We start from the raw sequence: 57,671 nt of genomic DNA, 5'->3' as shown, positions 1-57,671 counted from the left end.
ATTAGTTCTCTCGGCAGTATCCCCTGTTAAGAGGACAATTTTCTTACCGTGCCGTTTTAACCATTGCAATGTATCAATAGCATCACTTCTTAAAGGTGTATCAATGCAGAATAAAGCAATTACCTTATCCTCGAACCCTAAATATAATAAGTGATAAAAAGCTTCTGTCTCACTAATTACAGCGCGCTGTTCATCATTTAGTACCATACCTTCTTCTTTCATAAAACGACGACTACCAATCACAACATTTTTACCATCAATAGTAGATTTAATACCTTTTGAAGCAATATGTTGTAATTCGCCATGCATTTCCTCGTGCTCAATATGTTCTTGTTTGGCCTTTTCAACAACGGCTTGAGCAAATGGATGATAGACATGTTCCTCTAAGCAAGCTCCAATTCGTAAGACTTCTTCAACTGAATGACCAAAAAACGGTACAATGCGTTCAATCGTTGGAATACCCGTTGTTAAGGTACCCGTCTTATCAAATACAAAAGTTGTTAAATCATGATAGACCTCTAAATTATTTGAGCCCTTAATAACGATGCCATGTTCTGCTGCTTCATTGACTGCCGTTAGACAAGTAATTGGCGTCGCAATTTTTAACGCACAAGAATAATCTACTAGTAAGAAGGAAATTGCCTTAGTAAATGAACCTGTTAATAAATAAGTTATGGCAGCACCAATAAAGTTATATTTCACTAAATCATCTGCTTTATCAATAAATAACTTTTGCTTGCTATTGGTGATACTTTCTGACTCTTTAATTAAATCTACTAAACGATGCAAATGAACATTCGCTTGATCATTCGTCACTTCCACTACTAATTCACCAGAAGCCACTACCGTATTTGCAAAAACTTTAGACCCAGCTTTTTTAGAGATTGGGAAAGTCTCACCTGTTAATGAACTTTCATTCATATAAGCACGTCCTGAGACAACTACGCCATCATATTTTAATTCATTCCCTTCAGAAATAACAATATGATCACCTATCGTAATTTCATTCATCGTTACAAGCACTCTTACGCCATTCTTTTCAATCCAAATCTCGGCATCTTGATTCAATAAATTATGTTCCAAATCTTCAATCGACTTTTTATAAGACCAACTATCCAAATCAGTTCCTAGATTCAATAAGAACATAATCGTATTAGCAGTCTTCATCTCACCTGTTAATAAGGCAATCGCAATCGCTGTAAAGTCTAAAACACTCATATCCAAACGCTTATTCCTCAACGATTCTAACGCATCATCATAAAATGCATACGTCTTCTTCAAAGTAATCGCCAAACGTAATGGTGGCGGCGTTAAAAAACGATGCGCCATACGACGATAAACGGCCTTAGTAATAATATCGTAGGGAGTGATTGCTTTCTCCTGAGTAGGATTCAAATAGCACTCCTTCACCTTATCTACCTCAACCGCTGATAGGAATTCTTTTACAACATTCGCATTCGCATGATTAATCTCAACAGCCATTGTATACGAATCATTATAAAAGTGAATCTTTCTAATATCTTTAAAACGTCCCTTCAACTTATCCAGATAAAATCTAACATCTGGCGTTAAACGATATGATACACGCACTCTAACACGCGTTTTTGATTGATAAATAATTTTGTAATCTTTCATGACTACTCAGCCACTTCTTCATTAACTTCTTCTAGATTTGATTCAAGAAGTTCTTCATCATAAATATTTTTAGCTTCATCAACAATATCATCCATACCTTGCTTCACTTGTGACATGCTACTATCAAAGGCATCTTTTGCTTTATAGACTTTTGCTAAAGATTTCGCATATACATGTTTTGCTTCTTTACTTGCAATTAATTTTAAACCAACAGACCCTAATGCTAAACCTGATAAAAATGCTCCTGTTTTTGGAGATAATTTCGCAATATTATTTGATTTTTTATTCATAATAACGTCCCCTTTGTTTTAATTTTAATCTTACTTATAAATTTATTATCGCTTGACGAAAGTATTTTTTCAAGTAAAAATGTACAAAAAAAGCCAGTCTTGTAACCGGCTCCATTAATTCACTATTTCTCTTCTTTAATAATTTCAGATAAAACACGTTCTTCTTCTTTTGAAAGACTGTATTTCTCTAATAAATCTGGTCGTCTGCGGTATGTTTTTCTTAATGACTCTTTTTGTTGCCATTCCGCGATTTTTTTGTGATTTCCACTGAATAAGACTTCTGGCACTTCCATATCCTTGTAGACACGAGGACGTGTATATTGTGGGTGTTCTAATAAACCAGTCGAGTGCGAATCACCGATTGCTGACTGGGCATTCCCTAATACATCTGGTAATAAACGAGCTGTCGCATCAATCATTACCATAGCCCCTAATTCACCGCCCGTTAAGACAAAATCACCAATCGAATACTCATCCGTCACATACGTCTTAATACGCTCGTCATAGCCTTCATAATGGCCACAAATAAAAATAAGATGTTCTTCTTCAGCTAATTCCTCTGCATCTTTTTGGGTAAAGGTTTTACCTGCTGGATCTAATAAAATGACACGCTTTTTAGTATCTGGATGTTTTTCTTCTAAAGCTTGCAAGGCTAAATCAATTGGTTCAACCTTCAATAACATACCAGCACCACCACCAAAAGGATAGTCATCTACATGATTATGCTTATTATTGGCAAATTGACGGAAATCTAATGTGTCAAATTCAATTCTTTCTTGTTCGATTGCTTTACCGATCATTGATTGCGTCATCGGTCCTGTAAACATTTCTGGAAAAAGTGTTAATACATCAATTTTCATTAATCAATCAACCCTTCTATCACCGTAATCACAACCTTACCTTCTGCTAAATTAATTTCTTTAACAACAGGCTCGATATATGGAATTAAAATATCTTTTTTCCCTTTGGCAACAGCCTTAACCACCCAGACATCATTAGCTCCTGGTGATAAAATTTCTTTGACTTTCCCTAGTAACTCACCTTCATCTGTATAAATATCTAAACCAACGATTTCATGATAGTAAAATTCATCATCTTCTAATTCACTTAAATCAGATTCCGCCACTTTTAACAAACCATCACGGAACACTTCAACGTCTTCAATACGTGGATACCCTTCAAAAGTTAATAAGTCAAAGTTTTTATGTTTACGGTGTGATTTTACAATTAAATCAAGTGTTTCATGTCCATCACGGAATAAACGCAATTTACTACCTTTTTGATATCGTTCCTCTGCAAAGTCCGTTCTTGAAATCACACGCACTTCCCCTTTTAAGCCTTGCGTATTCACAATCTTTCCTACACCAAAATAATTTTCCATTCATTTCTTCCTCTCTTTATTACATATTATCTATTTTCTCTACCGTAACTCACCATATAAATTTAACACGATACGATAGACTTTTTTTCAAATCTTTAGCTATTAGACCCTATTTATTTTACACTATATTCAATCATTTCGCTAATTATATTTTAGAAATGCAAAAACGAATCACGCTTTATCGTAGCAGACTCCATTTTCAACTCTCAATGTAGCTTACTATACAAAAAAACCCAACAGCACTAGACTGTTGAGCTTCTTAGTTGATTATGCTGCATTGTTTTCGATATTAATTCGAACACGTTTCGGACCTTTTGTACGCACGCTATAAGCAATTGTACGGATGGCACGTGCAACACGACCTTGCTTACCAATGACACGACCAATATCATCTGGATGTACTTGTAATGAGTACTCCATAAAGTCACGTGACTCAGAAATATCAATAGTGATATCTTCTGGGTGAGCAACTAATGGTTCGACCATTGCTAAAATTAATTCACTAATATCAGGCATTCTTTTCACCTCATTTATGCATTATGCACATATTTGATTACTTAGACATTTTTGATTCGTGGAATTTTTTCATGATACCTTCTTGTGATAACAAGTTACGAACAGTATCAGATGGTTGAGCACCTTTAGATAACCATTGTAATGCTAAATCTTCATCAATTTTAACTTCAGCTGGAACTACAACTGGATTGTATGTACCTACTTTTTCGATGATACGTCCATCACGAGGAGAACGAGAATCTGCTACTACGATACGGTAAAAAGGTTTCTTTTTAGAACCCATACGTTTTAAACGGATTTTAACTGCCATGTATTTTACACCTCCAAATATTTATCTCACAGTTAGTAATATTAACAGACTTTTTATCACTTGTAAAGTGTTTTTTCTTTACAGGGTGAAATTTTTTAAATTTTTTTATTTTTTACGTTTTTTCTTCAATTTTTTCAGTTTATTATTACGTTGTTTGCGTGCCATCTTCTGCATCGCTAGTTGAGCCATCTTATCTTGACGTCCACCCATTTGTCCCATTGCGCCCATCATATTCTCTAAACCACGCATATTACCGTTAGATAATTGATTCATCATTTTCTTAGATTCATTAAATTGTTTGATTAAACGATTCACTTCAGCTAATGGACGCGCAGACCCTTTTGCGATACGTTTACGGCGCTGTTGTGATAAGATTTCTGGATTTTCACGCTCTTCATTAGTCATTGATAAAACAATCGCCTTCATTCGAGCAGTATCTTTAGGATCAACTTTTAATTGGTCCAAACCAGCCATTTTATTTAAGCCTGGAATCATTTTAATAATATCTTCTAATGGTCCCATTTTATTCACTTGGTCTAATTGGTCTAAGAAATCATTAAAGTCAAATGTATTAGCTTTAATCTTATCTGCCATCTCTTGGGCTTTTTCTTCATCGAAATCTTGTTGGGCTTTTTCGATTAAAGTCATAATGTCACCCATACCTAAAATACGAGAAGCCATACGTTCAGGATAGAAAATTTCGAAATCTTCTAGTTTTTCACCTTGACCAGTAAATTTAATTGGTTTGCCAGTTACTGAACGGATTGATAAAGCAGCACCACCACGAGTATCACCATCTAATTTTGTTAGGACTACCCCTGAGATGTCTAAACGTTCATTAAATGTTTCGGCTACATTAACAGCATCTTGCCCTGTCATTGAGTCAACTACTAATAGAATTTCTTGTGGATTAGCAACTTCTTTAATATTTTGTAATTCAGCCATTAACTGATCATCCACATGTAAACGACCAGCCGTATCGATAATGACTAAATCACGACCATCAATTTTAGCACGTTCAATACCTTGACGAGCAATCTCAACTGGATCAGCATCTGTTCCCATTGAGAATACTGGGTAATTTAATTGTTCACCTAAAGTTTGTAATTGGTCAATCGCAGCAGGACGATACACATCGGCTGCAATTAATAACGGACGCTTGTGTTCATTTTTGTGCATGAATTTAGCTAATTTACCGGCAGTAGTTGTTTTACCTGCCCCTTGTAAACCGACCATCATGACAACAGTTGGTGGTTTTGGTGAGAAATTAAATGGTGCTTGTTCGCCACCCATTAATTCTGTTAATTCTTCATTAACAATTTTCACTACTTGTTGTGCTGGAGATAATGATTCTAATACATTTGCTCCTAATGCACGTTCGTTTACAGTTTTAACGAATTTTTTTACTACTTTAAAGTTAACGTCAGCTTCTAATAAAGCTAAACGAACTTCACGCATCATCTGTTTTAAGTCAGCTTCAGTAATCTTACCTTTACCTGACACTGTGCCCATTGCGGACTGTAGACGATCTGATAAACCTTCAAATGCCATTTTAATTGCTCCTCTTATGTCTTATTTATTACTATCTTGTAATGCTTTTATCGTATTCTGTAGCGTTACATCATTGGGATAGACATTATCAATATATTTTTCTAATTGGTCGTATATTGCTTGTCTATGATAGAAATCAGCTACTAAATGTAATTGTGATTCGTATTTTTCTAATATCTTTCCAGTACGACGAATATTATCATATACAGCTTGGCGACTAACTGCGAAATCTTCAGCAATCTCCCCTAATGAATAATCGTCGGCATAATATAATTCAATATAGCCTAATTGCTTAGGTGTTAATAAACAGCCGTAAAATTCGACCAACATATTCATATGGGTTGTCTTTTCAAGTTCCATCATTCACTCCTCAATCTTTCTACAAAATCTTTAACTCTTTTATTATAATATAAGCATTCTATATATGTAAAGGTCTCACAAACTTTTCTCTCCCTTATTAGAAGAAATTGTTTTAGATTCTGATAAATTCCGAAAACAAGAATGCTATCCCCTTACAGAAGTGCTATAATAAATATGAAGATGGATAAATACTCATGATAACTATTATTCTAGGAGTGATTATGTGAAGTTTGGAATTGTAGATGTTGGTGGCGGTGAACGTGATATTTATGGTGCCGGCATTTTAGATTATTGTATGGATGAAGAGATTCATTTTGATTTGTGTTGTGGGGTTTCAGCTGGGAGTGCTAATGTCGTCTCCTATATGTCAAACCAGCGAGGCAGAAACTATCAATTTTATACGGAATATGCTTTTAGACGGGAATATATGAGCTTTTATAATTTTGTTCATAGTCGTTCATATGTAAATTTAGATTATATTTACGATGATTTATCGCATACAAATGGGGAAAACCCTTTTGATTACCAAACAATGGTCGAATCTGGCAAAGAATTAATCGTTGTTGCAACAAATGCCATTACAGGGAAAGCGACATATTTTACTTTGGATGATATCAACAAAAACCAATACGATGCTGTCAAAGCTTCTGCCTGCCTACCAATTGTTAATCAAGCCTACTTTGTTAATGGCAAACCTTATTACGACGGTGGCATTACTGATCCCATTCCCTACGAAAAAGCTTTAGAATATGGTTGCGATAAAGTGGTTATTATCCTAACGCATCCAAAAGACTTTCGACACTTGCCTCATGTTGATGACTATATGGCCCATCTATTAAATCGCCATTATCCAGAAGCTGCCCTAGCTCTCAAACAACGTGGACGCTTATACAATCAACAATTAGAGCAAGCCATCCAACTAGAAAAAACTGGCAAAATCTTAATACTAGCCCCCGATGATGTTAGTGGATTAACCGTTCTAGGCAAAAATAAAGACGCCTTAATAAACATGTACCATAAAGGTTATCAAGACGCTAGTATTATTAAAAATTTTATCTAAATCAATAATACGACTACAATTAATGTGGTCGTATTATTGATTTATTATTTTTTCGTCCACCTATCATGAACGAAAAAATAAATGATACCATTGAAGAAATTCTTCAATGGCACCATTTATTATACAATTTTTTTAATTTACTGTATTTTTATGCACCTAATAAGTATCCCTCTATTAAGGTATAAGTGTTTGTAAAAACACGCCCCATTTCGACTAATCATTTATAAATATATAAACCTTTAATAAATAAAAAAAGAGTTATACATCTTGATATGAGGACGTATAACTCTTTTATTTCATTTGTTTAATTATTTAGCAAAAGCTTCTGTATAGTTTTTCACGATATTTTCTACTGTGAAACCATATTCTGCCATTACTGTTGGTCCATTACCTGAAGCACCGAAACGATCAATTCCGATAGTTACACCATCTAATCCTACATAACGTTCCCATCCAAATGTTGCTGCCATTTCAATTGACATACGGTTACGAACTGATGATGGTAATACTGATTCAATGTATTCAGCATCTTGTTCTTCAAATAAGTTCATTGAAGGCATTGATACGACTGATACATCGTGACCTAATGTGCGTAATTCTTTTTGAGCACGAATTGCAAGTTCAACTTCTGAACCAGTTGCGATTAAGATACCTTCTGGAGTGTCGCCAACTTGGGCGCTAATTACATAAGCACCTTTAGCTACATTTGTGAAGGCTGTTTCTTTAGTATTTGGTAAAACTGGTAAGCCTTGACGAGTTAATACTAATACAGTTGGGCGATCTGTTGCTTCAAGAGCTGTTTTCCAAGCTGCTGAAACTTCATTACCGTCAGCTGGGCGGATTACGTTCACGTTTGGCATTGAACGGAATGTTGCTAATTGTTCAATTGGTTCGTGAGTTGGTCCGTCTTCACCTACAGCGATTGAATCATGTGTAAATACATAGATTCCTGGTAAGTTTGATAATGCTGCTACACGAATAGCTGCTTTTAAGTAGTCTGAGAACACGAAGAATGTTGCTACATATGAGCGTGTTCCGCCATGTAATAAGATTCCGTTTAATGCTGCACCCATTGCAAATTCACGTACACCATACCAAATATTACGTCCAGCGTAGTTTGTTGCTTCAAAGTCTTGGTCAGCTTTATTCATTGTATTGTTTGAGCATGATAAGTCAGCTGATCCACCCCAGAAGTTTGGTAATGCTTTACCTAATTCTTGGATAGCATTTTGACTTGTTACACGTGAAGCAAGAGCTGGCGTGCCTTCTTCATATGTAGGTAATACTTCTGCTAAATCGATTGCAATCTCTTCTTGGAAGCTTGTTTCGAATTGTTCAGCTAATTCTGGATAAGCTGCACGGTATTCTTCAAATAAAGATACCCATTCGTCTTGGTCTTCTTGGCCAGTTTTTACTAATAATTTTTCAAAACGGTGACTAACTTCTTCTGGTACTGTAAATGGATCATATTCCCAGCCATAGTTTGCTTTAGCGGCTGCGATTCCTTCTTCACCTAATGGAGCTCCATGAACTTTACTTGTTCCAGCAGCTGGTGCACCAAAACCAATAATTGTTTTCACTTCAATAATACTTGGTTTTTCTGTTTCGCCTTGTGCTTCTTCAATCGCTTCAGCAATAGCATCTAAATCATTACCGTCTTCAACACGAATATATTGCCATCCCATTGCTTCAAAGCGACCTTTAACGTTTTCATTAAATGATTTGTTTAATGGTCCATCTAATGAAATATCATTTGAATCGTATAATACGACTAATTTACCTAATTTTAATGTTCCAGCTAATGATGCCGCTTCATAAGAGACACCTTCCATTAAGTCGCCATCGCCACATAATGCATATGTGTGGTGGTCTACTACTGGGAAGCCTTCACGGTTATAAGTTTCAGCTAAGTGAGCTTCTGCCATCGCAAAACCTACAGCATTCGCAAAGCCTTGTCCTAATGGTCCAGTTGTTGCTTCAACACCGTCAGTATGGTGAACTTCTGGGTGTCCAGGAGTTTTGCTTCCTAATTGACGGAAGTTTTTCAAATCATCCATTGTTACATCATAACCTGATAAGTGCAACATTGAATATAATAATGCTGAGCCATGTCCTGCTGATAATACAAAGCGGTCACGGTCCACCCAAGTTGAGTCTTTAGGATTTACTTTTAAATATTTTGACCATAATACATAAGTCATTGGTGCTGCACCCATTGGTAATCCTGGGTGTCCTGAATTTGCAGCTTGAATAGCGTCAATACTTAATGTACGGACTGTATCCACAGCTAATTGATCGATGTTGTCAAACATGTTATCACTCCTTCTAAATTTCTTACTCTTTTATTTTACTGATTTATCGGGTATTTTGCAATCTATTTTTATTTTTTTACCACGAACATTTGTTTGATAAGAATACTTGTTCGTGATATAATGAATTTGAAAATATATGAAAGAAGGTATCCTTGATGAAAGCACGTAAAGAATCCCGTCAAATAGAAGTTTTAAGATGCATTTATCGCGAAGTTTCAGAGCATGGGTATCCACCAACAGTTAGAGAGATTGGTGAAGCTGTTAATCTATCATCAACCTCCACCGTTCATGGGCACTTATCTCGTTTAGAAAAGAATGGTTTTATCGTTCGTGATAAGACTAAGCCTCGTGCCATTGAAGTCACTCAAAAAGGGTTAAATGAATTAGGTATTACTCCTGATATGATTCCAATGCTTGGGGTGGTGACGGCTGGTGAACCCATTTTAGCAGTTGAGGAAGCTGAAGATTTCTTCCCAATCCCCCCCGAATTTATTGACAGTCATGAAGATATTTATATGCTTCAAATTCGTGGTGAAAGTATGATTAACGCTGGTATTTTAGATGGTGATCACGTCTTTGTTAGAAAGCAATCTCACGCTCAAAACGGTGATATTATTATTGCTATGACAAGTGAAGATGAAGCGACTTGTAAGAGATTCTATAAGGAGACAGATCACATTCGTCTGCAGCCTGAAAATGATTTACTTGATCCTATTATTTTGCCTGATGTTACGATTTTAGGTAAGGTTGTCGGTTTATATCGTAGTCATATTTTTTAATGAATAAACAAATAAAGTTGCGCAGAGCTATTTTCAGTAATAGTCTGCGCAACTTTTTTACTAGTTAGGATCCTAAGATCACGTCATCTGAAATAAGTTCTTGCCCACTGCTTTTTTGAAAAAGTTCCATTAATTTTTTAACGGTTAGGGGTTTAGCTTGGTCTTTTTTGATATCGGCGGCTACTTGTCCTTGATGCAACATGACTAAGCGGTTGCCATATTTTATGGCATGTTCCATATTATGAGTAATCATAATAGTGGTTAATTGTTGTTTTTGTACTAATTTATCGGTTAAGCGCATCACCATTTCACTAGTTTTCGGGTCTAGGGCGGCTGTATGTTCATCTAATAATAGGATTTCTGGTCGAACTAAGGTTGCCATTAATAATGTTAAAGCTTGGCGTTGGCCTCCTGATAAGAATTGGGTATCGGTTTTGAGGCGTTGTTCTAATCCAAGGTCTAGTTCTTCTAAAGCTTTGATGTACTGCTCTTTATGATGTTCTTTAACACCCCAATCCAATCCTCGTTTTTGTCCTCGTTTATGGGCGATGGCTAGATTTTCTTCAATGGTTAGGCGGGCTGCCGTTCCCATTTTTGGATCTTGAAAGACGCGGCTAATGTATTTTGAGCGTTCGATTATTTTGGCTTTGGTGATATCTTGACCATTTAATTGAATATCTCCTAAATCTGGTGTTAAGTTACCTGAGATGACATTCATCAGGGTTGATTTTCCAGCCCCATTTCCACCGATAATTGAGATAAAATCACCCTTTTCCACTTTTAAATTCAATCCTTTTAAGACATGATTTTCATTGATGGTTCCTGCTTCGAATATTTTATGGATATTGTTTAGTTGTAACATCTTTTTTCCTCCTATTTATTAATCTTCATAATAGCTTTTTGATTTTTCGCTTCTAAGGTTGGGATATAGAGGATGAGCGCTAAGAGAATAGCTGAGGCTAACTTCACTAATTGAGCATCCATTCCCGGTATTTCTAAAATAATCACCAAAATTAAGCGGTAAATAATTGCTCCAAAGATAATAGTTACTAATCTTTTTGCAAATGAGAGATTCTTAATCATAACTTCCGCTAATATAATTGATGCTAAACCAATCACAATCGTTCCTACCCCCATACTAATATCCGCAAAACCATTATTTTGTGTGAGTAAAGCACCTGATAAAGCGACTAAACCATTGCTAATCATATAACCCAGTAATTTCATTTTTTGTACAGGAATGCCATTTGCTTCACTCATTGATAAATTATCACCAGTCGCTCGTAAGGCTAGTCCTAATTCGGTCTTCATTAAGAGACTTAATAATCCAATGACCACTACCACAAATAATCCACCAATGCAAAAAACAGCTAGTGATTTAGTAAGTCCAAAGCTTTCAAATTGGCTGACTAAGGTTGTTTGTTTGAGTAAGGTTAGATTGGCTTTTCCTAAAATTTTCAAATTAATTGAATATAATGCGGTCAAAGTAATAATTCCTGTTAATAGTGGCGGTATCTGCATTTTCGTATGTAATAATCCTGACACCGCTCCCGCCGCCATACCAGCGATAAATGCTAAAAAGGTTGCTAATAAAGGATTGACGCCATTACAAATCAAGACAGCACACACTGCCCCGCCTAATGGGAAACTCCCCTCCACCGTTAAATCGGCAATATCTAAAATTCTAAAGGTTATAAAGACACCAATTGCCATAATGCCCCATAATAATCCTTGGGTAATACTTGAAAATACTAATTCCATTTTATTCACTCCTTTTAATAAATTACTGTTAGAAAGCACAAAAAGAACCACTTAGAAAAATCTAAATGGTCCTTTTTGTAAAACGCTTAAAAGAAGCTTTTAACTATGGTAAGATATGACTTCTTGGGTCCACTTAGATTCTTCATCTATGTAGACCTCATGCTTAATAACTTATAGTCTTCATAGATACAATACTATTGCTAGCTTGTACCTATGAATAATAGATACAAACTTATCTATAAACACTATAATAATAACGATTACTATTAGTCGTTGTATTAAACAAACTCATGGCCATATCCTCCTCTAATTGTAGTATGTATTATCATAATATACCTAGACATACTACTTGTCAAATGGCTTTAGTAGTTTCTATTGCTACAAGATGCCACGTTCTAATATTTTGATTCTAATGATGCACAGTACTTAGTGTGATACTTTTTTGATTCTTCTTTCAAGATAGAGATAATATCCCACACACAAAACTAAAGAACTTGCTGCACCTAATACCGTCGATAAGCCAAGATTGAATAATTTATATGGCAAGTATTTTTGTGCAATAAACGCATAGGGAATCTTTACCAAAAAGATAACTGCTACCCCTTGCAACATCACAAAACTTGAACGTTTCAAGCCATTAAAATATCCCGTCAAACAATAAACAATCGATAAAATAAAGCATTCCAATGACGTTGCTTTTAAAAATAATCCTGCACAATCTTTTACAGCTTCGTTCTCACTAAAGATACCTGCCAAGTGACTTCCCAAAAAGAATAAGATACTAGCCATCACAAATCCTAAACTGACAGATAATTTCATCGTTGTAAATAAACCTTTCTTAGCACGTTCTTTTTGCCCAGCCCCAATATTAAAAGATACAAAAGAAGATAAAGCCGTCATAAATGATAAAGGAATTAAGATTAAGAAGAGAATTAACTTCTCAGCCACACCAACACCGGCTGATTCTGTTACTCCTAAGCGATTCACAAAACCAATCAAGATAAAATAATAAAATTCATTACATAATTGCAATAAGCCAATCGGTAATCCTATCTGCATAATCTCTTTTATAGTCACATAATCCCAAGTAAAGATACGCTTATCTAATGAAAAATCAAAATCATATCGCTTCATAAAAATCAACGACAATACTACACTCAAACCTTGCGCAAAGACCGTCGCATATGCTGCACCAGTGGCTCCCATCTCAAAATACTTAATTAAGACAATATCCAAAATCATATTGGTAGCTCCTGCAATTGCCACAAACATTAAAGGCAGAGTTGAATTCCCCACCCCACGAAATAAAGCACTAATCCCATTATAACTAATAATGAAAAATGTCCCCATGCCACAAATACGCAAATAATTAGTTGTTTGTAGTAAGGCTGCTTCGGGTGCATTAGCCATCACCGCTATCTTTTCAGCAAATACACCTAATACAACTGTTACAACAGCACTCATTATTAAAATAATCCAAAATGTCCCTGCAAATACTTGGCGAGATTTATCAAAGCGTCGTTCGCCACTACTTAATCCTAGTAAAATCGTCGTCCCGCTAAAAATCCCCGTCATCAACCCATTCAGCATCAATAATACTTGGCTTGAAGTTGAAACAGCCGACATATCTACCGGCGTAGCAAATTGCCCTACTGCCCATAAATCGCATGCACCATACAAAGCCTGTAAAAATAAAGCTAAAATAATCGGCAAAGAAAATCGAATCATGGCACTGACTATCGAATCATTTACTAAATCTACTTTTTTCATCCAAACACTCCTTCAATAAACCATAAAAAAAGCCTGCTAGAGAATTTTCCCTAACAAGCGTGGATCAAGACTTTTTGTGGTCTTACTATTGGTATTAGTCTATCAAATGATGATTCTGCTGTCAATAGTCTGATTTTTTTACGAAATATCAATATATTATGGAGATTTAGTTAGTGGGATACCAATAAAAAAATTAGCAACGAAAATTCATTGCTAACTTCATTATTATTTATTTTTTTAATTTATAATCATTTTTTTTAGCGCTGAACTTCCCTTTGAAAGTTGATTGTGAGCTATTTCTTCTATTGCTTGAGCGGTTGTCATCACGATTTCCATATGATTTGCGGTCATTACGTTTATATGATGAGCGGTTGTCGTCTCGGTTACCATATGATTTACGCTCGTCACGCTTGGCGGCACGGTGAGTTTTCTTTTCTTTGCCCTCGCGAGAATATGATTTTTTCTTATCTTTTGAATATGATTTTTTCTTATCACGATTTTCATTTCTTTGCTTTTCGGGTAGGCTGGTTACCAATTCGCCACCATATACAAATAATTCTTCTAATGTGACTGTTTCTGGAACAATATGTTTTAAGTTACGTAATTCACGCTCATTCACTAATGATAAGACTAAGCCATTTTTACCCATACGACCTGTACGTCCTGATTTGTGAGTATAGCTTTCAGTTGTTTCAGAAACATCATAATGAATAACAGCTGGTAAATCTTCTACATCTAATCCACGAGCAGCAACTTCTGTGGCAATTAAATAACGGACTTCGCCTGAGCGTAATTGTTTCATAGCTTTTTGACGATCTAATTTATTGGTATCACTACTTAAGACTGCAACTGGAATATGACGATAAATCATCTTCTCCGCTAAAATTGCTACATCGGCAATTGAACGCACAAACACTAATGCTTGCATACCTTCTAATTGTGCTAAGCGACGTAATTGTTCATCACGTTTACGAGTTGGTGTAATAATATAGCCATGAGTAACATTTGCATTAACCGCTTCTTTTTCTTGGCGGACATCAATCATTTCTGGCTTAACATTAAACCATTTTTCAGCTTCTAATAATGTTTCATTACTTGTTGCTGAGAAAAAGACCATTTGACGTTGTGATGGACATTTTTTTACGAAATCACGTGTCATGCCAATTTGATCTGGTTTAAGTAGGTAGTCGGCTTCATCCAATACTAAAGCTGTTACTTGATGAAGTTTTAATTTTCTAACTTTTGATAATTCAACTAAACGGCCAACTGTTCCAATCACCATTTCTGGCTTTTTCTTTAATTGTTCTAATTGACGTTTTTGGTTCACGCCACCTGTAATTACTTGGACTGTCAATCCTTTTGCTTTACACCATACTCGTGCTACTTCACCAATTTGACGAGCTAATTCTTGACTTGGTGCTAGAACTACTGTTTGCAATTGTTTATTGGCTTCCATTTTATCGATTAATGGTAATAAGTAGGCTACTGTCTTCCCTGTTCCTGTTGGTGAAATGCCTATAACATCTTTCCCGTCTTTAATGATATCCATTGTTTTTTCTTGAATTAGCGTTTCTTTTTCAAAATTATTCGAATCCCATAATTGTTGTAATGCTTCTGTTTCTATTCTCACTTTTATTCCTCAATTTCTTTTAATGTTATTTTTATACGCTATTTTGCGCTAAATTCCTTCTTCTGATGTAAATTTGATCCCCGCTGTTTGTCGTAATTGTTCGGATACTTTGGCGACTAACTGGCTTATACTTGTCCATTCCTGATATTCTTCTAACCAAAGAGAATCATGAGGATGCATCATAACCTCGGCAAAATACATCACTTCATCTAATAAATAATGTTCTGCTGTTGGCAAGGCTAAATCTCTCATCACTTCGCCTGATTGAACAAGCTTAATCTCACTAATAATATTAATGCCATTCAATTCTAAGGTCTCTTTACCAGCATAAATCTCACAAGGTTGGCTTGATGTAATATTTTTACCGGTATGGATGGTGACGTCGAAATCTTGGTAACGTAGGATAGCTACCCCATTACCGTCGACTCCTGTTGGTAACATCTGAGCAAAATACTGAACAGCTTGCGGCTCACCAAACCAAGCAATCGACGCATATAAGGGATAAATACCTAAGTCCACTAATGCCCCACCTGAATACTCCTTCGTAAATACAGGCGCAATATCACCTTGTAAAAAGCGATCATACTTAGATGAATACTTGGCAAAACTTAAGTTAACACCATTTATAGCTGATTGATTGGCATCGACCCATTGTTTAACGATTTTGAAATTATCTTCATGGTAGTGTCGCGCTGCTTCAAAAACAAATAATCCCAGTTCTTTGGCTAACTGATGAACTTCTTGCCATTGCGCTAGATTATCAAAGGCTGGCTTTTCAACAATCAGATGTTTTTTAGCTTTTAGACAGTCTTTGGCTTGCTGGAAATGAATCGCATTCGGTGTTCCTAGATAGACGACATCGACTGCCAATTCATGCAAATCAACACTGTCATACGTCAAGGCTTCTGGAATCGCAAACTCTTCTGCAAACTGATCAGCTTTTTCTTGCGTTCGACTAATAACGGCTTCAACTTGATATAATTCTGATAACTGAACGGCTGCGACAAAATCCTTAGAAATCCAACTAGTTCCCATTATCGCTATTCTTAGCATCTCTATCCCTCACTTTTCTCTATCCTTACGATACCTAACAGTGATTGGTACTTTACTTCATCACTATTACTTGAGCTATCTTCGCTTTTTCCCTTGTACTATCTTACCACACTCTTACTAAAATAGTTAGTTAGAGCTAGACTGAATCGCAAACTTATTTTTCTAGGGGATATTTTAACGCGTTTTTAGCTATTTTTTCACGAATAATGGTTTCTAAGTCCAAATCCAAGTCATCAGCTAACATCATGGTATAGATTAAGACATCAGCAATCTCTTCTTTGACATTGACCATATCTTTTGGTTCATCTTGCCATTGGAAATTCTCCATTAATTCGCCAGCTTCAATAATAATCGATGTTGCTAGGTTTCTTGGTGTGTGGTATTGGTTCCAATCACGGTCTTCACGGAATTTATTAATCTCTTGCATTACTTCTTTCATTATATATACCTCATTTCTCTGACAAAGCTAGATGATTGCTAGACTTGTCACTATTTAGTAAAGCGTTCTTCACTATTATACGTTGAATCACGAAAAAAAGACAGCTACCTTAAAAGATAACTGCCTCGAAAATTGTTTACTATTTTATAATTTTGTGTCGTCGATTGCTAGTAAGTAATCATTTGCTGATCCAATGATGTCTGTTAAGGCACCTTCTTGGAATGGAGAGCGTAAGTTTGCAGCTTCAACGATTTGTAAGAAGCTCTTAGTTCCGCCCAAATCACAAATGCGTAGGTAGTCTTCCCAAGCTTTTTCATCATGATCAACAATGGCACGTTTCCAGAATTGTAAGGCACATACTTGAGCTAATGTGTAATCAATGTAATAGAATGGTGTTGAGAAAATATGTCCTTGTTTAAACCAGAAAGCTCCACGATTAAATACTTCTACATCTTCATAGTCTTTCATTGGTAAGTACATTTTTTCTAATTCACGCCATTTAGCTTTACGTTCTGCTGGTGTCATTTCTGGGTGTTCGTATACTTCATGTTGGAAGTGGTCAACTAAGACACCATATGGTAAGAATGTTAATGCGCCTGATAAGTGGCTGAATTTGTATTTATCTACTTGGTGTTTGAAGAAGTTCTCCATCCAAGGCCAAGCGAAGAATTCCATACTCATTGAGTGAATTTCACAGCTTTCGTATGTTGGCCATAATACTTCTGGTGATTTAATCCAACGTGAACGGAACACTTGGAAGGCATGTCCTGCTTCGTGGGTTAATACATCAACGTCGCCACTTGTTCCGTTGAAGTTAGAGAAAATGAATGGGCTCTTATAGTCATTAATATAAGTACAGTAACCACCACTTTGTTTACCTTTTTTAGCCACTAAATCTAATAATTCATGTTGCATCATAAAGTCGATGAATTCACCAGTCTCTTTTGATAATTCGTGATACATCTTCACGCCTTCACCAACGATAAAGTCAGGATCACCTTGAGGGACTGCATTGCCATCTAAGAATTCTAATGACATATCGTATGCTTTTAATTCAGGTACATCAATACGTTTAGCTTGACGTTTGTATAATGAATCAACTACTGGTACAACGTGTTTTAAGATTTCTTGACGATATACTTTTACGTCTTCACGGTTATAGTCAAAACGGTTCATATTGTAATAACCATATTCAACATAATCTTTAAAGCCTAATGTTTTAGCGATTTGGTCACGAGTCTTAACTAGTCCGTCATAGATTTCGTCAAATTTTTCTTCATTTTCTTCAAAGAATCCTGCATATACACGATACGCTTCTTTACGAGTTTCACGGTCTGTATCTTGCATGCAAGGTGTTAATTGTGCTAATGTATATGTTTTTCCTTGGAAATCTAATTGAGCACTTGCGATAAGATTTTTGTATGCATCTACTAATTCATTCTCTTTTTGTAATAATTCAATAATTTCTGGTGAGAATGTTTTGCGTGCGTTCTCAGCCAACATAAAGAATGTCTCTGGTAATACTTCTTTTAAATCTTCACGATATGTTGAATCTAATACAGCCGCATAATATAAGTTATTTAATTCTGCAAATAATGGCATGTATTCATTCCAGAAGTTTGTTTCCTCTTTATAGAATTCATCATTTGTATCGATTGAAGAACGAATTGACCATAATGTTAATTGTGTATCAATTGTGCCATCAATCTTAATGATTTTTTCTACTGTTTCTAATGCTTGTTCTTTTGACTCAGCATTTTTTAAGTCTTCTACTAATGCTGTATATTCTTCTTTTACAGCTTCATAATTTGGGCGTTCATATTTATAATCTTGAAATCTCATCTAATCACTCCTTAATAATTTTTGTTTACATACTATAGAATACAACTGTTTTTTGTTTTTAGCAATCAAATTTTTTTAAGATTTCTTAATGTTTTTCATCATTTTCTAAGGTTTACAATTAGTGATGATTTGAGCTAAAATGAAAGTAGTAAGATGAATGGAAAGTTAGGTGAGGAAAATGTTAGAAATAAGTTATATTTTTTTAGTATTTATGTATCTTTTTTTCCTATATCGTCAAGGAGAACAAGCCTTATGTCTAAAAAATTTTATGATAAGTTATCTGTTATTTAATGTTGGGTTGATGATTTTTGTCTTAGATTCCATCTCCATTATGCCATTTATATTTATTTGGAATCTTTTTTTAGCAATTATTCCTCTAATTTGTATGATGGTATTTGAACGGTTAGTCAAGACGCAGCCGAATCGGATTTATCTCGTCTTAGTAGGTATTTTATGGCTATTATTTTTCCCAAATGCAATGTATGTGGTGACAGATTTGATTCATTTACAAAACGGGCATTTTTATGAGGTTTTTCCAAGCGTTAATTATTCCCCCGTTGAAACGATCTATTTTCATAATATTGATGATTGGATTATCTTAATTGATGCAATTGGTTTATATATCTTGGGAACTTATGCTGGCTTATACTCTCTGGATAAGATGTTAATGTATATTAAAAAAGTTCCTACTAAGTGGCTATCGCTCATTAGTCTACCAGTGATTAGTCTATTAACTGCGATTGGAATTTATATTGGGCGCTTTTTACGCTTTAATTCATGGGATATCTTCCAGCCAATTACCCTACTCCAAAATTTCATCACAAGTCTTGATGGCTTTTCTATCGCCTTTGTTGCGTTATTTACTTTTTACATCCTTTTTAGTTATTTATTTTATAAATTAATCAAGAAAACATAAGAAAAAGAGCCTAAGTTTAGTCAATCACTAAGCCTAGACTCTTATGTTATTTGTGAAAAATGCTAGTGCCATCTACTCGAGGAAAGTCAATCCCTAATAATTGAGCAATCGTTGGTGCAATATCAACCATTTGTAAAGCACCAACATCTTTAGCATTTGGTAATTCAGATGAAGATAAGACAAATCCACAATGATAATTAGCTTTCTCGGGTGAATAGCCATGTTCCCCACGTACTTCTCCCATAGCCTCAATATCTTCTAATAAATAGCCATTAATCGTCTCAACAATTGCCGTACCAACAGGAGCTTCCACCATTAGAGGGATTGACTCATCAATATGTCGGGCACGCATCTCTTCAGACGTTAAGATTCCCTCGATAGCATCTGGATAATCAGCTTTTATACACGCTAATAATTGGCGAATTGCTTCAACCATTTCCGTTGATTCTTCTTTCAAACGCAAGTATGCTGCTCCACCTGTACTTTGGAAATAAGCCTTCCACTTCCACTTGCCACCCTCACGCCAAATATAGCCATTATTAACTAATAATTGATTCAAGTGCAACTCTTTTTTTACGGTAAACTGACCATGATCTCCCAGTAAAATAATACTAGTTGATTCTTTAATACCTGCTTCTTCTACCGCATCCAACACCTTTCCAATTCGATGATCCATACGCTCATAAACTGGCTTTAAAACTAATTCTTGGTCAATTCCATAGTTATGCTTAGTATCATCTAATTCAATCAAATGTCCCATCACTAAATTCGGTTTTTTCGTTAGAATTGTATCCACTAATACATCTGTTGTAAAATTATCTAATTCCGGCTGACTAGCTCCTTTTAATTTACGACCATATTTAGCAGCCATCTTCATACAAAAGAATGGTGAACCACTTTTTAATAATTTTAGGGCTTGATTTTCTTTATTAATCGCCACAACTTCTGGAAAATTATATTTAATCGCCGCTTTCCCACTAACAGGCCACATAATACTAGCGGTCGTTAAACCTTGACGTTTACACGCATCATAAATGGTATCCGCCTTAATCTGTTCACGATACCAATGCCATGACTTTTTATTTGCAGGTAAAAATGGTTCAAAAATATAATTATTCAAAACTTTATGCTTATCAGGATAGACCCCCGTTACAATTGTTGAATGAATCACATAAGTCATTGTTGGATAGACGCTTGTTAATTCTTTGGAATAATAACTATTTTGTAATAATCGCTTGAAATTAGGATACTCTTTTGCCTTATCGAAATCCAATTCACTGAATGCATCATAAGACAATACAATCACATGTTTTTTATCCATTATACTCCCACCTTTTTATTATCTACTTTTCACATTTATTATACTACTTTTTTCTTTTTTTGTTTAGATAATAACGTTTTCAGAAATATTTGATAAATTCCCACGAATCTAGCGTAACTTCGCTGTAAAAGATTGGATTTCCCTATGAACTCTGCTATACTTGTGGTGTTGGACATTTCTTAATGCTACGATTGAGTAGTGTTTTTTTATTATGAAATGCACTTTAACACTCGTGACTTTGGTTGTGGGTGTTTCAGTATGTTACATACAATTACATTGGAGGGCTATACTATGCGATCAAAAGATTTCTATCAAAGTTATTTTAAAATTGTTATTCCGGTAATGTCGCAAGCTTTAGTGACGACTTTAGTAGCGATGATTGATAACTTAATGGTAGGACAATTAGGTGATGCGGCTATCTCGGCTGTTTCAATCAGTGCGAGAATCTTAGGAATTATCACATTCACCATATTTGGATTAGTAGCTGCGACTTGTGTATTTATCGCACAGTATCATGGCGCTAATAATCCACGTAAACAAAAAGAAGTATTCCGTATTTCTTTAATTTTCTCGGGAACAATATTTTTAATAGCGGCATTAGCCTTGATATTCTTTAATAAAGAGATTATTCATTTCTTTGTGAAAGATGCTTTAATTGAATCCCTTGCAAAAGAGTATATTATGTTAATGCTATTCTCATTTGTGCCATTTATTTTATCAATTAATTATGGTACTACCTTAAAAGTTTTGGGTCAGGTAAAGTTACCCTTAATTGCTAGTTTATTCGGTGTGGTATTAAATACTACTTTGAATTATTTCTTAATCTTTGGGAATTTCGGCTTTCCTAGATTAGGAGTATCAGGGGCTGCGATTGCAACAATCTGTGCTAGAATATTAGAATTTACGATTATCTATTCATTCGTTAAATATCACCACTATACATTTAATACAAAATTCAATGAGCGTTGCCATATCGCTAAAGATACTGTTATCGCTGTCTTAAAAAAAGCACTACCACTTGCAACCAATGAAGTTATTTGGGCAATTGGTATGGCAACCATCTTAAAACTATACGCCACTCGTGGTAGTGAAGTCATTGCAGCTTATGCGATTGCTGATGCAACAAATACCATCTTCTTCTCGGTTGCTCAAGGCGTTTCGGCTGCGACTCCGGTATTTATCTCTCAATTATTAGGAGCTGATAAGTTTGATGAGGCTTTAGATAATGCTAAGTCAATGATTCGTTTGATTTTTGTCTTATCCTTTGTATGTGGATTGGGTATGTGGGGGGCAAGCTATATCGTACCAAATCTCTACCAAGTATCTGCTATATCACATGATTTAGCCGTTAAGATGATTCGCATTATGGCTTGCATGTATTGGGTCTATTTAGTCACTGTCCAAACCTATTATATCTTACGTGCTGGTGGCGATATGAAATCAACTTTATTTATGGATGGTGGTTTTATGTGGTTAGTGACTATTCCAGCAATGGCCGTTGTTACTTACTTTACAGATGCATCCATTTTCATTATTTACTTAACTGGTCAAAGTTGCGATATCTTAAAATTAATTATCTCGCAATATTTATTTAGAAAAAAACGTTGGTTAGTTAACCTAACGTAATAAGTATAAAAAAGCACGTTACTTCACTTGTCAAGGGTTGAGGTAACGTGCTTTCTTGTTAGAAAGTTAGAGTTTTCAGTTTTAATTAGTCATTATTTTTCAATAATGATTAATGTCTATAAAGTTTAAGCGACTTCTTCAGTTGATTCTTGGATAGTTGGTTCATCTTGTGTTTGTGGAACGTCTTTATCCCCTGAAGTTGCGTCTTGTACTGTAGCGTTTGTTGCATCTTCATCAACTGTTACGTCTTCTGATGGTGCTTCTTGTACGGGCACTTCATCTGATGTTGGTGTTGTTGATGGAATAGATTGTGGTTCAGTAGTTACTTCTACTTCAGAAGCTATATTCATCACTTCTATTGATCTTGTAGTTCCTTGTTTAGGAGTTCTTGAAATTTCTTCTCCTGTTAGGAAGTTAACCACAATTGTTTCAGTTTTTGTGTCTAATGTAACATTTCCATTAGTATCAAAAGTCATTTCTTCCATTGAAACTGGATATTTTTTAGTAATATTAAATACATATTTGAAATAGAATTCTCCTGAGTCGATATTGAATTTTTGTTGAATATATTCAATTACGGCATCTTGATCACTTAAATCAGTTGGTGCAGTAATATCTTGACTCGTTGTTGCATCGTCTTGTGAATCTGTTGTGTCATCTGTTACTGGTTCAGTAGTTGTAGTGTCCTCTGCTGGTTCTTCAACAGGTTCTTCAACTTCTGCTGGCAATTCAACAGATAGGCCTTGTGCTTTTCTTTCTAGTGCCATTTCTGTTAATTTAACCTCTAAATCTGATAAAAGAACTGCTGGAATTTTGTGTACATAGTATGTTCCAGGTTGCGCATAGCCTACCCTTCCACGCTTTTCAATTTTTTCAACTACTTTTGCTGGATCATAGACAAAATCATTCACTTCTTGATAACGCTCATCAAGTGGTAATGCATAATATTCTTTTAGTAATTCTTCATAAGATTTTTCAGCTGGTTCAGTAGTTATTATGTCTTCTTGTGGCTCAGTAGTTGTATCTTCTGCTGGTAATCCAATTGGTAATCCGTCTGATAGTCTTTCTATTGCCATTTCTGCTAATTGGAGTTCCATTGGTGATAATAATTCAGCTAAAACATCATGGGTATAGTCACTTTCAGGTTGAGAGTAACCCACTATGCCACTTGACTTGATAATTTTTTCGGTTAATTTTGCAGGATCAAAAACAAAATCATCCTCATCTTGATAACGCTCTTCAAGTGGTAGTGCATAATATTCTTTTAATAATTCTTCATATGGTTTGTCAAAAGGTTTGGCTGGCTTTTCGACTGTGATAGTTGTTGATAAGCCTTGTGCTTTTCTTTCTAAAGCCATATCAGCTAATTTTAGTTCTAATGGTGATAACCATGATGCTGGGAAATTTTGTGTATAGAAAAGCCCTGGATGAGCATAAGCGACTAGTCCATTTTCTGTGACAATCTTTTTAATCACTTTTGCTGGATCGAACACAAAATTATTACCATCTTGATAACGGTCTTTAAGTGGTAATGCATAATATTCTTTTAGTAATTCTTCATAAGATTTTTCAGCTGGTTTTGCTGGTTCTTGATGGTCTTCGTGATCATCGTGATGGTGATGTCCTTCATGATTTTCTGCTAATGGATCTTTTACCAAATCAATAGCTAATCCATATTCTTTTCTTTGTAGCACTAATTCAGCTAATTGTACTTCTAATTCTGATAAATCAGATTCCCAAATAAAGTGCGTATGGTCTTCATGTGGAATCACATAACCTGGTCCATTTTTCTTAATAATAGTTGTTGGATCAAATACTAAACCATCTCCTTCAACATGACGTTTTTCTTTTGGTAAAGCATATAATTGGTTGAGTAAATCAATATATTCTTGTTTACCAACGTCACTAGGGTCAACTTCATCTGGTAGTAAGCATTGTGCTCCTTGTTTTTCCAAGAATAGTTCACCTAATTTTCTTTCATCTTCTGATAAATCACTGAGATATATTCCTTGTAATTCCCCTCGATAGTTAAAGAGATATTCATTACCTTCTTTGCATAGAATCTTTTCTGGATCAAATACCAAACCATTTATTTCATGATGGCGTTTGTTTTCTGGTAATTCATAATAAGCTTTTAATAATTCTTCATATGTCTTTTCAGCTGGTGCTGGAATCTCTTCGTCTAAAGGATCTTTAATAACATCCACTGGCAAATTATCTGCTCGTCTTTGTAGTGCAAGCTCTGCTAATTGAATTTCTAATGGTGATAATCTTGATTCTTCAAAAGCATATAAAATTTTACCAACTGGAATAGCATAGCCTAAAAATTCCATTTTCTCTGTTACTTTAGCTGGATCAAAAATCATGCCATTTGGTAATTGACCACGTTTTTCTTTTGGTAATTCATAATAAGCTTTTAATAATTCTTCATAGCTCTTTTCAGCTGGTGCTGGTTTCACCACTTCAGCGGTTTCTGAGATTTCTTGACCTGTGTAGATATTAACAAATACTTTACCTTTATCTGTTGTTACAGTGACTTTACCTGTGTTATCAATTTTTAATAAATCAATTGATGTATGATATTTTTGTGCAATTGGTGAAGTGTAATCATAAAAGTCATCTTCTGAAATAGTTAAGGCTTTTGTGACTCTTTCAACCATTTGATCAAAATCTTCTTCAGTAGTTGTTGGTTCATCTGGTTCAGTAGTATCGTGACCTGGGGCGACTTCTGCTCCTCCCCAACCATCTTCTACTTCTGGTTTTAATTCTGGGTGAAGTAATAAATAACGAACAGTTGCGATAATTTTATCACGGTCATTTTCATCTAACCATGAGAATTGAACATAGTGGTAATGATCCCAGTGCGGTACACGGAATCCACTTTCTACTTCCATATCGGCATGTGATAAATTATATGGTAAATCTTTGATGTCCATTAATAATTCTGGTTTAATGCCATCTGGATATTCTGGTGTTACCACAACGCTTCCTGTATTTGGTTTGTCTGGTGTTTCTCCTTCAGCACCTGTATTTGGTTTGTCTGTTTTATCTACACGGTGATCATAAGCTAATTTAATTGTGTCTTTTTTGTCTTTTGGTAAGTTTTGATAATACAATGCTAATGCTTCTAATTCTGAATCTTCCAAGTCTCCTAATGGAATCCAGTGAATATGCTTACCATGCTCTGGTGTAATATGCCATGCAAGTACAGCATCATGATCAATTTGGAAGACTGATTCTGGTGTGAAGATATAACCATCCGAAGTGTCATAAGGCTTACCATCCGTACCTTTTTTAGATGGCTTACCATTCATATCAATTTTTTCGGTATGTAATGGTACAACTGCATGTAATCTATCTAGTTCAGTTGGTATTTCACCTTCGCCACCTGTATTTGGCTTGTCTGGATTTTCTGGTGTTGGTTTCACCACTTCAGCGGTTTCTGAGATTTCTTCAGCTGTATAGATATTAACAAATACTTTACCTTTATCTGTTGTTACAGTGACTTTACCTTGGTTATCAATCTTCAATTGGTCAATTGATGTATGATATTTTTGTGCGATTGGAGTTGTATACTCCCAGAAGTCATCTTCTGAAATAGTTAAGGCTTTTGTCACTCTTTCAATCATTTGCTCCAAATCTTCTTCAGTAGTTGTTGGTTCGTCTGGTTCAGTGATATCTTGTCCTGGGTTAACATCTGCTCCTCCCCAACCATCTTCTACTTCTGGTTTTAATTCTGGGTGAAGTAATAGATAACGTACGGTTGCGATAATTTTATCACGGTCTTTTTCATCTAACCATGAGAATTGAACATAGTGGTAGTGATCCCAGTGCGGCACACGGAATCCGCCTTCTACTTCCATATCAGCATGTGATAAATTATATGGTAAATCTTTTATTTCCATTAATAATTCTGGCTTAATACCATCTGGATATTCTGGTGTTTCACCTTCGCCTCCTGTATTTGGCTTGTCTGGTGTTACCACTTCGCCTCCTGTATTTGGTTTATCTGGTGTTACCACTTCGCCTCCTGTATTTGGCTTATCTGGTGTTGGTGTTACCACTTCGCCTCCTGTATTTGGTTTATCTGGTGTTACCACTTCGCCTCCTGTATTTGGCTTGTCTGGTGTTACCACTTCGCCACCTGTATTTGGTTTATCTGGTGTTACCACTTCGCCTCCTGTATTTGGCTTATCTGGTGTTGGTGTTACCACAACAACATTATTTTGTTTTTGCGCTAAGGCCATATCAGCTAATTGGATTTCTAGGGCTGACAATTGACTCGGCGGAATAATATGGAAGTGGTCACCATGCGGGATAACATACCCAAATGAGTTCTTAATAGTGACTTGCATTGGGTCAAATACTAAGCCGTCCCCTTCAACATGGCGTTGGTCTTTTGGTAATTTATAATAGTCTTGTAATAATTGTTGGAAGTCTTTTGTCACTTCTACCGGTTGCTGCGGTTGTACCGGCTTTGCAACGATATGCGTTACGCCGCCTGTATTTCGTTTAGGCGGAATATAATGGGCTACTTGCGTAATACCATGTCCTCCTGAGTTAGTTGTTCCATATAAATATTGATTTGCTTCGCGTAATTCCTTAGCTGATAAATCAGATTTTGGAATATAATGGAAATGATCGCCATGACTACAAATAAAAGCATCTCCCACATCTTGTACAATTGATTCTACTGTAAAGACATAGCCATCATCTGTTGTATATCGTACTTCCCCTTCTCCCGTTGTGTTAGCAGCAACTGGATGTTTATGAGTCGAACCATTAATAATTCGATCACGCTGCTCTTTAATGTCTTCTTTTGTACGAATGTTTTTGGCAACTTTTCGATCTTTTACATAGACAAAATATTTTCCATTAATTTTTAGCATATACCCATCTGCTAATTCGTACTGAATATCTTCATCTTTTAATTGATAATTACTATCTTGTAATAATAATTCTTCACTAATAATCGCATCATATGGTACTTTCCCATTATAATAATGGAAATGATCCCCGTGTGATGTTACATAGCCATCATCAGTAATCTTTACAACGATTTGTTCTGCATCAATACCTTCCTCTAAAGATATTTCTTCTGGTGTTTTTTGATGTGATTGATTTTCTACATTAACTCCCTCACTAATATATTGTACACGATTATTCACATCATCTTCTGGCACCATACTACTTAATATATATTGACCGCCTGTTGCAATTGTGGCTCCCAAACCAGCTGCTAACAGATATTTCGGCCATGAATTCGATATTTTTTTCATGTAAACACTCCTTATATCTATTCTCCCAATACATTTTGTAATGTTTGTAAATTATTTTCTAAATTCGTTAGAAATGGTAGATTATTTTGTGGGTCAGATTCTAATGGGTCAAGTAATGCAATTTGGACTCCCGTTTCCTCAGCAATTACTTGAGCAATATCCGTTGATACATTAGGCTCAACAAAAATCGTCTTCACATGATATTCTTCTACAAAATCCTGAATCTCTTTTAAACGTTTTGGACTCGGCTCTAAGTCAGGTGAAATACCTGAAATTCCCAATTGTCTTAGACCGAATCGTTTTGCTAAATATGAAAATGCTGTATGCTGTGTTACGAATGTCTTTTGCGGAACTTGTTCAAAAATCGGTTGATATTTGGTAACTAATCCACGCGCTTTTTCTGCAAATTCTTGTGCATTTTTACGATAGGTATCCGCATGTTCAGAATCTAGTGCTATTAATTGTTCAGCAATATTTTCAGCTTCTAATGCCACTAATTCCGGATCAAGCCATGAATGTGGATCAAATAATGTCTTTTCATCAATCCCTTCTTCAACCTTGATATCTTCTAATCCTTCCACGCGATCCAAAGTTATTCCTTCTGAAGCTTCGATCATCTTCACTTTTGAATCTTTTTTGGAAGAATCATTCACACGTTTTGCCCAAGGTTCTAATGTTCGTGAATGATAAATAAAAATATCAGCATCATGAATCGCCGCCACATCAGCAGCTGACGGTTCAAAGGAATGAATCCCTGCACCACTTCTAATCATCATCACTTGATTATACTCTCCCGAAATTTCTTTCGTAATAGCATACATTGGATAAAAACTTGTCACAATGGTCAAGCCATCTTGTTCTTGTGTAGTAGTCTCTTTCTGAGAGCATCCCCATAATCCCATTAATAGAACGACTACAACCCCCAATAACATTAGTGATTTTTTACGCATCACACTTCCTTCTTTCTATTTTTTTTGAAAATCTCCTTTCTGAAATTCCTTAAAAACATTCTAAAACATTTTAACTATTTTGTAAATAGTAATGGTTACGATTTAAAAACGGGATATATTCTCTAAAGTATCCGCTTACTTTGTGATTCATTTGGTAATATAGTTGGATATTTTACTTTAGATGTCCTCATTCGTCACAAATATTTTTATAAAAAAAACAAAAAACGAGCAAGAATCTATTATTTCCTACTCGTTTACTATTCTTATAAGAGTTAATTAAGAAAAAATCAAATCAACAAAATCATTTAATTTAACAGCGCCAAAGTAAGCTCGTAAATCAAAGTCTTGTAATGCTTTAATGACTTCTTGTCTTTCCATCTTAGTACCTATTAAAGCCAGTTCAATCTCTGAAATATCTTCTTTTCCAAAGAAATCACCATAAATACGACAAGCGGCAATACGACTTTGTTCAATTTCTAAATGGATATCAATGGTTCCACCAGCAAATCGCGCATCACGATGATAGCTATATTGTGGTGAATTACCATAATTCCATTCCCAATTTTTGTATTTTTCATTTGCTAAAGCTTCAATCCCTTGCCAATCTTCCTCGGTTAATTCATAGCGTTTGGCTTGGTCGATTGACTCAATTCCTAATAACTGGCAAACCACTAAATTTTTAAATTCTTCAACAGTTACATCTTTATATTCTTCAGCTAAGTATGGTCTTAGACTTCCCACACGACTACGAACTGATTTAATACCTTTTGATTCAATCTTTTTACGGTTTGGACTAAGAACTTTTTCCATTGCATCATAATTGACATCTAATAATAATGAATAGCCACCATATACCCGATTATTTACGATAGTCATTGCAGCACCAGACACTTTTTTTCCTTCTAATGTTAAATCGTTACGCCCAGTCATTTCAACACCAGTAGCACCTAGATGATGTAGAGCTTTCACAGCCGGCTCATATGTACGTTTGAAATCCCCGAAAACACCATTATCATTAATTAAATAACAAACATTAACGGCACCAGAATCTACATAGATTGCTCCACCACCAGTATCGCGACGGACTACCGGAATTTGATGTTCTTTTAAATATTCTTCATTAACTTCAATAATTGCATTTTGATATTTTCCAATCTCTACTTTTGGATCACAATAATATGGGAATAAGATATCATCATCTAAGAAAATGTGTTGTTGCACATAGACTTGCATTGCTAAAGCGATTGCTCCATCAGTAATACGTTTGCCATTTTTAATAGGTTCAATTAGATACATTCTTCATTTCTCCTTTATTATTTTTAGTCATTATTTTTTCTGTATTGATTAATAATGTTTGAATATTTTCTGTTAAATTTAAGCTTCTTTGTCGAATCTCTTTTGGTAGGCGATAATGTTTATAATTTAAGCTAATATATAGTGCGTCCGGGTTATTAGCTGTCATCTTCCAAAATGGTTGTTTGATAAATTGTGGTGTTGTTGAGCCAATACCAATCTCCATATATAAAACTTTCCCACTTAGATGTTTGTCTAGAAAATCTTGGTAATGTGCATGTTGTTTTTGAAAGTCACCATCTTCAACCATTCCTTTATCGGCATTACGTTTATTAATTTCCATGGGAGCATCACACTTAGGGCAATGGGGTAATAATTCACGTGGAATCTTCCTATTGGATTGTTCTTGAATCATCTTGCGAATTACTGCTTCGTCATGATAAGTTTGTTGGTGACAATGCTTACTACACTGCATCAATCCATACTCACCTTGAATATGAAAGACCTTCTCCAAGTCATATCCACTTACCAAAAAGGCATTATCTGCATTCGTCGTAATAATATGATAGTCTTTATCTTCCAGTAAGTGACGTAAGGCTAGATAGGACTTGCCTATTGGTTGATCCAAATAATTTAAGGCTACAAAACGACTTTGAAATGCCCAATATTCACACCAATCAGGAAAATCAAATAAACTCGCTTGAAGCATATCCAAAAAATGATACTTTTCAATAAAATCAGGGAAAGCCTCCTCAAAACGTGGACCAATATACATAAAGCCATCTGCTGCTGACATTCCAGCCCCAATCCCTACCACAAGTGCATCAGCTTCATCTATTAACTTACTTAATAACTCCGACTGACTTAAGAACTCCCTTTCATTAATACTTTGCCATTTACTCATTGATGTCCCCCTTCAATAATTGTTGGTATAAGTCTTGATCTTTTTTTGTAAATGTTACAAAAACAATTTGTAAACTTGTTGGGTGATTTTTTAACCACTCTATCACAGTTGTCACCGCAATTTTAGCAGCTAATTCTTTTGGAAAGCCAAATACTCCCGTTGAGATACTACAAAATGCAAGTGTCGTTATATGTTGTTGGTATGCAGTATCTAGACATGCTTGATAGGACTTTTTCAGCAAATCTCTTTTAATAGAACTAACAGGCTGATTCGCTCTCATTTGTGGTCCTACCGTATGGATAATATACTTAGCTGGTAAATGATAGCCTAATGTTACCTTTGCTCGACCAATTGCTTCTTTATGGCCTTGTTCTTGCATAATTTGTTGGCATTCCAAACGCAACTGAGCTCCCGCAAATGTATGAATCGCATTATCAATACAATGGTGATTTGGGATAAAGCATCCTAACATATCACTATTGGCAGCATTCACAATTGCATCAACTGCTAAATGAGTAATATCTCCATGGTAAAGTAAGATATTCGGGTAATTAGTCAGTTGGCAATCTGTAAGCGTTGCGATAACTTCTTTAGTAAAATATTTTGTTAAAAAAGCTGATTCTAACATCAGATAATCAGCAGTTATCTCACTTGGAGCTGTCTGATTAATCAAACCACGCCAAATAGAAAACTTCTCTTGAAAACTAATTGCCTGTTTGTTTTCGCTAATCGCACCATTACTCGCTAAAGCTTCGATTAATTGATCAAGTAATGGTACTAATTCTTCTTTCGTAGCTATCTCAGACTTAAGCATCTTCTAATGCATCAAATTCAGTTGCATCGACATCTGCTAAGACACATAACCAGTTCTCTGTTGCTTTTTCTGAATTTAGTAATGTTGGTGTGTCACTGGCTGCATGATTTATTTTTACGATTCGACCAGCAATTGGTGACACTATTTCCATGACAGTTTTAGACGCTTCTAAATTTAAAATAACATCTTCTTTAGCTAAGTGTTCTTCTTTTGTAAAATCAATATAGCCAATCGTCCCCACATCATCTTGTAATTCTGCAGTCATACGAATTGTTACTAAGTCATCTTCCTTTTCTAATAATAAATAATTAGCAATTTTTGTCATCTTCATCTATTCCTTTCTACTGTTACATACTATTGCTAGGAAATATCCTAAGCTTTAATTTATATGTCATCACAAGTATAATTGCGCTAATAATTGTACTGCTTTTTTTCGATTTTCGAATCCCGGTACGAGTGGAATCACTAATAATTCATCGGCTTGACTTAATGCCAAATACTTATCGAGTTTGGCTTTTACTTCTTTTGAATTACCAATAACCATCCTTTTACGTTGTTCTTGTATTTTATTTTTATCTTGTTTTGATAAAGAATAATTTTTAGCTTGTTCTATAGTGGGATAGGTTTTAAATTTATTGAAATCCTCTTTTCCAAGCATCCAAATATCTAAACATTTTGCCATAGCTTCTGCTTCTTTTGCCGTCTCTGCAATAACAATAAAACAGGCAAATATTACATAAGGCTTTTGTGAAAATTCAGACACTTTAAACGCTTGACGATAGCTAGCAGGAATCTTTTGAGCTTCTAATGTAAGATCTTTTTTCATAAATGGAAATATTCCAAATGTATAACTAAGACCTAATTGAGCAGCTAATTGAGCAGTCACTTCACTACTACTTAATACAAAAACATTTGGCAAATGATGAATCTTAGGGTATGTTCTAACCAAGCCTTTTCCACTTAAATCATCCAATAATTGCTGTAAAAGCTGAGGATATTCCTTTTTGTTGTGCCTTGTTTCTAAGGCTCGTTGCACAACTAATGTCCCCATAGCACTCCCAATTCCTAAATCAATCCTTCCTGGGAAAAGAGCTGCTAGAGTTTTCATTTGTTCGGCTACTTTATATGGACTATAGTGCATTAACATAATTCCAGCTGTACCAATACGAATGCTTTCAGTTTGACTAGCAAGATAGCATGTTAATATTTCTGGACTACTTGTTGAAAAAGCGGCAATATGGTGATGTTCTGCAACTAAAAATCGATAATACCCATATTTTTCTGCAGTTTGCGCTAGAGAAAGCGTCTGTTGTAATGCTGTAGTCGCAGTTCCCCCGTAATCAATCACTCCATAATCTAATACACTTAATTTCATAATAGTGACTCCTTATGATAATTAGTAATCAGACTTCTAAATAATTCCCGTGACTCTTTAGGAATCGACTCACCATAATCCATTAAAGGAACAATATCCTTAAATGAAGCTTCAGGAATCTTTAAGGATGCTAAATCTTCAAATTTTATTTTAAAATTAATTTCTGATTGGCGCCCTGTTTCCATCTTTTGCAAAAATTCAGGATCTACCACTAAAGGACTAGCACTACCAACAAAATCAGCATACTTTAAAGCTTCAGCAACTTTTTCTGGCGTATTGATGCCACCAGTTGCCATAATGGGTAAACGTCCAAAAAAATGACGCCAAATAATTTCTGTAACAAGCTGACCTTCATATGCTCCCTTAGCTCGCACACGATTTCTAAAAACATTATGCCCCCAACTTGCAATCGCCAAATATTGGATATCAGCCAATTCTAATATCCATTCCACAAGCGTAATAAATTCTTCCACTGAATAGCCAACTTGACTACCACGAGTCTCTTCAGGAGTTGCCCGAAAGCCTAAAATAAAACCCTTCGGAGCTTCTTTTTTTATCACATCATTGACTCCTCTTAAGACTTCTAAAGCAAATCTAGCACGATTTTCTAGCGAGTCTCTCCCATATTCATCATGACGCTTGTTTGAAAATGGCGAGAAAAAAGCTTGCATTAATAAACGCTGAGCTGATGAGATTTCCACTCCATCAAAACCAGCTTTAATCGCTCGGCTAGTGGCGTTTTGATAATCGATTACTAGTTGTTGGATGTGCTTGTGTGTTAATTCTTTTACCTCATGTACAATTGGCGATTGCAACTTCATAGCACTTGGACCATACACAAAGCCATACTTCTTAAGACTGTGACTAGCAAATCTACCAGCATGAGTCAACTGCAAAATCGCCTTAGCTCCTTTTGCTTTCATCGCTTTAGCTAATTCTGTTAAACCAACAATATCTTCATCTTTTGCCGAACTAAACCCATATTCAAACAACTGCCCATATTCTTCAATATAAGCTGCCCCAGTAATTTGTAAAGCGGCTGCATCTGCTCGGCGATAAGCATAATCAATATCTGCTTGTGTAACAAATCCTTCTTGAGTCGATGAATTTGTAATCATCGGAGACAATACAAAACGATTCTTCAATACGACCCCGTTTGGTAACTGTAACGCTTGAAATAATTTACCTTCAGTCATCTTTATCACAATTTCCTTTCAGAACATTTTTTCTATCTAAATACCTCCCAATCTCATTATATTTTTCGTTATAAAAGATTGCTATCATTCACAAATAAAAATACCATCCCCAGTCAATGAAAGTCATAAATCCAACTCCCACTATCATCCACTAGCTAAGTATCGTAAAAAGCATGTCCTAACTAATAAAAATAACCATTCCATCATAAACCCAATTATGAAAAAATACTTTTCAATAAAAAAAGCCTACTGAAAATAACTCCAGTAAGCTTAAAAAATGAAAATAATGATTCTTCATACACATCTAACTTTTGAAAAACTAGTTATGTCTATTCTTTTATAATAGCTGCCAATAAATGACGATCATCATTATAGGCTTCTGAACAAGTCGACAACAATACAATCCGGTACTGTGCCAACTCATCATAATCCCCCTCAAAATAACGTGACCGCTTGGCTAATTCTTTAAGATAGGCCTTCATATCAACTGGATTCGACTCGTAAATTGTCCAGTCATAGGCATTTGCTTCAAATACTGCAAATATCTCAATCTCATGCTTTTCTACATCAGAATACAATACCCCTTTTCGATGCGTATCAAAATAGTCACGCTCCTCATAATGGTCAATGCCACCAAACATCCCATCATGCGCCATATGATGCCCATACAATATATTCACCGCATCTTGATAAGTAGGACTACAATTCTTCTCCAGATAAATACTACCCGATAAAGAAAATTCACGTAATACATTCCGATTCAAATAATCCCATTCATCACTATTCTGCACAACAGGATAATCAATCTTCGTATCATAAATTGTAATCCAGCCACGCAAATCAGGATTCAAGCGTTTTAATTCCTCATAACTCGCTCCACCATCTCTTTCAGGTGAATATTGCGAATACTGATTAGATGCTGCTTGAGACAAGATTTGTTTATCTTGACGAATTGAAAAGATACTAAAGATAAAAATGATGATCACCACTAGTAAAATCACTTCATCAATCAGCCAATGCACTAATCGAATCAGCCCGACACTTATATTATTCTGCTTCACGTTTTTCTTCTCTGCGTTGCATGAAGATATAGAAGAATACAGCTCCAGCAATTATTGTCATCACTAATATCATTGGGTTGCGACCAGTTAAGATACCATTAATTTTAATTTCACCAAAAATATTATGAATCGTCATACTATTTATTTTTTCATTTATTTCTTTATTTTCAGCTAAAACCACTTGCTGCATTGTGATTTTATCTTCAGGCCTAATACTTGCTGCGATATTTTCGCCATTTTCAAAGACTGTCCATTGAATTTTTTCAATAGCATTCATCACTCTATCTTCAGTAACTTTTACTTGTGTTCCTGCTGGTAAACCTTCAAAAATAACTTTATCCCCACTAATCAAACCGTTAACGTAACAGTCTTTGTCTAACTCAAATTCAATAGTTCGTGGTTCTTCTCCCTCTCTTTGAATAGAACCTGTAATGGAATTGCGAACCGCTTGGTCTTTCATTCCTTTTTCACTATTTTGTTTTAGAATCGCATTAGTTAGGTTCATTTTTAAAGTATATTCTGCAAAATTATCATTTTTACCAGTAACCGTTATATCCATTGGTTCTGATTTACTAAAATAAGTATTCACAAAACGCACATCATCAGATGGGATTTTATAAATTTTATATTTATCCTTAATATCTGTCGTAACGGTATAAGTAACTTCACCATTATTTTTCACATAAACATGGTAATATTTAGTTGAGCCCCAGTTAAAATGATCAAAACCATTCTCTGCATGCTTATATGCGGTTAATTCTTTACCATCTGTATGATAATCAAAACTTGGTAATTCTTGCGATACTTTAAATACATAAATTCCTGCTTTCGCTTCTTTTTCAGCGACTTCTAACGGACTAACTGAACTCCTCCATAACAAATCATCATCTGCTATATAAGTTCCAGACTGTGCTGCAGTATGATCCGCCTTGTTTGTTACTGTCTCCCATTTTGAATTATTATTAATGATAATCGTTTTCGTATTTGTTGTGTTATTTGTCCAACCATCACCAAATCCTACTAATTTTTCAAAAACCCCTTTTTCCTTTTCATTAGGTGCTAAATAAGCTTCTTCACCTTCAGTCATCGAATTCGCTTCTGATACTTGCTCAATGTGAATCTTAATCTCTTTGCCCTTAATAAATGGTCTTTGGATAAATTTATCTGGAGTTTTACCTTCTATATGTTTTCCAAAGAAACGAATATCCATATTTAATGGTGGAGCTTTCTCCCCAGTTGTAATTTCATTTTCTTGTGTTACTTCTTCTGCTTGTACTGTTGTTGCGCCAATTGTCATCCCCGCAAGGATAAGCATTGCTAATTTTTTCATATTTTTCATTATTATCCCCCTTAAATTCCTCTTCTTCGTATAACCGTTATTACTCTTCCAAGACAGTCTGCTTGTTTGATTGGACCATAGATACGACTATCTTCAACTTGACTTCTGATATCACCTAGAACAAATATTTCCCCTGGTTCGAGCGTTATAGGAAAACTAATCCCTTCTTTATACGCTTTGGTCTTATGAGTAATCTGTGTTTCTTGTTGAACATAACCATTAATCACAAGACCTGCTTCAGTGATATCCACACAATCTCCTTCAACCGCAACAATACGTCTAATTGTCTTTTGTTGGTTGCGATACAAAACAACCACATCTCGATTAATCAAATTAGACTGATTACGATCAAATAAAACAACATCCCCTGGTTTAACAGCAGGATCCATTGCATCATCTGGAACGACTGCTACTCCAAGAATGAATCCCATCATTATCCCACCAGTCACTAAAACAATGGCAATTTTTAATGATAGCGATTGTAATTCTCGTTTCACTTGTTTATTCATTCATACCACTTCCCCCTTTTCAGATATATTTTTTCTATCAATAAACATGCCGGAATTAGCACGATAGAAAGCAATAGTAAGGCATTATTTCTGCCTGTTTGAATACCTGTAATTGGTAACGAAAGCATCTCTTGGTGAATATCGATTGTAACATTTTCAGTAACTAATACATTAAAATCATTATTCGGATTAAAATTACTACTCATCTGACCTTTTTCGTTATCAATCGTTGACGTAAAGCCAGGTATATCGGAGGTTACTTGCCAATGATAGTCATTGAAAAAGCCGTTAAGCGTTTTTGTTTCACCGCTTTTCATCATAACTTTCCCAATGCCATCTACAAAGTGCACGCCATCAATTTCACCATTAACTGCTTGACCACTTGCATCAGTCAATCTAATCTTCACTTCAAACGTTTGCGCGTCACTTACGAACTGCCCATTTGCTTGCATCTTAATCTTAATATCTGACTTTTTTGCAATAATGGCGTAAAGATTATTGTCATCTAGTGTATTGATATAGATGGGTGTTGTTTCTTTAATGGTATTGTCTTTATCTTTTTCTTGTAATGACCAACCAATCACCCGAAACTTTTCTTTTAGCTGGCTGATTGTATCGATTACCTCTTGATTTTTTAGCTTTTCAATAGTTATCGGGCTATTAAGTTCCTTTGCATCAAGTTTGACGGCTACTTGCTTTTTATGAATACGAAACTTCACTTGGGCATCCTCTTGCCAAATAGCTGTTAAAATAATCTCCCCACCACTAGACGGCGGTTGAATCTCCATTAATTCGCCTGGATAATAGATACACTCATCTAGATTACTTCGCCACCCAATAAAGTCAGTAGGATTATGATTTGTATCAGTAACTTCCTCAATGGTTGGAATTAGTAATTTATTCCCAGCTGCATACTGACCATCTTGTATACTCTTACCAAACACATTGTAATTCACTTGCAAATTAGCTCCATCACTAATCCATCTTGCTTTAATCACCGTATCCACTAAAATCGGTCTACTAAATTCAAATGGCTCAGGTTGTTTTCCTGGTAATACGATTTCCCAATCTTTAAATTGGTAATAATTATGCTTTTGTAGCGTTGGTAACTGATCTGGTGTTACATACTCACCAGCTGCTAATGAGATTGTTGTTTGCGCATTAGGTTCAAAACTTCCAACCGTCGCATCAAAAGTCACCGTTACAATATTTGGTTGCCAAACTTCATAAATCCTAACATTATGCGCTGGCATTTTACCGTTAAAGTGATACTCTTTTTTACCATTTGGATCCTCAAAATAGCCAACAAAATGATACTTCACCTCATCTTTTGTTTTCTCCTTGGTAATATCGGGTATCTCATCTTGATAGGGAATCTTTTTCGTATAGATTGCTGTTGGATTAACAATACCATTTCGAGATTCAAATACTTCAAAATTATAAGATTTCTTTTCATAGAATACTTTAAGTGTACTTCCCGCTACTTTTTCATTGCTTGGTAAGGTAAAATACACAAGATTTTTATTTTCGCCACTAAATTCACCTGATTGATTGATTTGTTGATTCTTCCACAACTGCCAACCGACATCTTGCTTTAATTGATAGCCAGAAATATCACTAATTTTTTGATTAAAAACTTTTCCTGACCAATTAGAGACCATTCTAGCCATTTTCGTTGTGACTAATTTAGCCTGTCCATCATTATGTTCATCAATGTATTTTTCGATATAGACATTATCTCCACCAGCCCAATTTAAATCTCTTCGTCTAAAGCGCACCGAATTATTGGTATCTTGCGTATTAATTGAATAGCCATAAGTATCGCAACCTTCAATATCCGTACCAATAAATGCATTAAGTTCACTACTATTATCCATCCAGCTATATTTATGCAGATAGGATTTTTTCACTGCTGGCCATTTACATTCCGAACCATATAAGCCTTTATATATCAAATAAGACCAATTACTAGTCAAATGTTCACGATAACCGACACAATCTTTTTTAAAATAATCAATTTCATCACAATGATAGTTTCTAATACCAAGTGTTCGATAGGCACATTCAATCGAATATGTGATAATTTCACGATCTAAATAAATATTATAAATTGTCGACCCATCTGCTGCGACCTTTACCGTTCCATTATTTTTCTTTGTATTATGTTTATTTAAATAAAAGCCATCACCCGATATTGCCTTAATATTAGGTATCTTTTGATAATTGAATTCTTCAGCTGTTTTTCCTGTTACAGTAATGGTTTCTGCATAAAAATACGTCTTATCCCTATCCTTCATTTGGTAATCAGCATTATTTTCATAATTCATCCCTAGGTTTTTCATGGCTTTGATTTCTCTATTTGTAAAAATCCCTTCTTTATCACTGTTCGTATTAGGTAATGGATCATTCACATTTTGGCGCCAAATTACCACCGTCACCTTAGTCTCTGCTGCTTGCCACTTTGCCTTGATGGTCATGTTTTTATTAATGGTAAAATATTTATTTGACCAGCCGCTCCATAAATTCCCACCATTTGTTGTAGTCCATCCAAGGAATTTATACCCTTTTCTTGTTGGTGTAGGTAATGTCTTTGCATAAATCTTTTCCCCTTTTTTATAATGCTTAGACTCCAATGGTTCACCGCCATTAACATCAAAATGTAACCAACAAACATCTTTAATAATTGGATAGAGTATTAAGTCTCTAGTAACCTTTGTCTTTGTAGTCACCTTTTCACCATTTTTATCTTGCCAGCCAACAATCGTCTTTGTGTCGCCAAGTACTGTAAAACTATCCATTTCCGCTAATCGCAGCGACTCATTTTGGGACCGAGCATAATGTTGGGTATTCATAACATAGCCGTTTTTCCCTTTAGGTTGAGACATATATTTCACTATCCAACTAGTTTCTTGATAATGCGCTACAAGAATGACTTCCTTAGTTGTTACCTCAGTTGGTTGTGGTACTTGATAAGGAAAATTAATTTTTTTATCACTATCTTTTAGATACCAGCCACAAAAGTCTTTCCCTTCAATCTTTGGTGCTATTGGTTCAAATAATTCTTCCCCAACAAGTGCTTTCTGATATGAAATCTCTTCTCCTTTATAGCTTAAAAAACGATAGATGATTGTCTGCTGAGGTTTTGTCACCTCGATTGCTTTGGTCTTTGGTTCTTCTAAAGGAAGTTGCGTTTCTACTTTTAGACTATCTTTTTTTGAAGGTACTTCCTTCTTTTCTGTTTTATTGTTTAGTTGATTCTTATCTAAGTCTTTTGGTATTGTTTGATCTTGGAGAATTTTAGTTGTTTCATTTTCTTTTTTTATGCTAATATCTTCACTATCTTGCTTCTTTTGCTCTATCGTTTTAATGAAGGCATTGCTGTCATATTCTTCTGAATCAGATCGATTGGTTTGAAGTGCTTCTTTTGTTTCTGATACCTTAGCTGAATTAGTTGTTTTGTCATGGATTATGTTATCCCCTGCGTACTCTGCATATAAAGTTAGCGTCATTGGGTCACACAGCAATAGCACTACCATAATAAATAATCCTAGTTTTTGTATTTGTTTCACAAAATCGCCTACCTTTCCCATCAATTATTTCAAATAAAAAAGACTATATTCCCACTCTCTAAAAATACATAAAATACTTTTTATGACTTGAGTCGAAATATAGACTTATTATTACTAATCCTTTAGAATACTTTCAAAAAACGATAACTACTACAATACAAAATGATTAAAACTTCTAAAGAAACAACAACCATTACTCCAAATAATTAACCCAAGTATTACAAAAATTAAAACAATTTTTATTAACAGTATTTTCTTCCACCACTATTATTTTTAAAATTCTAATATTATGGTAAAAATATCTAAAAAATAAAGCTTTTGCTCATTCTAACATTGATTAAAGTAGTACTCAACCGATTTGTGAACTTGTGACAATAAATTTATTTTTATGACTCATTTTTAGTCTATTGCTTTCGAAAACGCTTTATTAATCCGTTTTAATTCATTCAAAAACTACTAATTTCATTCGAAAATTTTCAAAATTACTTAAAAATACGCAAATAACGAATAAAAATAACCATTCCATCATAAACCCAATTATGAAAAAATACTTTTCAATAAAAAAAGCCTACTGAAAATAACTCCAGTAAGCTTAAAAAATGAAAATGATGACTAGTCATACACATCTAACTTTTGAAAAACTAGTTATTATCTTATATGTTTACTAACAAACTCTTGCACAGCGTCACAAATATATTGCGAAACACCCTCACCAAATTGATTAATATTTTTACTAAATTCCGGATTCTTCACATAAGCATAAGCAATTCCAGAAAAATCCTCTAGTGTACAATCAAAAGCATTCTCGCAAATTACTTGATATAACTCAGCCACTAAATCACCATTTTCTTTTGAAATAGCACTAAGCCCTTCACTCATATTTTGCGCAAACTCTATAAATAATCGATTGATAACATCAATAATAATTGTACTATTTGATTTTAATACCATTTCTTCACCATATTCTTTTATTGCACAATGTTGATATTTAGCATTATCTTGCACTGTGAAACCAACAAACTTCTCCTCATTTGACATTTCAAAACTCCTTTCTTCTGACTCAATCGTTTTTTCCAATGTTGCAACCAATGTTATGAGGCGCTTTTTTTCATTTTGAAGTAAAACTAATTGATGTTTCAAATGATTTAACCTAGTTGCGTCTTCACAATCAACTAATTCTTTAATCTCTTTTAGCGAAAAACCTAAATATTTATAAAATAAAATCGTCTGTAATAAATCTATATCTTCATCACTATAAAAACGATATCCTTTTTCATCTTTTTTAGGCTCCAACAAACCAATTCGATCATAGTGTTGCAAAGTTCGCACAGAAACCCCACTTAGTTCACTTACTTTTTTATCATGTACATGTTTATTCCTCCTAACAACTTCATTCTAATCTATTACGTTGCGTCATAGTCAACAAAAAATGGATAAAAAATACACCTCCCACAAGATCATTATTTATCCCGCAGAAGGTGCATTCCATTTTATATAACATCAGTCACTCTTTTTGATTGTTCCACCGATACATACGCTAATAATTTCCCCTAACACAATCCCCATGCTAGTTGGAACATGTAATAAAACTGCTAATACGCATCCTAATACCATCCCTAACGCTAAGCCTTCACTGACATATGTATTAACTATCTTTTTATTTTTCTGATAATATCTATCATTGAATACTAATAGCACGATCGCACCAATACTAGTCATCACAATTGGTAGATACTCAGTTACAATGATAATACAAAATACTCCCAAACTAACACACCCTTTCATCTCTCAATAATGATTTCTTTTTCATTATTCTAGCATATCTCTTTAGTAAATGACATTGCTCTATGCCGTAACTGTTGCTGGTATAGCACTAGTAATCGTTAGGGCATTTTGGTTCTAGCATAAATGGTGTTATTGAAGAATTACTTCAATGGCATCATTTATTTTTATATACAAAAAAACTACCAAAATGTTCAAAAAAACATCTTAGTAGTTTTAAAATCGTTAAGAATATTAACCTAATTTGTTATAGTATTCAACGATGAATGATTCGTCAACATCAGCTGTTAACTCTTCACGTAATGGTAGACGGTTGAATGAACCTTCTAATTTTTCTTCGTCGAAAGTAACGAATTCTGGGCGGCCGAATAAAGATTCAACTGCTTCTTTAATGATTTTCATGTCGCGAGATTTTTCGCGAACACCGATAACGTCTCCAACTTGGATAGCGTATGATGGGATATCAACACGTTTGCCGTTAACTGTGATGTGGCCGTGGTTTACTAATTGACGAGCTTGACGACGAGTAGTTGCTAAACCTAAACGGTATACAGCATTGTCTAAACGAGTTTCAAGCATAATCATGAAGTTTTCACCATGTTTACCCTCTTTAATTTTACCAGCTTTTTTGAATAAAGTAACGAATTGACGTTCATTCATTCCATACATATGGCGTAATTTTTGTTTTTCTTGTAATTGTAAACCATACTCTGATAATTTTTTACGGTTGTTAGGTCCGTGTTGACCTGGCACGTAGTTACGACGTGCGATTTCTTTACCTGTTCCTGAAAGTGATACGCCTAAACGACGTGATAATTTCCAGCTTGGTCCAGTGTAACGTGACATTGAACATTCCTCCAATAATTTTTATTTTTTGGAGTAAAATAAGAAACGGTTTGATCGATTTCGTGCATTTTATCTTGAACGTTCACCTTTTGCAGCGCTGGTTACTAGTTACACTCAGATAAGTTGATAAAATGTTGACGAGCTTCTTCATTCCTGCTGCATATTTTACACAAGTTGTATTATACCTCGAATTAACTACTTTAGCAAGTACTTCTACCTACTTTTTATAAATAATTTCCAGTTCAATAAAACTTAATCCATTAATCATTATACACCTTTTATAGTGAGTTTGCCAATAATTTCCTATGTATTTTTAGTTATTTTATCAATATTTGTCTTCTCTTTAACTATAAAAACACCAACCTACTCATAGTGAATAGATTGGTGATAAGGGGTTATAATGTAATGCTGTCACTCTTAGATACTTTCATGAATAGTAATAGTGATGCGATGGTTAAGACCATTAAGATTGTTGACAAGGCTGCTGCGACACCGTAATTCCCACGTAAAACTTCGGTATAGATGGCAACTGTCATTGTTTTTGTCTTAACGTTATATAATAAGATTGATGTTGATAATTCTGAGATCATTGTTACCCAAGAAAGGATTGCTCCTGAGATAACCCCTGACATCATCATCGGTACTGTTACTTTCATAAAAGTATTTAAGCGGCTTGAGCCTAAACTTTCAGCTGCTTCTTCAATACTTGGTGAGATTTGTAATAAGCTAGCAACAGATGAGCGAATTGTATATGGTAAACGTCTAACTGATAATGACATCACCATAATAAATGCAGTACCTGTAATTGCTAAGAATCCAGTTCCAAAGACACCTGTATTAAATGACGTAATAAATGCAATACCAAATACTGTACCTGGCACAATATATGGAATCATACTTAAGCTATCAATCATTGATGTAAAGAAGTTTTTCTTACGGACTGCTAAGTATGAAATAATTGTCGCAAAGATTACAACGATAACTAAAGCCATTAATGGAATTCTGATAGTGTTTAAGATTGCAGATCCCATACGATCAAAAGCAATGCGGTAACTATCTAATGAATATCCTGGTACAAATACCATTCCTGATGTTTTTAAGAATGATGTATATGTTAGATATAATTGTGGCAAAACAGCGATGAATACTGTTCCAAATACCACGATATAGACTAATGCTTGTTTGAATCCAGTCAATTGTTTTGGTTGGATTGGGTGTAGTGAATTCATACTAAAACTAAATTGATTTGCTACATATTTTTGAATTAAGAAAATCGCTAAGGCAATGGTAATCGCAATAATTGCTAATGAAGAGGCAAATGCTGCGTTCCCACCGACTTCACTGATGAACTCTTTATAGATTAATACTGGGAAAGTACGGTAACCTTCACCGATTAACATTGGTGTACCAAAATCACTAAACGCGCGCATAAATACTAGTAATGCTGCAGCTAATAATGTTGGGGTTAATAAAGGCAAGATAACTTTTACCATACGATCAAAAGATGTTGAACCCATGCTTTCTGCAGCTTCCAAAACTGAGCTATCAATACTTTTGAAGGCCCCTGAAACATATAAGAAAACCAATGGGAATAATTGTAATGTGAATACTAATACGATTCCACCAAATCCATAAATATCAATTTGAGGGAAATGTAAGGTGTTCATTAAAAATTTTGTAATCACGCCTTGACGACCTAATAATAAGATCCATGAGTACGCTCCAACGAATGGTGCCGACATTGAGGCAATGATAATACAAATCTGTAGTAACTTTTTACCTTTGAATTGATACATTGAGAATAAGTAAGCTAATAAACTACCTACAATTAACGCAAAGATTGTTGCAGTTGTTGATACTTTAAAGCTGTTCCATAAAGTTTCCGAATAGTATCGTTTTGAGAAGAATGTTGAGAAATTCGCTAATGAGAAATGTCCATCAACAAACATCGCTTGAATAAATACTTGGAAAATTGGATATACCAAGAATAATAAATAGACAATAAAGATTAGAAAGGACATTGCTGTCCAAAGATTTATTTTTTTACTATCCTTTTGCATGCGCGCCACCTCCTAAAAGGTTTTGTGACCCATCTGCTGTAAATACATTGATTTTTTGTAAATTAACAGCTAATTTGAATGTATCTCCTTTCCCTAAATCTTCATTGAAAGTTGATTCTTCGCTGACTTGAACACGTTGATTGAAGCCTGGAATTGTCACATAATATTCAGTAACACTACCTAAATAAACACTATCTTCAATCGTTGCTTCAAATTCACCATCAGCTTCACGCATAAATTCTTCTGGACGAATACTTACTTTAATTGCTTGATCTTTGGCACCATCTAATAATGGATATGCTAATTCTTGACCATTTTCAAATTGTAAATGAGCTTTTCCATCATGGTTAACTAATTTTGCATCAATAATATTTGTACGACCGATAAATGTTGCCACAAATGTATTATTTGGACGGTGATATAATTCTTTTGGACGTCCGATTTGTTGGATTTCACCACCATACATTACAGCAATTTGGTCTGAGATAGCCATTGCTTCTTCTTGGTCATGAGTTACGTATACTGTTGTAATACCAACTTCATGTTGGATTTCTCTAATCGCTTGACGCATATCTACTCTAAGTTTAGCATCTAAGTTTGATAGTGGTTCATCCATTAATAATACATCTGGGTGGATGGCTAAGGCTCTAGCTAGGGCTACACGTTGTTGTTGTCCACCACTTAATTGTTCTGGTTTACGATCTTTATATTGATCAATTTGCATTAATTTTAAATATTTTTCAGTTGTTTTTTCGATTTCGTCTTTGGGTAATTTACGTTGTTTTAATCCAAAAGCTACATTATCTTTAACGGTTAAATGAGGAAAAATTGCATAGTTTTGGAAAACCATACCGATATTTCGTTTACTAGGTTCAATATCGTTAATTCTATTTTCTCCAAAATAAAAATCTCCGCCTTCAATTGAGTTAAAACCTGCAATCATACGTAATAGTGTTGTTTTCCCACATCCTGAAGGTCCTAATAAGGTAAATAAGCTACCATCTGGAATATGAACATTTAAATCTTCAATTACGGTTGTATCCCCAAATACTTTTTTCGCATTATCTATAACAATTTTACTCATCAAATCATTCCTCTCTGGCTTTAGTTAGATTGTGTGTCAATAAATACTTCATTGTAACGGTCTACGATTTCTGCTTTGTGCTCAATAACATATGTGTAATCTTCTTCTGAGATTTTAATTTCGTCAATTGGTTTCATATTATCACTAGTTTTTGCACCAATACGTACTGGACGATTAGTTGTTGTTGTTCCTAATACATCTTGTGTTTCTTGTGAAATAATAAAATCAATAAATTTTTTCGCATTATCCATATGTGGTGCATCTTTAATGATGGCTGCTGATGCTGGTAAGAAGACTGTTCCTTCTTCTGGGTAAACAATTTCTACATTTGCGCCATCGTTTAATAATTTAACAGTTGGATCTTCATAAGTTAATCCTACTGCCATTTCACCATCTGCTACCGTTTTATAAACATTTGATGAACTTGATGATACTTTACCATCAATTAAGTCAAATAAGTCAAATACATATTTCCAAGCAGCGTCACTTTCATAGCCACCATTGTCAATCAACATATTAGTTAGTTGCGCAAATGCACTTGATGAGTTAGCCGGATCAGCTGTTGCGATTTTCCCTTTTAAGTCTGTATTTAATAAATCTTTATATCCTGTAATATTCATACCTTCTGTTAAATCAGGATTCACGATTAATACACTACCATCTAAAGTATAAGGTGTTGAATATCCTGTTGTATTACGGTATTGTTCAACAACATTTTCATCTTCTGGAGAGACATATTCAGCAAAATATTCACCATTAGTTGCATATTGTGTATATGATCCACCAAAAATAACGTCTGCAACTGGAGCTTCTTTTTCACTTTCAATTTTCTTGAACAACTCACCTGTACCAGCTTGAATTAATTCTACTTCAACGCCATATTTTTGTTCAAAAGCAGGAATTGTTGCATTAATTAATCCTTCTGAGTTTGGAGAATATACGACTAATTTATCTGCTGCATTATCATCTGTTGCGCCATTAGAACAACCTACTAATCCTAAAGCTAATACACTAGCTGCTAAAAATTTAATACTTTTTTTCATTATAAAAACCTCCTGATTGATTTGTTAACGTTTTCTATACATTAAGGATATACCAAAAAAGCGTTTTCAATACATAAAAAAACTCCACAAAATAGAGAGAATTCTCTACTCTTGGAGTTTTTCTTTATAATCTGAGGCGTTCATTCCAATTATTTTTTTAAAAACACGATTAAAGTAATTATAATCACTAAAACCTACTGCATCAGCAATTTCATATATTTTTAGATGTGGTTGATCTTCCATATATTTTAAGGCTTTCAAAATGCGGTATTTGGTCTTATATTGATTAATGGTTAAGCCCATCTCTTCTTTAAAGCGCTTATAGAGATAACTTTCACTATAACCCAATTGAAAAGAAATCTCAGCAATAGTATTATTGTCGGAATAATTCTGATGTAAATACGCTAATGTTTTTAAAACACATTCATCATTGCCGTGGTAGGTTGCTAATCCAATATCAACTTTTGCTGTTTCAATCTGAGTTTGTTGGTTTACATTCATTTGCTGATAACGATAAATCGCAATTTGGAGGGCTTTGTATAATTCTTCCGCACGAATTGGTTTCGCGACAAAATCAACGACTTGGTATTTGATGGCCTCTCGTGCATTATGAAAATCATTATAGCCCGACAAGACTATTTTTTCATAACTAAGATGTGTGGTTGCTTCAAACATTTCAAAACCTGTTTTAAGTGGCATATTCAAATCTGTTAAGACAATAGCTGGTTGCTTAGCTTCAATCAATTGAATTCCTTCTACACCATTACAAGCTTCACCAACAACTTTTATGTCAAAATCACTTGTCTCCAGACAGTTCTTAATCCATTTACGAATTAAGTGTTCATCTTCTACAATTACGACTTTTAACATCAAATCCCTCCATTCTTAACAATAATTCGGAAAATATTTTGATGATGTTCTCGAAGAATTACTAATTCTGGTTGTTTGTCCATCATTTGAAGACGACGGATAATATTCGATATACCATGCAAGGTGCCTGATCCATTAATTTGTTGATAAATTCTTTCCTTAGCTTCCTCATTACAGATTGCTCCATTATCACACACATCAAAATAGGCTTTATCCCCTTTTACATAGCCTTTAATAGTAATTTCTAAATCTTCTCTTGATTGCATACCATATTTCAAGGCATTTTCAACTAATGGTAATAAAAATAATTTAGGGTAGACTTGCATTAAAAGACTTTCTTCTACATCAACCACATAAGAAAACTTTTGATAACGCACACTATTAATGTACATAAATTCCTCTAATACTTCTAAATCATCCTCTAAAATAACATCTGTCAAGCCATCATCAACACTATACCGCAAAATACGATTCAATGATAAGATTAAAGCTTCCGTTACTTTAGGATTATCAAAGCACGTTACGCGCATTGTCTCTAATGTATTATATAAAAAATGTGGCCTAAACTGGGCGTCTAATAATAATTTTTCCATTTGTCGTTTTTCTTTTTCTAATAATAATGTATTATGGTGCATCCGATTTAAAATATTAATCATCTTATTAATTTGAGTAGCTAAATATTCAAATTCATCACCTGTATCCATATTAATCTTCATTTGATAACCATGAACAATTAATTCTGTTTCTTTCACTAATTGATTAACTGACTTGGCATTCCGTTTCGCAATTGTCTTAGAAATTCGAAAAGATTCTACTAATAAGACCATACTCAGGATACCCACCAAAATTAAAATAACAATAAATAACAACATCACAGATACGGCATTATTATACGTAAATAATTCTAAGCCATTTGCTAGCAGTTGCTTTTTAGCAAAAACTAATTGCCCATTCTTAACGGAAATTCGCGGAACATGACGATATGCTTCGGCAAATTTATCTAATGAGCCTTCTACAAATTGTTCAGAACTTGTTAATAAACAATTATTAAATTGGTCCATAACAACATAATGAGTCGCACTATGCTGAATCAAGGGTTGCAATTCATCACTAGACAGACTAACCACCCCATAACCAATGATTTTCCCTGCTTGTCTAATGGGCTTAACTTGTAATAAAAAGCTTGTACCATCTAAATCATGAAAAATCCTAACAATCATTGGATTCTCTTTAAAATCCACACTTTGGCAAACTGTCTTTAAATAATCAAAAAGCAAGCTCTTAACAGTCTGATTATTCGTCGAGAAGACTTCTTCAAAATCAACATTCACGATATCTAAATCCGTTGACAAACTTGTTCCATGCTCATTATAAAAATTAGTATATTTAATGCGTTTGTTTTCTTGACTTGCTAAAAAAAGTTTGGCTTCATAATTACTAATAGCTGTCAAATACCCATCAATACCACTACTTACCTCATCAATTTTTTTACTAGTCTCTTGGGTAAAGCTTATGATCTGATGATATTCATAACTCAAAATTCCAAGTAAACTACTACAAAAAAAGACAATTACTAATAAAACTGATAGAAAGATATTACGTTTTAAAATGTCTTTTCGTAATTGTTGCTCGAAGTTATTTTTCATAATATCTCTCTACCTTTCTTTTTTATTTTTTTATTTGTGTTAATTTTTTCTCCCAATCAATCATTTGTTCTATATATTTTTTACTTTTCAAATGAATCCCCACATATTCTTCATATATTTCATCCATTAAACGCTTTAAATCAGCTAGTGTCTCTGAATGAAGGTGCACTTGACCTAATTGTCTAGGACTCTTAATAAAGGCTAATTGACGCGCAATATGCAAGGCTTTCGGTGACATTTGCATACGATAAGGATCTTCGTCAAAATGTCTTGAACAAATAATCGATTGTTGCGGAATTGAAAAGTCAAATGCCCCTTTTGTTTGTTGACAAAAAGCACAATGCTCCCAATTCATTTTAAGACCAAAAAATGCTAACATCTTTATCTCAAAATAATGAACCACTAATTGCGGGCAATCCGTCTTTTGTAAAGCAAATAAAGATTCATCTAGTAATTGATACAAAGCCACTGATTTAATACGGTCTTCAATCGCCGCATCAGCCAAATGCATCATATATGTTGCATAAGCATTTTTATAAATATCTTCAAAAACACTGGTACAATGAACTAAATCACGACTATCCTTTAAAAAAGATAGCCCTTGGTCTGAAATATGTCCTAAAAAGACGGCTTTCGAAAATGGTACCGAAGCCGCTTTTAAAGGATGATTATTTTGTTGTAAGTTTTTTAAAAAAAACATCATTTTTCCATGCTCTTTTGTAAAGATTTTTACTAAAGCATCTTTTTCTCGATGAGGTAATTGAAATAAGACAATCCCCTCAAATTCTTGGTAATAAGTCATCTAATCACCTATTTTTATTTTTTGTAATCACTTGTACGATAACCCATATCTTCAATATGAGATTTTTTCTTACGCCAATCTTTATCGACTTTCACCCATAATTCTAAATAGACTTTATTCCCTAATAAAGCTTCGATATCTTTTCTTGCGCGGATACCGACTTCTTTTAATAATTTACCACCTTTACCGATGACCATTCCTTTTTGAGATGAACGTTCTACAATAATATTCGCATATACATGGACTTTATCGTATTCATCACGTTGCATTTTATCAACGGTTACGGCAACTGAGTGAGGAATTTCTTCTTGAGTTAATTGTAAGATTTTTTCACGAATTAATTCAGAAACGATGAAATATTCTGGGTGGTCAGTTACTTGATCACTTGGATAGTATTGTGGTCCTTCTGGTAAAGCGTCTACTAATTCCGTCATTAATGTATCGACATTATTTCCTTCTAAAGCAGAAATTGGAATGACTTTTTCAAAATTAATTGTATCTTGGTAACGATCAATACGTTCAATTAATTCGTCTGGTGATACTAAATCGATTTTGTTTACAACTAAGAAGATTGGTGCTTTAACATTTTTTAGCTTTTCAATGATAAAGTCATCTCCTGGTCCACGCTTTTCATTGGCATTAACCATAAATAAGACGGCATCGATTTCTTTTAAAGCTGAATAAGCACTTTCTACCATGAAGTTCCCTAATTCGTGTTTAGGTTTGTGAATTCCTGGTGTATCTAAGAATACGATTTGTGCGTCATCTTGTGTATAGACACCTTGAATTTTATTTCTTGTTGTTTGAGCTTTGTCGGACATAATCGCAATTTTTTGACCTAATACTCTGTTCATAAATGTTGATTTCCCTACATTGGGACGCCCTACGATGGCAACGAAGCCTGATTTGAATCCTGGTTTATTAAACATATATTCTCCTATCTATTCATTACTAGTAAATCTATAATTTTTGGTATAAAAATAATACCTGCTACTATTACCGTAAATGCGGCCGTAATTAATACTGACCCGGCTGCAATATCCTTAGCTTTCTTTGCTAAAATATGATACTTATGATCCACAATTAAATCCACTACATTTTCCGTAATAGTATTTAAAAATTCCATCAATATCACAAAGAATATGCAAAAGATTAGCATAATCCACTCTAAAGCTGAAACATTAAGGAACCATGCTAATACTAATGGAATGACACCAATTAAGGTATGGTAGCGCATATTTCGCTCATCACGATAGACAGTAATAATACCATCTATCGCATGACGAAATGATTGGAAAAAGTCGGGGTTCTTTTCCGTTTGCTTATTAATCTCTTTGTAAACCATATGCTGTTAAGATTTCTTCCTGAAGCCCCATCATTTCTGCTTCTTCTTCAGGCGTTTGGTGATCATAACCATTTAAATGTAAGAATCCATGTAATGCTAAGAATCCAAGCTCACGCTCAATTGAATGACCATAATCTGCTGCTTGCTCTTTAGCACGGTCTACTGAGATAACAATATCCCCAATTGTTGTTACAAAATCAGTATCCTCGCCTTCAATCTCCATCATAGAGAATAAATCAGCATCATCATCATTTAACGCAAAACTAATGACATCTGTTACTGCATCTTTATTACGAAATTCGCGATTAATTTCACGAATTCTTTCGTTTGAAATAAAAGTAATGGAACATTCACGATTGGCTGGATATTTCATATAATCAGCTGCGAACTTAACAATATCTTCTACTAAATCTTGAAAAGCTTGTTCTACTACTTCTGTTTCATCGATTAATTCAACTTGCATGCTATTTACTTCCTTTCTTATTAATCGTTGGGTATTCGATTCTTGAATGGAATGTTCCATTTAAAGAGGTGACGATATTTTTCTCAACGATTTTCAATTCTTGAATTGTTAAATTACATTCAATATATTGTTCATCTTCTACACGACTCATCACTAATCCATGAACTAGTTTTTCAACTTTTTCTAAGGTTGGCTCTTTCATCGCACGTGTAGCAGCTTCAGCACTATCTACTAAATTAATAATAGCTGCCTCTTTTGTTTGTGGCTTTGGTCCTGGATATCTAAAATCTTCTTCTTTAGCGTCAGGATCTGATTTTAAGGCTTCTGCATAGAAGTATTTCATTAGGGTTGTACCATGGTGTTGGGCACATACATCAATAATTGGTTGTGGTAAGCCGTGCTGTTCCAAAATTTTTACTCCCTTAGTTACATGTCCAAAGATAATCTCTTTAGATTCATATGGGGTTAATAATTTATGTGGGCTTTCCATTCCAGCAGGTAAATTCTCAATAAAGAATAATGGGTGTTCAATCTTACCAATATCATGATAATAACTTGCCACTCTAGCAAGAAGTGAATCTCCCCCTACCGCTTCCACACAATTGGCTGAAATATTAGCAACCATTAAACTATGATGATAGGTTCCTGGCGCAATCGTAATTAATTGTTTTAGTAATTCTTGGTTTGGATTTGATAATTCAGTTAATAATAAGACTGAGCTATCTTCAAATAAATACTCTACATACGGCTCAACAATAACCGGTATTAAGACTGTCTCAATCGCATTAATCACCGAAAAGATTAACATTAAGACTACTGGTTTTGAATAGATTTCATAATTACTATATAAAACCAATGGACTAATCGCTAATACATGAATAATAACAACCGATAAAAAATGTTTCATAGACAATTCACGTTTATCTGCTTGTAATGCTAATACAAAACCAATCATCCCCACCAATAAATAAAATGAGAAAACAATAATGACTTGTAAAAGATTTGATTCTGTTTGATAGATAAACAATGCAAATATCGGAAGAAAAGTTAATGTCCCTAAAGCATAACGCATTTTATGAGTCGCACGATAAACTAAATAAGTAATTGCTCCAACAGGGAATAATAAACCAACTTCATCAGTACCCCTTGCTTGAATTAATTGAATAACTACTAAACCAATTAGTGAAATGATAAAGAAAAATACAAAAGCTGTTGTTTGAGTAGCAACTGTTTCCTTTTGATCTTCGGTAGTACATTTCTTTAATTCTCTGTAATAATTTTTCGCTAATACAATCACTACAATCGCTAATAAAGCAATATAACCTAATAATACATGATAACTTGGAGTACTATTCATCATTCCTAATAATTCTAATTGCTTAATATCGGTTGTATTGATGACTTGTCCTTTTTGTACAATAACTTGTCCTTGAAGAATTTTTACCGGATTAACCGCATCAGCAGCCGCTTCCTTGGCTCGTTCTGTTGCTTGGGTATCTAATACATTATTACTAATAATCGCATTATTTAGCAATTCTTCTAATAATTCACGCTCTTTATCAGTGAAATTATAATAAAATAATCGCTTATCCGCTTCTTCTGTAACTTCTGTAAGATTTGACTCTTTAATTGATGTAGACATTTCTTCTTGAACAATTTGATGGAGTACTGTTTCGTAATTGGTTAATTGTGTATCATTAGCACTTAATACCGCACTAATTGCCCAATCTGGAATAAAAACAGCATAATCTTTAATATTTTTATTGGTTTCATCCAAGCTCTTACGGAAAAATTGTACACGATCTTCCATAGTCGCTACATAATTTTTAGAGGTAGTACTATCATCGCTTGACACCTTTCCTAGAGCCATACCAATATCTGCTGATGATTTCCCTGCAACTACGCGAATAGCTGAGAAAAAGTTCGTAATATAGTCTAATTGCTGATTCACAATCTCGCTATCATAATGATAGATATCAACGACGCTATCACTAGCAACTTGTTTATTAATTTTTGTTTGTTCGGTATCTTCTACAGTTCTAGTAGCACGAATAGTCTCTTGTGCTACTTCATTCAATTGGAAAGAGTATTGTTTAGGTCTAATACTGGTCCAACTAATTAATACTGAAATAACAACAAATAGTGCCAATAGTATCGGAAGGTAAAAAGTTCCTAACTTCCTTTGTACATACCTTAATTTTTGTTTCATAACATCCTCGCTTTCTTAATGTTCATCATCTTCTTTATAAGCATTGATAATACTTGAGACAATCGGATGCCTTACAACATCCATTTCATCAAATTCAACGAAAGCTATGCCATTGATTCCTTTTAATTTTTGACAAGCGTCGACAAGCCCACTGCCAGTTGTGCCTTTTGGTAAATCGACTTGTGTTTTATCACCATTCACAATCATTTTTGAGCCAAATCCTAAACGAGTTAAAAACATTTTCATTTGCGCTTTAGTCGTATTCTGTGCTTCATCTAAAATAATAAAAGCATCTTCTAAAGTACGACCACGCATATATGCTAATGGTGCAATCTCAATCACGCCACGTTCTAAGAGACGATTTGTATGCTCCACACCATATATATTATACAAAGCATCATAAATCGGACGTAAATAAGGATCGACTTTTTCTTTTAAATCTCCTGGTAAAAATCCAAGACTCTCCCCTGCTTCAACAGCCGGCCTAGTTAAAATAATCTTTTTAACATCACCTTTTTTTAAAGCATTAACAGCCATGACAACCGCTAAATAAGTCTTACCTGTACCAGCAGGCCCCACACCAAAAATCACATCCGTCTTTTTAATTGCGTGAATATATTGCTGTTGGCCATAAGTTTTAGCACGAATTGGCTTCCCTGCATATGTACGCCCTATCTCTTCGTTATATAAATTCACAAAATAATCTAGCGTACCTTTTTTACACATCTTAATAGCACTCGCAATATCAGTTTGTGTAATTGGCGTTCCTTTTAATAATAAATTTTGTAATTCTTCTAATAATAAACGGACTTGTTGTACTACCTCTTGATCCCCTTTAATAGTAACTTTTTCTCCTCTTACAGCAATCTCCACTTGAAAAGAATCTTCTATTAATTGGATATGTTGATCGTGTGCCCCAAATAAAGCCGATAGAATAGTTGAGTCAACAATCATCACAAGGTCTTCTACTAACTCTTTATCCAAATCCCATCCCCCTTAGACTTACTAAATTTTATGATAAGAATTTTTTAACTTCTTCTTTAATAACATTACCATCTGCTTTACCTTTTAATTTAGGCATTACAGCACCCATTAATTTACCGAATGCTTTCATTGAATCTGCTTCAATATCTTTGGCAGTTTCACGAATAATTTCTTGTACTTCTTCTGCTGATAATTGTTTTGGTAAATATTTTTCAACAATACTGATTTCTACTTTTGTTTTTTCGATTAAATCTTCACGTTCTGCTTTAATGAATTCTGCTAGAGAGTCGCGACGTTGTTTTGCTTCACGTGATAAGATAGTTAATTCTTCCTCTGCAGTTAATTCAGCCTTTTTCGTTAATTCTTCCTTTTGTACTGCACTTTTAATCATTCTTAAAACATCTAATGTCGCTTTATCTCTTGCCTTCATAGCTGTTTTAATATCATTATTTAATACTTCTTTTAAACTCATTTTACTTCCTCCTTGATATGTTGTATCTTTTATCTTATTAGTGTCAAAAATCATTATTGCCTTTATTCGCAAACAAGCTAGAATCATTTTAGACAACACTGTTTATTAGGATATTATATCACAAAAAAATAGCCCACTCAATCAGAGTCGACCATTGGTATTTACGAAAACTTTAGAGAAGCTAATCTTTTGCGGGGGATAATTAGTTTATCTAGTTTTAGGAATTATTCTCGACAAATCGTTCTTGCATGAGGTGCCATACACAAAGCTAAAGCTTATGAGGTTTTCTTGGTATTCTTTCAAAAAATGCGCACAAAAAAAGCCGGAATAATGAAATTCCAGCTAAAAATTTGTAATGATCTAATTTTATTAGATTAGAATTTACGTTTACGTGCTGCCTCAGATTTTTTCTTACGTCTCACGCTTGGTTTTTCGTAAAACTCACGTTTGCGAGCCTCTTGTAAAGTACCTGTTTTAGAAACAGTACGTTTGAAGCGACGAAGAGCATCATCAAGTGATTCGTTTTTGCGAACAACTGTTTTTGACATATTCTTTTCCCTCCCTCCGAACTAAAAAGTAACTGTTTCTATCCTCACATTTTTAAAATGTATTCAATAGAATTTGTCCTTTGTTTATTATAAGCAATGTTTGAAATTAAGTCAATCTTTTTTGAAAATAAATTCTTATTATTTTCACAAGCTTTCTGAATCATGCGCTAAACAATAATCACAGATACCAAAAATTTCAAATCTATGGCTAGTAATTTGGCAATCTTTCAACTGGTCTTCAAAATAATCCATTGGGCAAATCGGGATTTCCTTTGTTCGTCCGCATCTTTCACAAATAAAGTGATGGTGATGCGAATGTGTTTGACAGCGGAAGCGGAATAGCTTTTCACCGTTTAATTCTGTTTCTTCTAAAATGTTCAATGAAACATATGTATATAAATTACGGTAGATTGTATCATAACTTAAACTTGGATACTCTTTTGTTAGTATTTCTTGGACTTGACGAGCTGATAGATAGCGATTTTCATTAATAAATACTTCAATCATTTTTTCACGTTTTTTTGTATATTTTAATCCAGCTTTTTTTAAGACTTCAATTGCAGTTGTTACTTGACAGTCTTTTGAATGTTTATGTCCGTGTTGTTCATTATGACGATGTGTATCACATGAGCAACGGCATAATTTAGAATGTTCTACCATCTAATCATCTCCCCTT

Annotated in this window: 50 protein-coding genes and 1 pseudogene (1 of these 51 only partly in view); 4 read left to right on the top strand and 47 right to left on the bottom strand. The window is 34.5% G+C overall.

Annotated features, from left to right (window positions below):
- The 8 genes from BMX09_RS00495 to BMX09_RS00460 form a co-directional block, all read right to left on the bottom strand.
- A protein-coding gene (locus BMX09_RS00495; protein ID WP_089745542.1) for a heavy metal translocating P-type ATPase crosses the window boundary here: on the bottom strand, positions 1-1,635 show its 5' portion. 441 nt of this gene lie to the left of the window's left edge; 1,635 of the gene's 2,076 nt are visible here — the first part of the coding sequence; it begins with the start codon at positions 1,633-1,635; its stop codon lies beyond the left edge, outside the window.
- A 2-nt stretch (positions 1,636-1,637) separates the two neighbouring features.
- Positions 1,638-1,925: a DUF6110 family protein gene (locus tag BMX09_RS00490; protein ID WP_089745540.1), complete on the bottom strand. Its 288-nt coding sequence runs from the start codon at positions 1,923-1,925 to the stop codon at positions 1,638-1,640.
- Between the two features lie 122 nt (positions 1,926-2,047).
- Entirely contained in the window at positions 2,048-2,785 is a 738-nt protein-coding gene (trmD, locus tag BMX09_RS00485; protein ID WP_089745538.1) for a tRNA (guanosine(37)-N1)-methyltransferase TrmD, read from the bottom strand.
- Positions 2,785-3,306: a ribosome maturation factor RimM gene (rimM, locus tag BMX09_RS00480; RefSeq protein ID WP_089745536.1), complete on the bottom strand. Its 522-nt coding sequence runs from the start codon at positions 3,304-3,306 to the stop codon at positions 2,785-2,787. The genes trmD and rimM overlap by 1 nt, the downstream gene beginning before the upstream one ends.
- 267 nt (positions 3,307-3,573) lie before the next feature.
- Positions 3,574-3,822, bottom strand: a complete 249-nt coding sequence (locus tag BMX09_RS00475) for a KH domain-containing protein (protein WP_089745534.1) — start codon at positions 3,820-3,822, stop codon at positions 3,574-3,576.
- 37 nt (positions 3,823-3,859) lie between these two features.
- Positions 3,860-4,132 carry a 30S ribosomal protein S16 gene (gene rpsP / locus BMX09_RS00470; RefSeq protein WP_089745533.1) on the bottom strand — a complete coding sequence of 91 codons (273 nt, stop codon included), beginning with the start codon at positions 4,130-4,132 and terminating at the stop codon, positions 3,860-3,862.
- Positions 4,133-4,237: 105 nt separating this feature from the next.
- Positions 4,238-5,683, bottom strand: a complete 1,446-nt coding sequence (ffh, locus tag BMX09_RS00465; protein WP_089745531.1) for a signal recognition particle protein — start codon at positions 5,681-5,683, stop codon at positions 4,238-4,240.
- Between the two features lie 21 nt (positions 5,684-5,704).
- Positions 5,705-6,043, bottom strand: a complete 339-nt coding sequence (locus BMX09_RS00460) for a putative DNA-binding protein (RefSeq protein ID WP_089745529.1) — start codon at positions 6,041-6,043, stop codon at positions 5,705-5,707.
- 223 nt (positions 6,044-6,266) lie between these two features.
- Here BMX09_RS00460 and BMX09_RS00455 point away from each other — a divergent pair, with 223 nt between their 5' ends.
- Positions 6,267-7,103, top strand: a complete 837-nt coding sequence (locus BMX09_RS00455; protein ID WP_089745527.1) for a patatin-like phospholipase family protein — start codon at positions 6,267-6,269, stop codon at positions 7,101-7,103.
- A gap of 308 nt (positions 7,104-7,411) precedes the next feature.
- Here the strand turns inward: BMX09_RS00455 and tkt are convergent, their stop codons facing one another.
- A complete protein-coding gene (tkt, locus tag BMX09_RS00450; protein ID WP_089745524.1) occupies positions 7,412-9,415 on the bottom strand; it encodes a transketolase in 2,004 nt (667 codons plus the stop codon).
- A gap of 155 nt (positions 9,416-9,570) precedes the next feature.
- Between tkt and lexA the strand changes: the two genes are divergently transcribed.
- A complete protein-coding gene (gene lexA / locus BMX09_RS00445; protein WP_089745522.1) occupies positions 9,571-10,194 on the top strand; it encodes a transcriptional repressor LexA in 624 nt (207 codons plus the stop codon).
- A gap of 64 nt (positions 10,195-10,258) precedes the next feature.
- Here the strand turns inward: lexA and BMX09_RS00440 are convergent, their stop codons facing one another.
- The 7 genes from BMX09_RS00440 to BMX09_RS00410 all read right to left on the bottom strand — a co-directional run bounded on the left by BMX09_RS00440 (position 10,259) and on the right by BMX09_RS00410 (position 18,689).
- Positions 10,259-11,056 carry an ABC transporter ATP-binding protein gene (locus tag BMX09_RS00440; RefSeq protein ID WP_089745519.1) on the bottom strand — a complete coding sequence of 266 codons (798 nt, stop codon included), beginning with the start codon at positions 11,054-11,056 and terminating at the stop codon, positions 10,259-10,261.
- 11 nt (positions 11,057-11,067) lie between these two features.
- Positions 11,068-11,955, bottom strand: coding sequence for an ABC transporter permease (locus BMX09_RS00435; RefSeq protein ID WP_089745518.1), 888 nt, complete (start codon positions 11,953-11,955; stop codon positions 11,068-11,070).
- Between the two features lie 426 nt (positions 11,956-12,381).
- Positions 12,382-13,725: an MATE family efflux transporter gene (locus BMX09_RS00430; RefSeq protein ID WP_089745516.1), complete on the bottom strand. Its 1,344-nt coding sequence runs from the start codon at positions 13,723-13,725 to the stop codon at positions 12,382-12,384.
- Positions 13,726-13,954: 229 nt separating this feature from the next.
- Entirely contained in the window at positions 13,955-15,355 is a 1,401-nt protein-coding gene (locus BMX09_RS00425; protein ID WP_245711094.1) for a DEAD/DEAH box helicase, read from the bottom strand.
- Between the two features lie 48 nt (positions 15,356-15,403).
- Positions 15,404-16,408: a Gfo/Idh/MocA family protein gene (locus tag BMX09_RS00420; protein WP_089745514.1), complete on the bottom strand. Its 1,005-nt coding sequence runs from the start codon at positions 16,406-16,408 to the stop codon at positions 15,404-15,406.
- A gap of 154 nt (positions 16,409-16,562) precedes the next feature.
- Entirely contained in the window at positions 16,563-16,847 is a 285-nt protein-coding gene (locus tag BMX09_RS00415) for a nucleotide pyrophosphohydrolase (RefSeq protein ID WP_089745512.1), read from the bottom strand.
- A gap of 144 nt (positions 16,848-16,991) precedes the next feature.
- A complete protein-coding gene (locus BMX09_RS00410) occupies positions 16,992-18,689 on the bottom strand; it encodes a M3 family oligoendopeptidase (RefSeq protein WP_089745510.1) in 1,698 nt (565 codons plus the stop codon).
- Positions 18,690-18,957: 268 nt separating this feature from the next.
- Here BMX09_RS00410 and BMX09_RS00405 point away from each other — a divergent pair, with 268 nt between their 5' ends.
- Positions 18,958-19,605 (top strand): DUF1361 domain-containing protein, encoded by a 648-nt coding sequence (locus tag BMX09_RS00405; protein ID WP_177159473.1) that lies wholly within the window; start codon positions 18,958-18,960, stop codon positions 19,603-19,605.
- Between the two features lie 46 nt (positions 19,606-19,651).
- Here BMX09_RS00405 and BMX09_RS00400 read toward each other — a convergent pair whose 3' ends face one another.
- Positions 19,652-20,926: an alkaline phosphatase family protein gene (locus tag BMX09_RS00400; RefSeq protein WP_089745507.1), complete on the bottom strand. Its 1,275-nt coding sequence runs from the start codon at positions 20,924-20,926 to the stop codon at positions 19,652-19,654.
- Between the two features lie 291 nt (positions 20,927-21,217).
- On the opposite strand from BMX09_RS00400, the gene BMX09_RS00395 reads away from it, so the two are divergent.
- Complete coding sequence (locus tag BMX09_RS00395) at positions 21,218-22,552, top strand: MATE family efflux transporter (protein WP_177159472.1); 1,335 nt, start codon at positions 21,218-21,220, stop codon at positions 22,550-22,552.
- 125 nt (positions 22,553-22,677) lie between these two features.
- On the opposite strand, the gene BMX09_RS00390 is transcribed toward BMX09_RS00395, so the two are convergent.
- The 30 genes and pseudogenes from BMX09_RS00390 to BMX09_RS00250 all read right to left on the bottom strand — a co-directional run bounded on the left by BMX09_RS00390 (position 22,678) and on the right by BMX09_RS00250 (position 57,655).
- A complete protein-coding gene (locus tag BMX09_RS00390) occupies positions 22,678-27,831 on the bottom strand; it encodes a pneumococcal-type histidine triad protein (RefSeq protein ID WP_089745503.1) in 5,154 nt (1,717 codons plus the stop codon).
- Between the two features lie 17 nt (positions 27,832-27,848).
- Positions 27,849-28,781 (bottom strand): metal ABC transporter solute-binding protein, Zn/Mn family, encoded by a 933-nt coding sequence (locus tag BMX09_RS00385; protein WP_089745501.1) that lies wholly within the window; start codon positions 28,779-28,781, stop codon positions 27,849-27,851.
- 276 nt (positions 28,782-29,057) lie between these two features.
- The gene (locus BMX09_RS00380; protein WP_089745499.1) at positions 29,058-30,077 is read right to left on the bottom strand and encodes a lipoate--protein ligase; all 1,020 of its coding nucleotides are present in this window, start codon (positions 30,075-30,077) and stop codon (positions 29,058-29,060) included.
- Positions 30,064-30,978 carry an SIR2 family NAD-dependent protein deacylase gene (locus BMX09_RS00375; RefSeq protein WP_089745497.1) on the bottom strand — a complete coding sequence of 305 codons (915 nt, stop codon included), beginning with the start codon at positions 30,976-30,978 and terminating at the stop codon, positions 30,064-30,066. The genes BMX09_RS00380 and BMX09_RS00375 overlap by 14 nt, the downstream gene beginning before the upstream one ends.
- Positions 30,971-31,792, bottom strand: a complete 822-nt coding sequence (locus BMX09_RS00370) for a protein-ADP-ribose hydrolase (protein WP_089745495.1) — start codon at positions 31,790-31,792, stop codon at positions 30,971-30,973. The genes BMX09_RS00375 and BMX09_RS00370 overlap by 8 nt, the downstream gene beginning before the upstream one ends.
- Positions 31,785-32,117: a glycine cleavage system protein H gene (locus BMX09_RS00365; protein WP_089745493.1), complete on the bottom strand. Its 333-nt coding sequence runs from the start codon at positions 32,115-32,117 to the stop codon at positions 31,785-31,787. The genes BMX09_RS00370 and BMX09_RS00365 overlap by 8 nt, the downstream gene beginning before the upstream one ends.
- A 69-nt stretch (positions 32,118-32,186) precedes the next feature.
- Positions 32,187-33,167 carry an MsnO8 family LLM class oxidoreductase gene (locus BMX09_RS00360; RefSeq protein WP_089745491.1) on the bottom strand — a complete coding sequence of 327 codons (981 nt, stop codon included), beginning with the start codon at positions 33,165-33,167 and terminating at the stop codon, positions 32,187-32,189.
- The gene (locus BMX09_RS00355; protein WP_407645239.1) at positions 33,164-34,369 is read right to left on the bottom strand and encodes an oxidoreductase; all 1,206 of its coding nucleotides are present in this window, start codon (positions 34,367-34,369) and stop codon (positions 33,164-33,166) included. Before BMX09_RS00355 ends, BMX09_RS00360 begins: the two co-directional genes overlap by 4 nt.
- 323 nt (positions 34,370-34,692) lie before the next feature.
- On the bottom strand, positions 34,693-35,424 hold the full coding sequence (gene srtB, locus BMX09_RS00350) for a class B sortase (RefSeq protein WP_177159471.1): 732 nt from the start codon (positions 35,422-35,424) through the stop codon (positions 34,693-34,695).
- Positions 35,411-36,763: a hypothetical protein gene (locus BMX09_RS00345; protein ID WP_089745486.1), complete on the bottom strand. Its 1,353-nt coding sequence runs from the start codon at positions 36,761-36,763 to the stop codon at positions 35,411-35,413. Before BMX09_RS00345 ends, srtB begins: the two co-directional genes overlap by 14 nt.
- 11 nt (positions 36,764-36,774) lie before the next feature.
- Positions 36,775-37,272, bottom strand: coding sequence for a signal peptidase I (gene lepB / locus BMX09_RS00340; protein ID WP_089745484.1), 498 nt, complete (start codon positions 37,270-37,272; stop codon positions 36,775-36,777).
- A complete protein-coding gene (locus tag BMX09_RS00335) occupies positions 37,269-40,841 on the bottom strand; it encodes an InlB B-repeat-containing protein (protein WP_177159470.1) in 3,573 nt (1,190 codons plus the stop codon). The genes lepB and BMX09_RS00335 overlap by 4 nt, the downstream gene beginning before the upstream one ends.
- 648 nt (positions 40,842-41,489) lie before the next feature.
- Positions 41,490-41,981: a TipAS antibiotic-recognition domain-containing protein gene (locus BMX09_RS10415; RefSeq protein WP_407645238.1), complete on the bottom strand. Its 492-nt coding sequence runs from the start codon at positions 41,979-41,981 to the stop codon at positions 41,490-41,492.
- A 42-nt stretch (positions 41,982-42,023) separates the two neighbouring features.
- Positions 42,024-42,185, bottom strand: a pseudogene (locus tag BMX09_RS10345) (MerR family transcriptional regulator); the annotation flags it as partial.
- Between the two features lie 156 nt (positions 42,186-42,341).
- Positions 42,342-42,608 carry a hypothetical protein gene (locus BMX09_RS00325; RefSeq protein WP_089745478.1) on the bottom strand — a complete coding sequence of 89 codons (267 nt, stop codon included), beginning with the start codon at positions 42,606-42,608 and terminating at the stop codon, positions 42,342-42,344.
- 249 nt (positions 42,609-42,857) lie between these two features.
- A complete protein-coding gene (rpsD, locus tag BMX09_RS00320; RefSeq protein ID WP_089745477.1) occupies positions 42,858-43,469 on the bottom strand; it encodes a 30S ribosomal protein S4 in 612 nt (203 codons plus the stop codon).
- A gap of 395 nt (positions 43,470-43,864) precedes the next feature.
- Positions 43,865-45,529 (bottom strand): ABC transporter permease, encoded by a 1,665-nt coding sequence (locus BMX09_RS00315; RefSeq protein WP_089745475.1) that lies wholly within the window; start codon positions 45,527-45,529, stop codon positions 43,865-43,867.
- Positions 45,516-46,613 carry an ABC transporter ATP-binding protein gene (locus BMX09_RS00310; protein WP_089745472.1) on the bottom strand — a complete coding sequence of 366 codons (1,098 nt, stop codon included), beginning with the start codon at positions 46,611-46,613 and terminating at the stop codon, positions 45,516-45,518. Before BMX09_RS00310 ends, BMX09_RS00315 begins: the two co-directional genes overlap by 14 nt.
- A 20-nt stretch (positions 46,614-46,633) precedes the next feature.
- Complete coding sequence (locus tag BMX09_RS00305; protein WP_089745470.1) at positions 46,634-47,656, bottom strand: ABC transporter substrate-binding protein; 1,023 nt, start codon at positions 47,654-47,656, stop codon at positions 46,634-46,636.
- A 105-nt stretch (positions 47,657-47,761) separates the two neighbouring features.
- On the bottom strand, positions 47,762-48,526 hold the full coding sequence (locus BMX09_RS00300; protein WP_089745467.1) for a response regulator transcription factor: 765 nt from the start codon (positions 48,524-48,526) through the stop codon (positions 47,762-47,764).
- On the bottom strand, positions 48,526-50,172 hold the full coding sequence (locus BMX09_RS00295) for a sensor histidine kinase (protein WP_089745464.1): 1,647 nt from the start codon (positions 50,170-50,172) through the stop codon (positions 48,526-48,528). The genes BMX09_RS00300 and BMX09_RS00295 overlap by 1 nt, the downstream gene beginning before the upstream one ends.
- Positions 50,173-50,194: 22 nt before the next feature.
- A complete protein-coding gene (gene recO, locus BMX09_RS00290) occupies positions 50,195-50,974 on the bottom strand; it encodes a DNA repair protein RecO (RefSeq protein WP_089745461.1) in 780 nt (259 codons plus the stop codon).
- Positions 50,975-50,988: 14 nt separating this feature from the next.
- A complete protein-coding gene (gene era / locus BMX09_RS00285; RefSeq protein WP_089745459.1) occupies positions 50,989-51,903 on the bottom strand; it encodes a GTPase Era in 915 nt (304 codons plus the stop codon).
- An 8-nt stretch (positions 51,904-51,911) separates the two neighbouring features.
- Positions 51,912-52,319 carry a diacylglycerol kinase family protein gene (locus BMX09_RS00280; RefSeq protein ID WP_089745457.1) on the bottom strand — a complete coding sequence of 136 codons (408 nt, stop codon included), beginning with the start codon at positions 52,317-52,319 and terminating at the stop codon, positions 51,912-51,914.
- Positions 52,300-52,782: an rRNA maturation RNase YbeY gene (ybeY, locus tag BMX09_RS00275; RefSeq protein WP_089745455.1), complete on the bottom strand. Its 483-nt coding sequence runs from the start codon at positions 52,780-52,782 to the stop codon at positions 52,300-52,302. The genes BMX09_RS00280 and ybeY overlap by 20 nt, the downstream gene beginning before the upstream one ends.
- A 1-nt stretch (position 52,783) precedes the next feature.
- Positions 52,784-54,991, bottom strand: a complete 2,208-nt coding sequence (locus tag BMX09_RS00270; protein WP_089745454.1) for an HD family phosphohydrolase — start codon at positions 54,989-54,991, stop codon at positions 52,784-52,786.
- A gap of 15 nt (positions 54,992-55,006) precedes the next feature.
- The gene (locus BMX09_RS00265) at positions 55,007-55,945 is read right to left on the bottom strand and encodes a PhoH family protein (protein WP_089745546.1); all 939 of its coding nucleotides are present in this window, start codon (positions 55,943-55,945) and stop codon (positions 55,007-55,009) included.
- 58 nt (positions 55,946-56,003) lie between these two features.
- Positions 56,004-56,501: a GatB/YqeY domain-containing protein gene (locus BMX09_RS00260; RefSeq protein WP_407645237.1), complete on the bottom strand. Its 498-nt coding sequence runs from the start codon at positions 56,499-56,501 to the stop codon at positions 56,004-56,006.
- A 320-nt stretch (positions 56,502-56,821) separates the two neighbouring features.
- The gene (gene rpsU, locus BMX09_RS00255; RefSeq protein ID WP_005605651.1) at positions 56,822-56,995 is read right to left on the bottom strand and encodes a 30S ribosomal protein S21; all 174 of its coding nucleotides are present in this window, start codon (positions 56,993-56,995) and stop codon (positions 56,822-56,824) included.
- A 144-nt stretch (positions 56,996-57,139) separates the two neighbouring features.
- The gene (locus tag BMX09_RS00250) at positions 57,140-57,655 is read right to left on the bottom strand and encodes a Fur family transcriptional regulator (protein WP_089745450.1); all 516 of its coding nucleotides are present in this window, start codon (positions 57,653-57,655) and stop codon (positions 57,140-57,142) included.
- Positions 57,656-57,671: the final 16 nt, after the last annotated feature.

Source organism: Granulicatella balaenopterae, from assembly GCF_900111135.1.
GTDB classification, from domain to species: Bacteria; Bacillota; Bacilli; order Lactobacillales; family Aerococcaceae; genus Granulicatella; species Granulicatella balaenopterae.
Note: the sequence above shows the minus strand (reverse complement) of the source record. Positions and strands in the feature narration are given on the sequence as shown.

What these genes read in the sequence shown, in the direction of transcription:
- BMX09_RS00490 (WP_089745540.1), bottom strand. Translation starts at nt 1,925, where the DNA reads ATGAATAAAAAATCAAATAATATTGCGAAATTATCTCCAAAAACAGGA.
- trmD (WP_089745538.1), bottom strand. Translation starts at nt 2,785, where the DNA reads ATGAAAATTGATGTATTAACACTTTTTCCAGAAATGTTTACAGGACCG.
- rimM (WP_089745536.1), bottom strand. Translation starts at nt 3,306, where the DNA reads ATGGAAAATTATTTTGGTGTAGGAAAGATTGTGAATACGCAAGGCTTA.
- BMX09_RS00475 (WP_089745534.1), bottom strand. Translation starts at nt 3,822, where the DNA reads ATGCCTGATATTAGTGAATTAATTTTAGCAATGGTCGAACCATTAGTT.
- rpsP (WP_089745533.1), bottom strand. Translation starts at nt 4,132, where the DNA reads ATGGCAGTTAAAATCCGTTTAAAACGTATGGGTTCTAAAAAGAAACCT.
- ffh (WP_089745531.1), bottom strand. Translation starts at nt 5,683, where the DNA reads ATGGCATTTGAAGGTTTATCAGATCGTCTACAGTCCGCAATGGGCACA.
- BMX09_RS00460 (WP_089745529.1), bottom strand. Translation starts at nt 6,043, where the DNA reads ATGGAACTTGAAAAGACAACCCATATGAATATGTTGGTCGAATTTTAC.
- tkt (WP_089745524.1), bottom strand. Translation starts at nt 9,415, where the DNA reads ATGTTTGACAACATCGATCAATTAGCTGTGGATACAGTCCGTACATTA.
- lexA (WP_089745522.1), top strand. Translation starts at nt 9,571, where the DNA reads ATGAAAGCACGTAAAGAATCCCGTCAAATAGAAGTTTTAAGATGCATT.
- BMX09_RS00440 (WP_089745519.1), bottom strand. Translation starts at nt 11,056, where the DNA reads ATGTTACAACTAAACAATATCCATAAAATATTCGAAGCAGGAACCATC.
- BMX09_RS00435 (WP_089745518.1), bottom strand. Translation starts at nt 11,955, where the DNA reads ATGGAATTAGTATTTTCAAGTATTACCCAAGGATTATTATGGGGCATT.
- BMX09_RS00430 (WP_089745516.1), bottom strand. Translation starts at nt 13,725, where the DNA reads ATGAAAAAAGTAGATTTAGTAAATGATTCGATAGTCAGTGCCATGATT.
- BMX09_RS00420 (WP_089745514.1), bottom strand. Translation starts at nt 16,408, where the DNA reads ATGCTAAGAATAGCGATAATGGGAACTAGTTGGATTTCTAAGGATTTT.
- BMX09_RS00415 (WP_089745512.1), bottom strand. Translation starts at nt 16,847, where the DNA reads ATGAAAGAAGTAATGCAAGAGATTAATAAATTCCGTGAAGACCGTGAT.
- BMX09_RS00410 (WP_089745510.1), bottom strand. Translation starts at nt 18,689, where the DNA reads ATGAGATTTCAAGATTATAAATATGAACGCCCAAATTATGAAGCTGTA.
- BMX09_RS00405 (WP_177159473.1), top strand. Translation starts at nt 18,958, where the DNA reads ATGATAAGTTATCTGTTATTTAATGTTGGGTTGATGATTTTTGTCTTA.
- BMX09_RS00400 (WP_089745507.1), bottom strand. Translation starts at nt 20,926, where the DNA reads ATGGATAAAAAACATGTGATTGTATTGTCTTATGATGCATTCAGTGAA.
- BMX09_RS00395 (WP_177159472.1), top strand. Translation starts at nt 21,218, where the DNA reads ATGCGATCAAAAGATTTCTATCAAAGTTATTTTAAAATTGTTATTCCG.
- BMX09_RS00390 (WP_089745503.1), bottom strand. Translation starts at nt 27,831, where the DNA reads ATGAAAAAAATATCGAATTCATGGCCGAAATATCTGTTAGCAGCTGGT.
- BMX09_RS00385 (WP_089745501.1), bottom strand. Translation starts at nt 28,781, where the DNA reads ATGCGTAAAAAATCACTAATGTTATTGGGGGTTGTAGTCGTTCTATTA.
- BMX09_RS00380 (WP_089745499.1), bottom strand. Translation starts at nt 30,077, where the DNA reads ATGTATCTAATTGAACCTATTAAAAATGGCAAACGTATTACTGATGGA.
- BMX09_RS00375 (WP_089745497.1), bottom strand. Translation starts at nt 30,978, where the DNA reads ATGAGTAAATGGCAAAGTATTAATGAAAGGGAGTTCTTAAGTCAGTCG.
- BMX09_RS00370 (WP_089745495.1), bottom strand. Translation starts at nt 31,792, where the DNA reads ATGCTTAAGTCTGAGATAGCTACGAAAGAAGAATTAGTACCATTACTT.
- BMX09_RS00365 (WP_089745493.1), bottom strand. Translation starts at nt 32,117, where the DNA reads ATGACAAAAATTGCTAATTATTTATTATTAGAAAAGGAAGATGACTTA.
- BMX09_RS00360 (WP_089745491.1), bottom strand. Translation starts at nt 33,167, where the DNA reads ATGAAATTAAGTGTATTAGATTATGGAGTGATTGATTACGGGGGAACT.
- BMX09_RS00345 (WP_089745486.1), bottom strand. Translation starts at nt 36,763, where the DNA reads ATGAAAAATATGAAAAAATTAGCAATGCTTATCCTTGCGGGGATGACA.
- lepB (WP_089745484.1), bottom strand. Translation starts at nt 37,272, where the DNA reads ATGAATAAACAAGTGAAACGAGAATTACAATCGCTATCATTAAAAATT.
- rpsD (WP_089745477.1), bottom strand. Translation starts at nt 43,469, where the DNA reads ATGTCACGTTACACTGGACCAAGCTGGAAATTATCACGTCGTTTAGGC.
- BMX09_RS00315 (WP_089745475.1), bottom strand. Translation starts at nt 45,529, where the DNA reads ATGCAAAAGGATAGTAAAAAAATAAATCTTTGGACAGCAATGTCCTTT.
- BMX09_RS00310 (WP_089745472.1), bottom strand. Translation starts at nt 46,613, where the DNA reads ATGAGTAAAATTGTTATAGATAATGCGAAAAAAGTATTTGGGGATACA.
- BMX09_RS00305 (WP_089745470.1), bottom strand. Translation starts at nt 47,656, where the DNA reads ATGAAAAAAAGTATTAAATTTTTAGCAGCTAGTGTATTAGCTTTAGGA.
- BMX09_RS00300 (WP_089745467.1), bottom strand. Translation starts at nt 48,526, where the DNA reads ATGTTAAAAGTCGTAATTGTAGAAGATGAACACTTAATTCGTAAATGG.
- BMX09_RS00295 (WP_089745464.1), bottom strand. Translation starts at nt 50,172, where the DNA reads ATGAAAAATAACTTCGAGCAACAATTACGAAAAGACATTTTAAAACGT.
- recO (WP_089745461.1), bottom strand. Translation starts at nt 50,974, where the DNA reads ATGACTTATTACCAAGAATTTGAGGGGATTGTCTTATTTCAATTACCT.
- era (WP_089745459.1), bottom strand. Translation starts at nt 51,903, where the DNA reads ATGTTTAATAAACCAGGATTCAAATCAGGCTTCGTTGCCATCGTAGGG.
- BMX09_RS00280 (WP_089745457.1), bottom strand. Translation starts at nt 52,319, where the DNA reads ATGGTTTACAAAGAGATTAATAAGCAAACGGAAAAGAACCCCGACTTT.
- ybeY (WP_089745455.1), bottom strand. Translation starts at nt 52,782, where the DNA reads ATGCAAGTTGAATTAATCGATGAAACAGAAGTAGTAGAACAAGCTTTT.
- BMX09_RS00270 (WP_089745454.1), bottom strand. Translation starts at nt 54,991, where the DNA reads ATGAAACAAAAATTAAGGTATGTACAAAGGAAGTTAGGAACTTTTTAC.
- BMX09_RS00265 (WP_089745546.1), bottom strand. Translation starts at nt 55,945, where the DNA reads ATGATTGTTGACTCAACTATTCTATCGGCTTTATTTGGGGCACACGAT.
- BMX09_RS00260 (WP_407645237.1), bottom strand. Translation starts at nt 56,501, where the DNA reads ATGATTTTTGACACTAATAAGATAAAAGATACAACATATCAAGGAGGA.
- rpsU (WP_005605651.1), bottom strand. Translation starts at nt 56,995, where the DNA reads ATGTCAAAAACAGTTGTTCGCAAAAACGAATCACTTGATGATGCTCTT.
- BMX09_RS00250 (WP_089745450.1), bottom strand. Translation starts at nt 57,655, where the DNA reads ATGGTAGAACATTCTAAATTATGCCGTTGCTCATGTGATACACATCGT.